At 69.6% G+C, this 47,609-nt stretch carries 48 protein-coding genes; 28 read left to right on the forward strand and 20 right to left on the reverse strand.

The features are described from left to right. The first annotated feature begins 135 nt into the window (after nucleotides 1-135). The gene (locus tag O3W51_RS10885; RefSeq protein WP_138356643.1) at nucleotides 136-528 is read left to right on the forward strand and encodes a TOBE domain-containing protein; all 393 of its coding nucleotides are present in this window, start codon (nucleotides 136-138) and stop codon (nucleotides 526-528) included. A 95-nt stretch (nucleotides 529-623) separates the two neighbouring features. Continuing rightward, the gene (locus O3W51_RS10890) at nucleotides 624-1,253 is read left to right on the forward strand and encodes a dihydrofolate reductase family protein (protein ID WP_269285410.1); all 630 of its coding nucleotides are present in this window, start codon (nucleotides 624-626) and stop codon (nucleotides 1,251-1,253) included. 19 nt (nucleotides 1,254-1,272) lie between these two features. On the opposite strand, the gene O3W51_RS10895 is transcribed toward O3W51_RS10890, so the two are convergent. Together O3W51_RS10895 and O3W51_RS10900 are read right to left on the reverse strand one after the other, a co-directional pair. Continuing rightward, nucleotides 1,273-1,404 (reverse strand): hypothetical protein, encoded by a 132-nt coding sequence (locus tag O3W51_RS10895; protein ID WP_269285412.1) that lies wholly within the window; start codon nucleotides 1,402-1,404, stop codon nucleotides 1,273-1,275. Further along, entirely contained in the window at nucleotides 1,388-2,401 is a 1,014-nt protein-coding gene (locus O3W51_RS10900) for a hypothetical protein (RefSeq protein ID WP_269285414.1), read from the reverse strand. The genes O3W51_RS10895 and O3W51_RS10900 overlap by 17 nt, the downstream gene beginning before the upstream one ends. Before the next feature lie 29 nt (nucleotides 2,402-2,430). Here O3W51_RS10900 and O3W51_RS10905 point away from each other — a divergent pair, with 29 nt between their 5' ends. Then, the gene (locus O3W51_RS10905) at nucleotides 2,431-2,760 is read left to right on the forward strand and encodes a hypothetical protein (protein WP_269285500.1); all 330 of its coding nucleotides are present in this window, start codon (nucleotides 2,431-2,433) and stop codon (nucleotides 2,758-2,760) included. 90 nt (nucleotides 2,761-2,850) lie between these two features. On the opposite strand, the gene O3W51_RS10910 is transcribed toward O3W51_RS10905, so the two are convergent. Beyond that, nucleotides 2,851-3,018 (reverse strand): hypothetical protein, encoded by a 168-nt coding sequence (locus O3W51_RS10910; protein WP_443048268.1) that lies wholly within the window; start codon nucleotides 3,016-3,018, stop codon nucleotides 2,851-2,853. Between the two features lie 135 nt (nucleotides 3,019-3,153). On the opposite strand from O3W51_RS10910, the gene O3W51_RS10915 reads away from it, so the two are divergent. The 4 genes from O3W51_RS10915 to O3W51_RS10930 all read left to right on the forward strand — a co-directional run bounded on the left by O3W51_RS10915 (nucleotide 3,154) and on the right by O3W51_RS10930 (nucleotide 6,976). Further along, nucleotides 3,154-3,786 (forward strand): HAD domain-containing protein, encoded by a 633-nt coding sequence (locus tag O3W51_RS10915; RefSeq protein WP_138356646.1) that lies wholly within the window; start codon nucleotides 3,154-3,156, stop codon nucleotides 3,784-3,786. A gap of 151 nt (nucleotides 3,787-3,937) precedes the next feature. After that, a complete protein-coding gene (locus tag O3W51_RS10920; RefSeq protein WP_138356647.1) occupies nucleotides 3,938-4,432 on the forward strand; it encodes a hypothetical protein in 495 nt (164 codons plus the stop codon). Continuing rightward, entirely contained in the window at nucleotides 4,419-5,219 is an 801-nt protein-coding gene (locus tag O3W51_RS10925) for a trypsin-like peptidase domain-containing protein (protein WP_269285418.1), read from the forward strand. Before O3W51_RS10920 ends, O3W51_RS10925 begins: the two co-directional genes overlap by 14 nt. A gap of 41 nt (nucleotides 5,220-5,260) precedes the next feature. Beyond that, complete coding sequence (locus O3W51_RS10930; protein WP_138356649.1) at nucleotides 5,261-6,976, forward strand: tetratricopeptide repeat protein; 1,716 nt, start codon at nucleotides 5,261-5,263, stop codon at nucleotides 6,974-6,976. Here O3W51_RS10930 and O3W51_RS10935 read toward each other — a convergent pair. Both O3W51_RS10935 and O3W51_RS10940 read right to left on the reverse strand, forming a co-directional pair. Continuing rightward, complete coding sequence (locus tag O3W51_RS10935) at nucleotides 6,948-7,358, reverse strand: NUDIX domain-containing protein (RefSeq protein WP_138356650.1); 411 nt, start codon at nucleotides 7,356-7,358, stop codon at nucleotides 6,948-6,950. The two genes, O3W51_RS10930 and O3W51_RS10935, sit on opposite strands and share 29 nt — an antisense overlap. Before the next feature lie 9 nt (nucleotides 7,359-7,367). Further along, on the reverse strand, nucleotides 7,368-8,258 hold the full coding sequence (locus O3W51_RS10940) for a radical SAM protein (protein ID WP_138356651.1): 891 nt from the start codon (nucleotides 8,256-8,258) through the stop codon (nucleotides 7,368-7,370). Between the two features lie 266 nt (nucleotides 8,259-8,524). Here O3W51_RS10940 and O3W51_RS10945 point away from each other — a divergent pair, with 266 nt between their 5' ends. Continuing rightward, nucleotides 8,525-9,553 carry a phosphotransferase family protein gene (locus O3W51_RS10945; protein WP_269285421.1) on the forward strand — a complete coding sequence of 343 codons (1,029 nt, stop codon included), beginning with the start codon at nucleotides 8,525-8,527 and terminating at the stop codon, nucleotides 9,551-9,553. Nucleotides 9,554-9,616: 63 nt separating this feature from the next. On the opposite strand, the gene O3W51_RS10950 is transcribed toward O3W51_RS10945, so the two are convergent. Continuing rightward, complete coding sequence (locus tag O3W51_RS10950; protein WP_269285423.1) at nucleotides 9,617-10,900, reverse strand: ricin-type beta-trefoil lectin domain protein; 1,284 nt, start codon at nucleotides 10,898-10,900, stop codon at nucleotides 9,617-9,619. Nucleotides 10,901-11,609: 709 nt separating this feature from the next. On the opposite strand from O3W51_RS10950, the gene O3W51_RS10955 reads away from it, so the two are divergent. Beyond that, on the forward strand, nucleotides 11,610-13,166 hold the full coding sequence (locus tag O3W51_RS10955) for a ThuA domain-containing protein (protein ID WP_269285426.1): 1,557 nt from the start codon (nucleotides 11,610-11,612) through the stop codon (nucleotides 13,164-13,166). A gap of 89 nt (nucleotides 13,167-13,255) precedes the next feature. Here the strand turns inward: O3W51_RS10955 and O3W51_RS10960 are convergent, their stop codons facing one another. Continuing rightward, the gene (locus tag O3W51_RS10960; protein WP_269285428.1) at nucleotides 13,256-13,801 is read right to left on the reverse strand and encodes a hypothetical protein; all 546 of its coding nucleotides are present in this window, start codon (nucleotides 13,799-13,801) and stop codon (nucleotides 13,256-13,258) included. 574 nt (nucleotides 13,802-14,375) lie between these two features. On the opposite strand from O3W51_RS10960, the gene O3W51_RS10965 reads away from it, so the two are divergent. Then, a complete protein-coding gene (locus tag O3W51_RS10965; RefSeq protein ID WP_269285430.1) occupies nucleotides 14,376-15,611 on the forward strand; it encodes a S8 family peptidase in 1,236 nt (411 codons plus the stop codon). 229 nt (nucleotides 15,612-15,840) lie between these two features. Further along, nucleotides 15,841-16,620, forward strand: a complete 780-nt coding sequence (locus O3W51_RS10970; protein ID WP_269285432.1) for a VOC family protein — start codon at nucleotides 15,841-15,843, stop codon at nucleotides 16,618-16,620. Nucleotides 16,621-17,015: 395 nt separating this feature from the next. On the opposite strand, the gene O3W51_RS10975 is transcribed toward O3W51_RS10970, so the two are convergent. From O3W51_RS10975 to O3W51_RS10995, 5 genes are all read right to left on the reverse strand, one after another. Next, a complete protein-coding gene (locus O3W51_RS10975; protein ID WP_198358849.1) occupies nucleotides 17,016-17,390 on the reverse strand; it encodes a hypothetical protein in 375 nt (124 codons plus the stop codon). Nucleotides 17,391-17,622: 232 nt separating this feature from the next. Continuing rightward, a complete protein-coding gene (locus O3W51_RS10980; RefSeq protein ID WP_138356659.1) occupies nucleotides 17,623-18,414 on the reverse strand; it encodes a maleylpyruvate isomerase family mycothiol-dependent enzyme in 792 nt (263 codons plus the stop codon). Nucleotides 18,415-18,487: 73 nt separating this feature from the next. After that, nucleotides 18,488-19,306 (reverse strand): tyrosinase MelC2, encoded by an 819-nt coding sequence (gene melC2 / locus O3W51_RS10985; protein ID WP_269285435.1) that lies wholly within the window; start codon nucleotides 19,304-19,306, stop codon nucleotides 18,488-18,490. A 98-nt stretch (nucleotides 19,307-19,404) separates the two neighbouring features. Beyond that, entirely contained in the window at nucleotides 19,405-19,827 is a 423-nt protein-coding gene (melC1, locus tag O3W51_RS10990; RefSeq protein ID WP_269285437.1) for an apotyrosinase chaperone MelC1, read from the reverse strand. A 576-nt stretch (nucleotides 19,828-20,403) separates the two neighbouring features. Then, nucleotides 20,404-20,688, reverse strand: a complete 285-nt coding sequence (locus O3W51_RS10995; protein WP_138356662.1) for a hypothetical protein — start codon at nucleotides 20,686-20,688, stop codon at nucleotides 20,404-20,406. A gap of 116 nt (nucleotides 20,689-20,804) precedes the next feature. Between O3W51_RS10995 and O3W51_RS11000 the strand changes: the two genes are divergently transcribed. The 3 genes from O3W51_RS11000 to O3W51_RS11010 all read left to right on the forward strand — a co-directional run bounded on the left by O3W51_RS11000 (nucleotide 20,805) and on the right by O3W51_RS11010 (nucleotide 25,430). Further along, nucleotides 20,805-22,103 (forward strand): imelysin family protein, encoded by a 1,299-nt coding sequence (locus O3W51_RS11000; RefSeq protein WP_438817435.1) that lies wholly within the window; start codon nucleotides 20,805-20,807, stop codon nucleotides 22,101-22,103. Then, a complete protein-coding gene (gene efeB, locus O3W51_RS11005; RefSeq protein ID WP_198358852.1) occupies nucleotides 22,100-23,368 on the forward strand; it encodes an iron uptake transporter deferrochelatase/peroxidase subunit in 1,269 nt (422 codons plus the stop codon). Before O3W51_RS11000 ends, efeB begins: the two co-directional genes overlap by 4 nt. Before the next feature lie 184 nt (nucleotides 23,369-23,552). Beyond that, complete coding sequence (locus O3W51_RS11010; protein ID WP_269285439.1) at nucleotides 23,553-25,430, forward strand: phospholipase C; 1,878 nt, start codon at nucleotides 23,553-23,555, stop codon at nucleotides 25,428-25,430. Between the two features lie 54 nt (nucleotides 25,431-25,484). Here the strand turns inward: O3W51_RS11010 and O3W51_RS11015 are convergent, their stop codons facing one another. Further along, complete coding sequence (locus O3W51_RS11015) at nucleotides 25,485-25,667, reverse strand: hypothetical protein (protein WP_198358881.1); 183 nt, start codon at nucleotides 25,665-25,667, stop codon at nucleotides 25,485-25,487. Here O3W51_RS11015 and O3W51_RS11020 point away from each other — a divergent pair. Further along, entirely contained in the window at nucleotides 25,606-25,899 is a 294-nt protein-coding gene (locus O3W51_RS11020; RefSeq protein WP_198358856.1) for an MmyB family transcriptional regulator, read from the forward strand. The genes O3W51_RS11015 and O3W51_RS11020 overlap by 62 nt on opposite strands. 32 nt (nucleotides 25,900-25,931) lie before the next feature. Here O3W51_RS11020 and O3W51_RS11025 read toward each other — a convergent pair whose 3' ends face one another. After that, a complete protein-coding gene (locus O3W51_RS11025) occupies nucleotides 25,932-26,552 on the reverse strand; it encodes a TetR/AcrR family transcriptional regulator (protein WP_187145166.1) in 621 nt (206 codons plus the stop codon). Between the two features lie 53 nt (nucleotides 26,553-26,605). Between O3W51_RS11025 and O3W51_RS11030 the strand changes: the two genes are divergently transcribed. The 3 genes from O3W51_RS11030 to O3W51_RS11040 all read left to right on the forward strand — a co-directional run bounded on the left by O3W51_RS11030 (nucleotide 26,606) and on the right by O3W51_RS11040 (nucleotide 29,675). Beyond that, complete coding sequence (locus O3W51_RS11030) at nucleotides 26,606-27,934, forward strand: aldehyde dehydrogenase family protein (RefSeq protein ID WP_269285472.1); 1,329 nt, start codon at nucleotides 26,606-26,608, stop codon at nucleotides 27,932-27,934. Nucleotides 27,935-28,061: 127 nt separating this feature from the next. Beyond that, entirely contained in the window at nucleotides 28,062-29,210 is a 1,149-nt protein-coding gene (locus O3W51_RS11035) for a serine hydrolase domain-containing protein (RefSeq protein WP_269285474.1), read from the forward strand. Nucleotides 29,211-29,306: 96 nt separating this feature from the next. Then, nucleotides 29,307-29,675, forward strand: a complete 369-nt coding sequence (locus O3W51_RS11040) for a VOC family protein (RefSeq protein ID WP_164294139.1) — start codon at nucleotides 29,307-29,309, stop codon at nucleotides 29,673-29,675. Between the two features lie 66 nt (nucleotides 29,676-29,741). Here O3W51_RS11040 and O3W51_RS11045 read toward each other — a convergent pair whose 3' ends face one another. Beyond that, nucleotides 29,742-30,008 (reverse strand): DUF6295 family protein, encoded by a 267-nt coding sequence (locus O3W51_RS11045; RefSeq protein WP_198358858.1) that lies wholly within the window; start codon nucleotides 30,006-30,008, stop codon nucleotides 29,742-29,744. A gap of 2 nt (nucleotides 30,009-30,010) precedes the next feature. Beyond that, nucleotides 30,011-30,754 carry a dienelactone hydrolase family protein gene (locus O3W51_RS11050; protein WP_198358860.1) on the reverse strand — a complete coding sequence of 248 codons (744 nt, stop codon included), beginning with the start codon at nucleotides 30,752-30,754 and terminating at the stop codon, nucleotides 30,011-30,013. Between the two features lie 42 nt (nucleotides 30,755-30,796). On the opposite strand from O3W51_RS11050, the gene O3W51_RS11055 reads away from it, so the two are divergent. From O3W51_RS11055 to O3W51_RS11075, 5 genes are all read left to right on the forward strand, one after another. Beyond that, nucleotides 30,797-31,240 (forward strand): MarR family winged helix-turn-helix transcriptional regulator, encoded by a 444-nt coding sequence (locus O3W51_RS11055; protein WP_138356671.1) that lies wholly within the window; start codon nucleotides 30,797-30,799, stop codon nucleotides 31,238-31,240. 92 nt (nucleotides 31,241-31,332) lie between these two features. Further along, nucleotides 31,333-32,826, forward strand: a complete 1,494-nt coding sequence (locus O3W51_RS11060; protein ID WP_138356672.1) for a 3' terminal RNA ribose 2'-O-methyltransferase Hen1 — start codon at nucleotides 31,333-31,335, stop codon at nucleotides 32,824-32,826. Further along, a complete protein-coding gene (locus O3W51_RS11065) occupies nucleotides 32,823-35,399 on the forward strand; it encodes a polynucleotide kinase-phosphatase (RefSeq protein ID WP_269285479.1) in 2,577 nt (858 codons plus the stop codon). The genes O3W51_RS11060 and O3W51_RS11065 overlap by 4 nt, the downstream gene beginning before the upstream one ends. Before the next feature lie 250 nt (nucleotides 35,400-35,649). After that, complete coding sequence (locus O3W51_RS11070) at nucleotides 35,650-36,018, forward strand: DUF805 domain-containing protein (RefSeq protein WP_138356674.1); 369 nt, start codon at nucleotides 35,650-35,652, stop codon at nucleotides 36,016-36,018. Nucleotides 36,019-36,250: 232 nt separating this feature from the next. After that, the gene (locus tag O3W51_RS11075; protein ID WP_138356675.1) at nucleotides 36,251-38,248 is read left to right on the forward strand and encodes an elongation factor G; all 1,998 of its coding nucleotides are present in this window, start codon (nucleotides 36,251-36,253) and stop codon (nucleotides 38,246-38,248) included. 57 nt (nucleotides 38,249-38,305) lie between these two features. Here O3W51_RS11075 and O3W51_RS11080 read toward each other — a convergent pair whose 3' ends face one another. After that, on the reverse strand, nucleotides 38,306-38,899 hold the full coding sequence (locus tag O3W51_RS11080) for a TetR/AcrR family transcriptional regulator (protein WP_138356676.1): 594 nt from the start codon (nucleotides 38,897-38,899) through the stop codon (nucleotides 38,306-38,308). Between the two features lie 92 nt (nucleotides 38,900-38,991). Between O3W51_RS11080 and O3W51_RS11085 the strand changes: the two genes are divergently transcribed. Together O3W51_RS11085 and O3W51_RS11090 are read left to right on the forward strand one after the other, a co-directional pair. Further along, nucleotides 38,992-39,417 carry a nuclear transport factor 2 family protein gene (locus O3W51_RS11085; protein WP_138356677.1) on the forward strand — a complete coding sequence of 142 codons (426 nt, stop codon included), beginning with the start codon at nucleotides 38,992-38,994 and terminating at the stop codon, nucleotides 39,415-39,417. Beyond that, nucleotides 39,414-40,268, forward strand: coding sequence for an NAD(P)H-binding protein (locus tag O3W51_RS11090; protein WP_269285482.1), 855 nt, complete (start codon nucleotides 39,414-39,416; stop codon nucleotides 40,266-40,268). Before O3W51_RS11085 ends, O3W51_RS11090 begins: the two co-directional genes overlap by 4 nt. 40 nt (nucleotides 40,269-40,308) lie before the next feature. Here O3W51_RS11090 and O3W51_RS11095 read toward each other — a convergent pair whose 3' ends face one another. Next, a complete protein-coding gene (locus tag O3W51_RS11095; RefSeq protein WP_138356679.1) occupies nucleotides 40,309-41,223 on the reverse strand; it encodes a S41 family peptidase in 915 nt (304 codons plus the stop codon). Nucleotides 41,224-41,280: 57 nt separating this feature from the next. On the opposite strand from O3W51_RS11095, the gene O3W51_RS11100 reads away from it, so the two are divergent. Continuing rightward, nucleotides 41,281-41,823 carry an ArsR/SmtB family transcription factor gene (locus tag O3W51_RS11100; RefSeq protein ID WP_198358863.1) on the forward strand — a complete coding sequence of 181 codons (543 nt, stop codon included), beginning with the start codon at nucleotides 41,281-41,283 and terminating at the stop codon, nucleotides 41,821-41,823. On the opposite strand, the gene O3W51_RS11105 is transcribed toward O3W51_RS11100, so the two are convergent. Both O3W51_RS11105 and O3W51_RS11110 read right to left on the reverse strand, forming a co-directional pair. Beyond that, the gene (locus O3W51_RS11105) at nucleotides 41,820-42,605 is read right to left on the reverse strand and encodes a VOC family protein (protein ID WP_244809672.1); all 786 of its coding nucleotides are present in this window, start codon (nucleotides 42,603-42,605) and stop codon (nucleotides 41,820-41,822) included. The two genes, O3W51_RS11100 and O3W51_RS11105, sit on opposite strands and share 4 nt — an antisense overlap. A 190-nt stretch (nucleotides 42,606-42,795) precedes the next feature. Continuing rightward, complete coding sequence (locus O3W51_RS11110) at nucleotides 42,796-43,833, reverse strand: PHP domain-containing protein (RefSeq protein WP_138356682.1); 1,038 nt, start codon at nucleotides 43,831-43,833, stop codon at nucleotides 42,796-42,798. A 304-nt stretch (nucleotides 43,834-44,137) separates the two neighbouring features. Here O3W51_RS11110 and asnB point away from each other — a divergent pair, with 304 nt between their 5' ends. Both asnB and O3W51_RS11120 read left to right on the forward strand, forming a co-directional pair. Continuing rightward, the gene (gene asnB / locus O3W51_RS11115) at nucleotides 44,138-45,961 is read left to right on the forward strand and encodes an asparagine synthase (glutamine-hydrolyzing) (RefSeq protein WP_269285486.1); all 1,824 of its coding nucleotides are present in this window, start codon (nucleotides 44,138-44,140) and stop codon (nucleotides 45,959-45,961) included. Between the two features lie 101 nt (nucleotides 45,962-46,062). Beyond that, nucleotides 46,063-47,283 (forward strand): acetyl-CoA C-acyltransferase, encoded by a 1,221-nt coding sequence (locus O3W51_RS11120; protein WP_138356684.1) that lies wholly within the window; start codon nucleotides 46,063-46,065, stop codon nucleotides 47,281-47,283. The last annotated feature ends 326 nt before the right edge of the window (nucleotides 47,284-47,609 follow it).

The following is a 47,609-nucleotide window of genomic DNA, read 5'->3' on the forward strand; positions in this document are numbered from 1 at the left end:
TTCCGGTCAGCGGACCGGAGCACCGGCCACCGGTCGTGGGGCGGGTGGTGGCGTGTCGCCCGGGGGTCTCCAAAACCGTGTCCACCAGCGCTGCCGCCGACGGGGACGCGCGGAGTTGGGCTTAGTCTTCGGCTCATGGAGTCCTACACCATTGGTCAGGCGGCGAACCTGCTCGGCGTGAGCGTCGACACGGCGCGGCGCTGGGCGGATGCCGGCCGTTTTCCCACCCGCCGCGAGAACACCCGCCGGTTCGTCGACGGCCCGGACCTTGCCGCCTTCTGCGTCGAAGTCGCGCAGGAGGCCGCCGCGGAGAACGGCGAGGCGTACACATCCGCGCGCAACGCCTTCTCCGGCATCGTCACCGCGGTCAAACTGGGCGACGTCGCCGCCCAGGTCGAGATCCAGGCCGGCCCGCACCGGCTGGTCTCACTGCTCACCCGCGAGGCCGTCGAGGAACTGCAACTGCAGGTCGGCATGCAGGCGACTGCCCGCGTGAAGTCCACCAGCGTCCATATCGATCTCGCCTGAGGGAGAATTCTCGGAGGAGCTGTCGATTCGGCCGTATCTCGTTCGACGCATAGGTGAGAGCGGAAAACAACGAGAGACGGACCAAGGAGAACGCCATGCCCAAGCTGCGCGCACACAACATCACGATCACCCTGGACGGCTACGCCACCGGCACGGGCCAGCGCCTGGACGCACCCTTCGGGGACGGCGTCGACGGTTTGCACGAGTGGATGTTCGCCGCGCTGCGCGCCCGCGACGAGGGCACAGCGGGGATCGACGCCGACTACGTCGAGCGGGGCGACGAGAACATCGGCGCCACCATCATGGGCCGCAACATGTTCGGGCCCGTGCGGGGAGCGTGGCAGGACGAGTCATGGACCGGTTGGTGGGGCGACAACCCGCCCTTCCACCACGACGTGTTCGTCCGCACCCATCACCTGCGGCCGTCGTTGGCGATGAAGGGTGGAACGACCTTCCACTTCACCGACGAGCCCGCCGAAACGGTGCTGCGGCGGGCCTTCGAAGCCGCGGCGGGCCAGGACGTGCGCCTCGGCGGTGGCCCCGGCACCATCCAGCAGTACGTGCGTGCCGGGCTGCTCGACGAACTGCACCTGGTCGTCACGCCCATGCTCGCCGGGAAGGGCGTGCGCCTGTTCGACAACTGGGGCGAATCGATCGACGGCTACCAGGTGGCCGAGCAGGTCAGCTCGGCAGCGGTCACCCACGTCCGCCTGATCCGTCGCTGACGCGCGCCCCCGGCACCGCTCACTTGCGGCGGGACAGCGCGACCATGACCAGCACGAGGACACCGACCAGCAGCACAACCCCCACCACGGTGAGGACGACATGCCCGCCCGAAGAGGGCGGATCAGGAGCGACATCAGCCAGTAGAGACACGTGTGTTCTTCCCTTCGACGGGCCCGGCGACCGGAGCCGGGACCGGCCCCAGTCCCAGAATGAGCATCAACAGGACCGGAAACTCCAGATAGGCGTGGTAGCTCGCGATCGCCGCATACAGCGCCTTTCCCTGCGCGTAGTCCGTCGCGAACAGCGACGCGAGGGCCGCGGCCACGCCCAGGCCCAGCGCCCAGGCCCGCCAGCCGCGCAGTACCGGCACCCGCCGCTCGAACGACCGCGTCGCATCGGGCGCATAGCGCGGCAGGAACCAGACCCAGACCACGTAGTGCATGGTCTGCAGGAAGGCGAACACCGCGACGAAGCGCAGACTCACCGTCGAGTCCAGCCACGCCGGCGGTGTGTACGCGGCGGACAACCGGTCGGTCCAGGCCGTACCGGCGGCCAGCCAGTGGTCGAACGCCCCGGCCATCAGCAGTGCGGGCACCACCAGGACCCATCCGCACTGCACCGCACGGAAGGTGGCCCGCCCTTGCGGCAACCGGCGCGACCACTCCCACAGGAAGAGCAGCGGGACGACGTTGTGCAGATGCGTCAGCACCACGAAGTGGTAGGCGGGGAAGGCCAGTGAGGTGCCGGCCGCCGCCGCGAGCACGGCGACCGAGGCCACCAGGAGCGGCAGCCGGGAGCGCAGCGCGTGCGCACACGCGGTGCCCAGCAGCCCGTAGGCCAGCAGGATCTCGCCGGTGCGCGTCACCGTCGACGGCGGCAGCAGGCGGCACACGACGATCCCCGTGATCAGCAGGCCCAGCAGCCGCAGGAACGGCCCGCGCAGCACCCCTTCGAAGCGGCCGGCCACGTACCGCAGTTCCAGCACGTTGTGCAGGATTCCGAACGTCGCCAGCCCGATGACCGCTGTCCCGGCCGGCAGTCGCAACGCCGCCACGAGGGCGACGGCCGCCGCGCACACGAACCCCACCACCGGCGCGGCACCCAGCCCCCGCACGGCGGGCAGGCCCGCCGCCTGCGCGCTCGCCATCCGTCCCCTCCCCGTGACACGATCCCGCCGTGCCGTACCTGTTCGCCCTCGCCCTGACGCTGCTCGTCGAGGTCCCTGTCTACATCGCGGCGCTCACCGTATCGGCCCGCGTCCGGCCGGCGCGCGCCGGTGCCGCCGCCCTGATGGTCAACTGTGTGACGCACCCACCCCTCTGGTGGTTCCTCGCCCAGGTCCCGGCCGACGACTACTGGGGATACTTCGCCGTGGCCGAGGCAACCGTATGCATGGTGGAGGCGCTGCTCCTCCGCCGTATGCTCCGGCTGAACGGCCCGGTCCCGTACGCGGCATCCGTGACGGCGAACGCGGCGTCGGTCATCGCGGGGTTCCTGCTGATCTGAGCGCATCCGACGCGGCAGCCCCGGCGTCGCACAGGATCGGATCGGTGCCGGCTCAGGTCCCATTCCCCGACCGTCTGGTCTCCGCTCATCTCACCCGTCGGCCGGACACCGAGCCCCCAGGTAGAAGCGCTCGGGGCCGTCCTCGCCCGGGTGCCGGCTGGTCGTGAGTCGGGTGCCACCGCGGCAGCGGATCTCGGCGGCAACGGCCTCGACCGCAGGCCGGTCCAGGTCCTCCGGAAGTCCGGGCCGGTCCGTCATGTGCGCCCCCGCTGGTCGCCCGGGTGTTCGTCCGTGCCGTTCGTTGCCCACCACCGTAGTAGCCGCCACTGACACACCAGTCGGTGGCTCGCGTCGAGCGACAGTCCCCGGCGAAGGGACCACTATCGTGCAACCGTGAACGGATCCGTCCAGCGCCCACTGCTCTTCCTCGACGTCGACGGCCCGCTCATCCCGTTCGGGGCGACACCGCAACAGCATCCGAACGGCTATCCGACGTATCGGACGAGTACCGGTCGGCAGGGAGCCGGATCGCATCCGCTGTTGGCCAGGATCAATCCCGAGTACGGCCCCCGACTGGCGGCACTGCCGTGCGATCTGGTCTGGGCCACGACATGGATGGCCGACGCGAACGAGTGCATCGCCCCGCTGCTCGGCCTGCCGGATCTGCCGGTCGTGAACTGGCCCGAGCCCTCCGACGAGGACGAGGACCAGGACGAACGGAACGACCCGAACCAGCCGTATGATCCGGATGCTCTGGATGAGCGGGCCGGACTGCACTGGAAGACCCGCGCGCTCGTCGAATGGGCCGCAGGTCGCGCCTTCGTCTGGGTCGACGATGAGATCACCGACGCCGACCGCACCTGGGTCTCCGCACAGCATCAGGGACAAGCCCTCCTCCACCGGGTCGACCCCCGCTGGGGCTTGACCGACCGGGATTTCTTCGCTCTCGACGACTGGCTGCGCCGCACCGCCGGGCTGCCCCCGTCCCACGGCACGGGACATCCCCCGTCTCTGCCGACAGGCTGAAAATCGCTCACGGAGCCCTGTCCCGAACCGCACTTCGCTGATTACGGACCCGTACACCCGGGCTGGGCGCCACGATGGCGGCGTGAGACTGACTCCCCCTGAGGCCGTACTGATCGGAACAGCGCTGGGCGCCCTCGCTTCGCTCCTCAGCGTGGGGATCGCGCAGCGCTCCACGACCAGGCGTGAGCGCGAACATCGCGTCTGGGATCGGCGGATGGCGGTCTACGACGAAGCCCTGATCCTGATCCACCGTATTGCCCACGACCGCGGGGAGATGCTCCGGACGGGAATCCTCCCCGAACGCCGGAATCCCCAGACCGACCGGGCGGACATCACCCCCGTACTGGCCAAGCTCGAGATCTATGGTTCCGATCAGCTCCTCGCGGCGCATGAAAAGACCTTCGAGGCCATGCGTGAGTGGATCAATGCCTGGGGTATATGGAAGACCCAGGAGGAGACCAACCCCCGGCGCTCCGACCGTGATCCCTTATGGGTGATCGTCACGGAGGGGGTCAGGAATGCGGAGGAGGCGGACCGGCGCTTCGTGGAACTGCTGCGCGCGGAGGCGCGTGCCGATGGGCACGGAAAGCGCAAGGGGGTTCGATTCCGGAACCGAACGGGGGGCCCGACGCGTGACGCACAATGAGAACTTCATAGAGATATTCCGTGACGATCTCCTCCTGGGATTCGGGGTAAGACTGACACGGAACTTCGCTGTCACCGCCGAGCACTGCCTTCGGGATCGCCCTTCCGACAGTGAGCTGTTGAAGGTTCGCCTACCGGACGGCACGTTCGCGACGGGGCTGCTGAAGGATTACGACATGCTGTCCGACCTGGCGTTACTGAGGCTTGGATTCCAACAGCCGCCACCGCTTCCCGAAGCATTCTTCGATCGTGTGAAGCACGGCGACCCCTGGAAGGCCGTTCATCGATTATCGGACTCCGACGATTTTCTGTCCGGCAATGTCGTCGAAGTCTCCCTGCGTTACGGCAGTACGAAGCACAGGGTCGTCAACGCCCTCCGCCTGCAGTGCGACGGTCCGTGCGACGACCACCGCCAGTTCTCCGGCAGTCCGATCGAACGAGAAGCCCCTCATCGCGCATCCACCGTACTGGGCCTCCTCGTCAAGAGGCCGCCGTACTGCACGGCGCCGGCCGACTCGGCATTCGCCGTGACGATAGAGGAGGCGGTCCGCAGCCTGGCAGGTATCAGACTGGTCGTCCCGACCGGCGTATGGCCGGGCACCGGCGCCGGCTCGGCAGCGAACGGCACAGCAGGGATCCAGACTTCCCCGCTGGTCAAGCCTTACGCCGTAGCGGAAGAAAGCGATCTGGAAGACGACTCCTCATCCAGAAAGGCCATAGCGGAGGCCCTCGAAAAATCCGATCTGGGCGGCAACATATACCCGTTGTGGAGGGGACGGCTGTCATGACAGAACGATCACCCATGGGCGCCGGGGCTCCGGAAGGAAACGTGAACGCACTCGAGACCCTGAACGACGCCATAGAACTGGCGGAGGGCTACCTCCTGGAAGCCGGCGAATCCCGTCCGACGGGAGATGACCTCCTCGTACGGTTCGTGGCGTGTCTCCGCCACCGCGACCTGGTGGGGGAACCTCACCAGGCGATCGCTCAGCGACTCGCCCATTTCGCGAAGCTCCTGTCGGCCATCGGCCTGAAGCAGGGATCGCTGACCATAGCCGATCTGACCTTGCGCCATATGGAGATATCGGAGGCCGACCAGGAGATCTATCCCGCCGCCGTCTGGAACGACCTCGGCATGTTGCTGGCGGAACACGGTGATGTGGAGCGATCCCGGCTCGTCCTGAGCTGCGCCCTCAACAGGGCGCGCCGCAGCGCCGCCCCTGAGCTCGCCCGGATCCTCTCCAACCTCAGTGCCGTGAGTCTGCGGGCGGACGACCTGGAGGACGCCCGAATATGGGCCGAACAGTCGGTGCGGGCCATGGGGAAGTACTGGAGCGTCGACAATCCGGAAGCCCGGCTGACCACCGACTGGGTGTTGCTCGAGATAGCCAGGATCCAGCAGGACCAGCCGGCCATCGGGCGAGCACTGGACGACTTCAGCACCTCGGCCGAGCAGTTCATTCGCGTCAAGGGAAGTGAACATCCGAGAGCCATCGCGGCGCTGGCGGCCCTGACCGCCGCGAAGTTCGAGGTGGCCGCAGCATCCGACGACACCGACGTCAGCGAACAGACCCTGGGTGATCTGGAGACCATCTCCCTGAACGCCTCGGCGATTCTCGGTTCCGACCATCGGCAGACCATCGTCACGCAGGCGTCCCTGGCGGAAGCAGAGTTCACTGCAGCGGAGCAAGGCCCGACGTTCGACGCTCGCAGGAAACGCGCCGTGGCCATGCTGGAGACAGTCGCGGACAACGCCTCGGCGACACTCGGCAGGGATCATCCCCAGACACGCGAAGTGCGTCGAAAACTCGCTGAATTGCGTGCCGCCGTGACACCCGCCCAGGAACTTCCCTACCTGATCGATCAGGTGTACCGACCTCAGCAGAACACCGAGCGCAACGAAGCGAAGAAGTCGGCGCTCACGAGGGAGCGATCCATCATCCGGCTGATCGCGCATGCCGGTGCCTCATATTTTCTCAGCCACGTGGATCTGTTCTACCCAGCGATCATTCGTGCTCTCGAACGACATATCCACTTCCATGTCGTGCTCAGCAGCCCATGGAACAGCCTGGCCGTCTTCAGCAAGCGGGACGCGACGACGGAGAAGGCCAACGTTCAGAACATCGTGGACCTCGTCGAGGACAGCCAGTACTACCTGGAAACGTTCCTCCCGGTGATCCAGTCCTACTTGCGGCTTCAGGAACAGTACGGAGACCTCATCGAGTTGCGGCTGACCCCGATGGACATCTCCGGGTCCACGCTCCTCACCACGGACATGGGATTCTTTGAACCCTATCTGACGGCCAACCCTGACTTCCGGACCCGTCGAGGACTGAGTGCCTTCGAGATCCGGTTCAGCCAGAGCAGCAGATATTACGACGACAGCGTGGCCGCATTCAATACCCAGTGGGAATTGGCCAGCACCTGGGGGCAGTTCGGCGCCCACGAGGAACAGCACAAGCAGATTCTTCGCGATGTGGTGTCCGCGCTGAGTGACGACAAGCCGGGAAGAGCCGTCAAGGAAGGTGCAGAGCGCCCGCGCTGAAACTTCGGACAACGCCGACCGAACCGACGAAGAGCGCCTCCGGCAACGCATCCAGCGGCCAGAACTCCCACCTCACACAGCGCTCCGGCTCGCATACCCGGATGTCCCCTTCAAACGCCAGCACCTCTACTCCGACCTGTATATGGTGATTCGCAGCCGGATCAGGATCCGTCACGCAGACGACCCGCGCGCCGATGGCGCGGACACCGGTCTCCTCCTCCAACTCCCGGCGGGCGGCCTCGATCAAGGTCTCACCCAGTTCGAGATGACCGCCGGGCAGTCCCCACGTGCCGGCACCGAAGGCATTGGCACGCAGTCCGAGGAGTACACGATCCCCGACCCGCACGATCGCCTGGACGCCTACCCGTACGTGCTCCGCCATCCCCGTCCCTCACGCATCAGGGTAGGTGTTCACGAAGTTGTCCATGTTTCTCGTCAGAGAAATCAGCTCCCCTGAGGGAAATGCGCCCTTCATCCCCTCCGAGCACTTCGCCAGCTCGTCGAACAGGTTTCCGATACGCCGCTCGCCGGCCTCGTCGACCACCACCATCTCGCAGTCCGGGTCGATGAAGAAGTAGCTGCCCGTGCGGGTGGAGTTCCGATAGACACGCAGAGTGACTCCACGCTCGGCAGCGGCCTTCTCGCACTTCCTGACCACTTCGTCGAAGTCCTCCTGGCTGACCGCGAGCCAGTCCCGATTGTCCGCACCGTAGTTGGTCTCCGACATCTGGTACACCTTCCACACATCGGGAAGCCAGGAGTCCTCCTCAATCAGGTCGAGAACCCTAGAAGCCCCAGAAAGGTTGAGATGCGTGACAACCGTCCCCAATTTGACCTGAACCGGCTTGTGGTTCTTTCGCACTTCCGCGAGCAGCGCGAGTACCTTCTCGCGATGCGGTGCGACGCCTGTCCGCAAGGCCGCGTGTTCGATGGGGTCCGCGGATTCCAGGGGCAGGGCGATCCAGGAGAGGCTGGGGAGGATGCGCTCCATCGTTCGCAGAGGCGCCAGCCCATTGGTACTGAGGACGACTCGCGGCCCCGGGTCTCCCGAGGGAGAGGATCGATGCAACGCGCCGACAAGGTCCGCCAGATAAGGCAGAAGCGTGGGCTCGCCCCCAGAAACCACCACTCCCTGCACGCAGGCATCTCGTAATACTTCGGCAACCCGCAGGGCGTCCCTTCGAGACATGGAGGGAACTTCATGCCTGGGCCCGAAACAGAAGGGACAAGTCAAGTTGCACCTGCCGATTGGCCGGAGGTCAACGAAGGCAGGAAGTTGCATGATGGGACTCTAAACCAAATCCGTAGCACTGAACGTGAACAATCGCAGCTCGAACTGAAGCCCGCAATGGGCCATCCACTCGCTCAAGATCACTCCCGTCACAGATCACGATCTCGTTGGACGCGCATGCTCGGAACATCAGTGCGATGATCAACAGCCGGGCCTGTCCGCCCGCCACCATGACGGCCCAGCCCGCTCGCAGCAGAGTGGAGCGCCAGGGTCCAGGTGCAGCCTGCCGGCGCGGAGCCGCATGGAAGGATGGGCCCATGGGATCGCGGCTGCCGTTCGGGGACGAGTTGAGGAGTGAACTGGGATCGCCCGGTCGCTCACGCAGACTGGGCAGCAGCCCCCGCTCACGTGTGTGGCGCGTTGAGCTGCCCGGAGCGTCGGCCGTGGTGAAGCAGTTCGTGGAGGGCCCCGACGCCGCCGAGCGGTACACACGTGAGGTGACCGCTCTGCGGCTGGCCGGCCGGGCCGCATCACCCGTGGTGCCCGCGCTGCTGGCCACCGATCCCGGCGAGCGTGTGGTGGTGCTGGAGCACTGGGAGCACCAACAACCCGCCGGCGACTGGATCGTCGACTACGCCGCCGCGCTGGCCCAGCTGCACACCACCACCGGTCCGCAGGATGTCGGCGTGCTCCCCCGCTGGCAGGGTCCGGGTCAGGACGACGTCGACGCGTTCCTCCGGTTGGCCGCGGTGCTGGAGGCTCCCGTGCCGCCCGGTGTGTCCGAAGAACTCGAAGCCCTCATCGACCGGCTCGACCGAGCACCCGGGCATGCGCTTCTGCACGGGGATCCGTGCCCTGGCAACGACCTGCACACCACGGCGGGAGTCAGGTTCATCGACTTCGAGCAGGCCTCGCTGGGCAGCGGCGTCATGGAGCTCGCCTATCTGCGCATCGGATTTCCCACCTGCTGGTGCGTCACCTCGGCGAACGAACCGCTGCTGGAGCGGGCCGAGAACGCCTACCGAACCGCGTGGCGCGCGGCGACCGGATCGGAGATCCAGGGCGACCTCACCGACGCGTGCGCCGGCTGGCTGATCCGCGGCGACGCGCTGGTCCAGCGTGCACACCGCGACGGCACCGACTACCTGGCACGTGTCCCGAGGCGGGACTGGAAGTGGGGTACGGCAACCGCTCGGCAGCGGCTCGTCCACCGACTCGGAGTCGTCGGCAGGATGGCCGCCGGCCATGCCTCGCTCCAGGGCGTGAGCAGCCTCAGCACGGACATGCATCAGCGGATGCTCGCCCGCTGGTCCGCGATTCAGCCGGTCCCGAGCGAACGACCGTAGCGCTCCGAGATGTGCCCGGCCGGCTCAAGGGCCGGCCGGGCACCTGACGTTCCGACGTGTCGGTCAGGTGGCGAGGTGCCACTGCTGGTTGGCGGCGGAGCTGTTGCAGGCCCAGATCTGGAGCCGGGTGCCGTTGGCGGAACTGGCGCCGGTGGCGTCCAGGCAGCGGCCCGATCCGGTGTTGACGAGAGTACTTCCGGCGCCCGCGGTCCACTTCTGCGCTGCGGTGCCGTTGCAGTCGTAGAGCTGGATCTTGGTGCCGTCAGCGGTGCCCGCTGCGGTGACGTCCATGCACTTGCCGAGCGCTCGCAGGGTGCCGTCGGACGAGGAGGTCCAGGCCTGCGCGCCCGTTCCGTTGCAGTCATAGAGCTGTATGGGCGTGCCGTTGGCGCTGTTCGACGCCGCTACGTCGACGCACTTGTTGCCGATTCCGGTGAGCGGGTGGCCGGCGCCGCCGCCCCCGGTGTCGCTGGTGGTGACGTGCACGTAGTCCACGACGAGCTGCTGCGGGAACGTGGTGCCGGAGTTGGGGTCGCCGGGCCAGTCACCGCCCACCGCGAGGTTGAGGAGCAGGTAGAAGGGGTGGTCGAACACCCAGCGGTTGCCGTTGAGGTCGGCGGGGGTGCGCGTCTCGTAGACGTTGCCGTCGACGGACCACTTGATGGAGTTCGGCGCCCAGTCGACGGCGAAGGTGTGGAAGGCGTCGGAGAAGCTCTGGCCGCCGGGGAGCGTGTAGCCGGCACCGATGCCGCCGGCTCCGGAGTAGCCGGGGCCGTGGATGGTGCCGTGTACGGAACCGGGCTCGAAGCCGACGTTCTCCATGATGTCGATCTCACCACTGCCGGGCCAGCCGGCCGTGCCGATGTCGTTGCCGAGCATCCAGAACGCGGGCCACATGCCCTGGCCGCGCGGGAGTTTCATGCGGGTCTCGAAGTGGCCGTACGCCTGGGTGAACTTGGTGGGCGTGGAGAGCCGGGCGGAGGTGTACTGACAGGTGCCGTACCAGCACTGGTAGTTGGCCGGGTTCTCCTTGCGGGCGGTGATGACGAGATTGCCCTGGCCGTCGAGGGCAGCGTTGTGGTTACCGCTCGTGTAGTACTCCCGCTCGTGGTTGTTGACGTTGTCGCCGGTCTCGTAGCCCCATTTGGAGCTGTCGACCGCGCTTCCCGCGGCACCGTTGAAGTCATCGGTGAACGTGGCGGCGGCCGCCGCGGGAGAGGTGTTCTCGGCTCCGGAGGCTTGGGGGGACAGCGCCTGCTGGAGCCAGCCGCAGAGCAGGAGCACGGCGGCGGCGAACAGTGCGAGGGGGCGGGGGCTGATGCGTCGGGTGGGGGGTGACGCCGACATGACGGGCTCCTCAGTGGGGGACGGTGGAAAGCCGGAAGGCAGTCGTGCTCCTCGCTTCACGGATGGGGGTCTGCGGGTTCCGGGCACAGAGACGACGGGGGGTAAGCACTCACGTCCTCGTCATACGACAGAACATGACAGGGCATGACGGACGGGACATGGCGACACCTGGGCTACACATACCGGCCCGTGCGGGCACGCGGGTACGAGGGGTCAGCTGAGGCAAGGTACCGCTTCCGGCGCCCCGCAGCGTCGGAACAGTCGGTACACGACAAGCCCCAGGCAGAGTCCCACGGTTGATGTACGGCCGGTCGAGGTGCGGCCCGAGCGGGTCGGGACAGTGTCCTGAAACGCTGTACGACCACGACCATGCTTGGACTAGACCACGACGCTGTCAAGACCACGGCGTCCCCTTCCCGCCTTTCCGGGGCCATCAGTGCAGTACAGCGCCCCCATGGGTTGCGTGAGCCGCCGGCAATCGCCGGCGAGCGGCAACTGCGGGGCCTGTGCGAGGTCTTGACGGGGTCGTGTCCCCTCGGTTAAATCACCACCTGGATTAAGTCGTGAACAAAGTGAAGTCTTCTACTGATGCTCCGTCAGGAGAGCGTCGGTAGGCCGTCCGACCTGTTCGCTGCCGACGCCCGCACCTCGGTCTCTCCGCACGATCCCCCCACTGTCACTCCGCCGTGCCCAGGAGGAACCCCGTCCCATGTTGCGAACCCGCACGGCGCTCCCCGTGCAACGCGTACTGATACGGCTGCTCGCGCTCTGCATGCTCCTGCTCGGCCTCACCGCCGTCCCGGACTCGGGCACCGCGCACGCGGCCCCCACCTTCAAGGTGCTGGCGTTCTACGACGGCACCTACGACGCCGCGCACATCAGCTTCGTCCACGAGGCCAACCAGTGGTTCCCGCAGCACGCCGCGGAGAACGGCTTCACGTACACCGCGACCAGTGACTGGAGCCAGCTCAACACCGCGAACCTGGCCAAGTACCAAGTGGTCCTGTTCCTGGACAACCACCCGCAGACCGCAGCCCAGCAGAGTGCGTTCAAGACGTACATGGACAACGGCGGCGGCTGGATGGGCTTCCACGTCTCGGCCTACAACGACTCCACTTCCAACAGCTGGTCCTGGTACCACAACACCTTCCTGGGCACCGGCACCTTCAAGAGCAACACCTGGGGCCCGACGGCCGAGACGCTGAAGGTCGAGGACCGCGCACACCCGTCGATGGCAGGGCTGCCGGCCAGCATCGCCTCGTCGGTCAGCGAGTGGTACAGCTGGAACAACGATCTGCGCCAGAACCCGAACATCGACATCCTGGCCTCCCTCGACCCGTCCACCTTCCCGGTCGGGACGGACCCCGCCCAGACCTGGAACAGCGGCTACTACCCGATCATCTGGACCAACCGCCAGTACAAGATGCTGTACGCGAACTTCGGTCACAACGCGATGAACTACGACACCAACACCGCGCTGTCGTCGACCTTCGCGAGCGCCCAGCAGAACCAGTTCCTCCTCAACGGCATCAAGTGGCTCGGTGGCGGCGGTGCGTCCAATCCGGGTGCCGGCTTCACGCTCGGCGTGACGCCCGCCTCGGGCACGGTGGCACCCGGCGCGTCGGCCACCGCCACGGTCACGACGGCCGTCACGTCCGGCGGTACGGCGCAGAGCGTGGCGCTGACCGCGAGCGGTGCCCCGTCGGGAGCGACCGTGTCGTTCAGCCCGGCGTCGGTGACCTCGGGAGGCGGCTCGACGCTGACCGTGGCCACGACCTCGGCGGTCGCACCTGGCACGTACCCCATCACCGTCACCGGCACCGGCTCGTCGGGTGCCCAGACAGCCACCTACAGCTTGACGGTGACGGGCACCGGCGGCGGCTCGGGTGCGATCACGGGCTACGGCGGTAAGTGCGTGGATGTGGCGGGTGCGAGTTCCACGAACGGTGCCGCGGTGCAGCTCTACGACTGCAACGGAACCGGCGCGCAGAGCTGGGCGGTGGGCGCGGACGGCAGCGTGAAGGCGCCGGGCAAGTGCATGGACGTCTCTGCCGCCGGTACCGCGAACGGCACCAAGGTCCAGTTGTACGACTGCAACGGGACCACCGCTCAGAAGTGGACGCCGAGCACCAACAACACCCTGGTCAACGCCGGTTCCGGTCGCTGCCTCGACGCCTCGGGACCGAGTTCCGCCAACGGCACCCGGCTGCAGATCTGGACCTGCAACAGCGCCGCCGCCAACCAGCAGTGGCATCTCCCCAGCTGAAGGACCGGTGGTCCCCCGGGTGAACCGGGGGAACACCGTTCGGTCGCGGAATTCACGACCCGGCGGATTTCACCCGGGTCGCTCGTCGATCAGGCGGTGTTCGCCCACACCGTGACGTTCAGTACGACATAGGCCGGCTGGGCCGACGAGATCGTGACGCCGGCCATTCTGCCGTTCTCGATCAGACAGAACGATGTTCCCGGAGCGCTGTCGGCCTGATTGGCGAACACGGTGTTACTCGCACAGGCCTCGTAATTGGGTGTGCTGCCGGCCGGAAGACTCAGCATCTTGTCCCCGTTGATGGGCACGAACACCAGATGGTCCGCGGGCGCGGCCGTGCCCAGATCCCCTAATCCCGTCGTGCTGAACTGGGACTGCGTGGGCTTCGTGGGGCCAAGGGGTATGGAGTGGCCAAAACCGAGATTGACGCTGTAGCTGCCGAGAACCGTTCCGTTGGTCGAGGCGGGCGGCGACTCCGGCGACGAAGTGGTCGGATCGGGTCCGGGAGTGGTCGGCGGGGTCGTCACCTTGGCCGGCGGCGCCGTGACGGTGATGGTCGGGTCAGGCTCGGGCGAGGCGACATTGTGGCCGACGACGGCGCCGACTCCGAAGGTCGCCAGCGCGGAGGCCAGCACGGTGACGATGCCGACGACGTTGGTCAGCAGTTCTCTGATGTTCGTCAGCGTCGTGTTGAGGTCGCTCCGGCCGGCGGCCGCGTTCGGCGGGGCACCCTACGGTGGATTTACCGGTCGCGGCGGATTGCCCGGTCGCGGAATACCGGGCGTCGGATTGCCCGGGGCCGGATTGCCCGGGGTCGGATCGCTCGGGGTCGGATCGCTCGGGGTCGGATCGCTCGGCCGTGTGGTGCCGGACTGATGGGACATGATCTGGTTCCCCCCAGAGTTTTGGACGGACTCGCGCCGTAGTCAGGTCCGGACTTTCCCCAAGATCACGCCGCGGAGCGCGAGATCCATTTCCTGGCCACTACGGCTCGAACACCCACTGGACAGATTAGGAGAAACCCTTATCCTCCACAGCACTTCTCGCAGACTGCCCCAAGGCACCCGCTACCGGCGAACTCATTCGGCCCGATTCGGTTTGCGTTCCATTGACGGTTCGAGGAGCGGGCCCGTGCCCCTCGCGCAGAAATTACGCGACTCGCGGCATATGACCTGGAATATGAATGTTCGCGCATGATTGCCTGCGCCAGTGAAAACCAGAAGCAAGCTCGCCATCGCGACCGCCGTCACCGCTGCCCTGGTGACCGCAGGTCCGCTGTCCGCCGCCGCGAAGCCCGGCCCCGCCGGGGCGGGCGCACCCGTTCTCGCGCCGCTCCGCGTCCCGGCGTCGTCCCCCATCGCCGACCAGTACATCGTCCAGCTCAAGCCGAAGGCCAACGTCGCCGATGCGGTGACCAAGTCCGGGGTGCCCTCCCTGTTCAGGTTCAGCAGGGTGCTCCGGGGCTTCGGCGCCAAGATGTCGGCCGCTCAGCTGGCCAAGGTCAGGGCGAACCCGAACGTCCTGGCCGTGGAGCAGGACGCCGAGTTCCGCGCGCCGGAGCCCGGCACCCCGGCGAAGACGACCGCGGCCGCCGGCGCGGTGGCGCCTTCGGCGTCCTGGGGCCTGGACCGGATCGACCAGCCGAACCTGCCGCTGGACAACACCTTCACCGTGACCGCCACGGGTGCCGGCGCCAACGCCTATGTCCTCGACTCCGGCATCGATTACAACCACAGTGAGTTCGAGGGCCGCGCCGTCCCCGGCTTCGACGCGTTCCCGTCCCAGGGACGCAACGGAGCGGACTGCGAGGGACACGGCACCCACGTCGCGGGCACCATCGGCGGCAAGACGTACGGCGTCGCACGCCAGGCGACGCTGATCAGCGTCCGGGTCCTCGACTGTGCCGGCAAGAGCAGCAGTCTGAAAGTCATCGCCGGACTCGAATGGGCGGGAGCGAACGCGGCGATGAACCCCGGCAAGCCGGCGGTCCTCAACGCCTCACTCGGCGGCCCGGTGTCCTCCATGGTCAACAGCGCCGTCAGCTCCCTCCTCGACCTGGGCGTCCTGCCCGTCGTCGCGGCGGGCAACGAAGCGACCGACGCCTGCACCACCTCCCCGGCGTCGGCGGGGAGCGTCGTGGCCGTCGGCGCGAGCAACCGGCAGGACCAGGAGACCGACTTCTCCAACTACGGCAAGTGCGTGTCGCTCTACGCCCCCGGACAGGCCATCGTGTCGGCCAAGCTCGGCGGCGGCAGCGTCGCTCTGGACGGCACCTCCATGGCCTCTCCGCATGTCGCCGGGACCGCGCTGCTGTACAAGACCACCCATCCGGCCGCGACTCCGCAGGACATCACGGCCTGGTTGGCGGACACCGCCACCAAGGGCGTCCTGAGCTCGGTCAGCAAGACCTCCCCCAACAAGCTGCTGTTCACCGACGGCATCTGACCCGCCCAGGACCCGGACCCCGCACCGCGGACCCCGCACCGCGCGGCCGGCGGGCCGGCGGCTCCAGGCCCACAGGAGCCGCCGGCCCCCGTTTTCGAGGCCGCCGCTCCGCCATTCGCGATGTCCTCCGGTGGGCGTTTCGCTACGATCCGCTAGGGATCGTTCACCTCGGGGTGGATCTCCCCGCGCTCATGCTCCGACCGCATTCGCGAGAGGCAGGATCGTCACGATGCTCACGACCGACTTCACCACCGGCGCACCCAACTGGCTCGACCTCGCCAGCCCCGACACCACGGCGACGGCCGGCTTCTACGCGGCGGTCTTCGGCTGGACCTTCGAGTCCGCCGGCCCCGACGCGGGCGGCTACGGCTTGTTCCAGAAGGACGGCAAGACGGTCGCGGCCCTGGGGCAGCTCACCGAGGAGGGCGCCGCCCCGGCCTGGACGGTGTACTTCCGGACCCCGGACGCGGACGCCACCGCCAAGGCGGTCGAGCAGGCCGGTGGGACCGTGCGGGTCGAGCCCTTCGACGTCATGGACGCGGGACGGATGTCCTGCCTCACCGACCCGGGCGGCACCGAGTTCGCCGTCTGGCAGCCGGGGGCGGTCAAAGGCCTGGAGAAGACGTCGGAACACAACACGCTGCTCTGGGTCGAGCTGCACGTTCCTGACCCGTCGGCCGCGCTGTCCTTCTACCGTTCGCTCTTCGGCTGGCGGTCGAGCGAGATGAAGATGCCCGGAATGACCTACACCGTGCTCTCCACCGCCGAGGGCGAGCAGGAGGACGCTTCGTTCGGCGGAATGGTCGCCGCCCAGGGGAGCATGGAGCCGCGCTGGATTCCGTACTTCGACGCGGCTGACGCGGACGACATCGTCACCCGGGTGCAGGAGAACGGCGGCACCGTCCTCGCACCCGCCGAGGACGTACCGGACGTCGGCCGGATCGCCTGGCTCGCCGACCCGTTCGGCGCGCCCTTCGCCGTCCTCAAGCCCCGCCCCCGAACTGCCTGACCCCATCGGGAGGGTGGTGCGGACCGGGGACCCCGGCCCGCAGCCGCATCAGTGGGTCAGCGAATCGATCATCATCGTCAGCAGCTGCTTCCGCCGGTCCCCGCCTCCGACGACCCAGATGTGCAGTTCCGCCGCCCCGTCCCACGGGCGTGGTCCGGGACACCTCGCCGACCTTGAGCACGTCCCGCGAAGCCGCCGGCGTGGCCGCCATGAGCGACACACGCGACCGCGACGACAAAGGGCACCGCCCGGCCTGCCGTTCGGGCCCTCCGGGACCTGACTGCGACCTGCTCCGACCGGGATCCCGAGCCCGGCGCCGGCCAGGTAGGCCACCCAGGTGGCGAGCCCCACCGAGAAGCCGAGCAGCAACAGCGCGTCGATCGCTCCGATCCAGGTCAACGGCAGTGACCGGCTGCTGACGCCGGTGTCGAGATCCAGGAACCGGCCCGCCACAGTCCCAGGCCGAGAGCGAGCCCGACAAGTGCCGGCAGGCCGCGGACGTTCCCGCCGGCTCGCCGGAACTCGGCGTACCGCCGGCCCGAGACCGCCAGGAGCGCCGCCACCGCCGCACTCCACCCGACCTGCAGTGCGGTGGACCAGCTGTTGCCCGCATGGGACAGGCCCGACTCGGTGGTGGCCAGTGCCACATGACCCCACGCCACCTGCACGGCCAACCCGCCCGCCAGGGCTTCCACGACTCCGGGGCGCAGCGGGACACGAGGTTGGGCCAGGGCGCCGTCCGCGCCGGCCGGGAGGGATGCTTGGCCCACGCGGCACGCCACCACCGGATCCGTCAGCCACGTCGGCGGACGGGCCGGCGTGGCACGGGCGACCAGGGTGCGCAGTTCCCCGGCGAGCGCCGGGTCGGCCTGGAGATCCAGCGGGGGGAGGAAGTTGCCGGAACCTACGCCCTTCGGCGAGAACCCGCCGGACAGCGCCGGGACGGGCTCGGCCGGGTCGCGGTCGACGGGCCGATACCGCGTCGAAATCCGGGAGGGCGCGTCACCCGAAGCCGATGCGTTCCAGCCAGAAGTCGAGCAGTTCCACGTCGCCGATGATCTCGATGCCTTCGGTCCGGGCCGGGAGGCGTTTGTAGATGATCAGCAGGAGGTCGGACAGCGGGCCGCGTACGGCGACTGCGGCTTTCTCATGGGCCCGGCGCCAGACGATGGCGTCGCCGGTGAGATCGATCAGCCACTCCGCCGCCGCCTGCGGCGGGGTGTCCGTGGCGTGGAAGTGCAGGGTGCGGCCGGGGCCGAGGAGTTCGCGCATCCAGGGGTGGACCTCGAAGTGCATCGGCAGAGCGCCGAGCTCCATCCACTCGTCGATGCCGTCGAGGGCGACCTCCTGCTCGGCGGTGAACTTCTTGCCGATCGCCAGGGTCGCGTCGGCCCGGTGGATGAGCGTCTCGTGCAGGAACCGGCGCGCGTAGAACGCGGTGGTGCCCCCGGTGACCGGGGTCCACACCTTCGTGTCCGGCCCGGCGCCGCGCAGCGTTTCCGCCAGCTGCGCGGCGCCCTCGACGAGCCACGGTCCGAGCACCGCGGGATCCTCGTGGGTGTACGCGGACAGATCACGGAAGTGATCGTCCGGGATCGGCTCCAGGACCCGCTTCCGGACCACTTCCTCGGCCCAGCGCTGGCCGCCGCCGAGATGCCGCAGCAGCTGGCCGGCGTTCCACCCGGGGCAGGAGGGCACCGGGACCGTGAGGTCCGCACCCTCGATGGAGGCGTACAACAAGCCGGTCTGCGCGACGATCTCGGAGCAATGGCGGTCATGGCTCAAAGCGCTCACGACGTCACGATAGACCGCACCTCCGACAGCGCCACCGCTCCTGGTCCGCGCCTCCACCGCCGGGCGGGTCAGGTCACGCGTACGTGTAGCGGGAGGTGTGGTCGAGCAGGTCGGCCGGGGTGATGTCGTTCCACGGCTTCATGGTGTCGCGCAGGTCGACGACGTCCGGCGTCCCCGCGGCCGGCAGGTACGGCGAGGTCGGGTGCAGTCGCTGCCAGTCCGCCCACAGCTTGTCTATGAAGCAGTGGTGCAGCCAGAACACCGGGTCGTTGGGCGACACGCCGGTGCCCATCTGGCCGCCGACCCACACATGGACCCGGTTGTGCAGATTGACTCCGCGCCAGCCCTCCAGGTGGTTGCGGAAGCCGTTCGACTGGCTGTTCCACGGCGCCATGTCGTACACGGGCATGGCGAGGACGGAATCGACCTCGGCCCGGGTCGGCAGGGGGCGGCCTCCGCCGCCGAGCTGGCGGCGCAGATAGTTGCGGGAGTCGACGCGGACGTTCACCGCCCACCGTCCGGAGTTGAAGGCGAACGGGCCGGTGGTCACCTGCGCGTCGCTGGCGCGCCCGTCGCCGCCGAGGAAGTCCGCGCCCCACAGGGAGGCGGACGCCGTACGGTCCCGGGTCCAGTCCCAGTACGGCAGCATGACCGAGGAGTCGACGGACTGCAGCGCCTGCTCGAACTCGAGAAGGAATCTGCGGTGCCAGGGCAGGAAGGACGGCGATCGGTGGCCGACCCGCTCCCCGTTGTCGACGTCGGACATGATGAACGCGTTGTGCGTGGTGACGAAATCGTCGTACCGGCCACTGCGCTTGAGTTCCAGTACGACGTCGGTGAAGGCACGCTTCTGTGCGGCGGTGAGGTTCGCTTGGTTCTGACGGACTGCCATGAAGAGTCTTCGTCCTTTGCGGGTGGTTCGGGTTCCGACGAGTCGCGTCGCGACGGGTCGGATTAAGGTGCGGCGGTTCGGGTCGGGCGACGATCGGGTCAGACGGCGACCGGGACGAGCGCGGCGCCCTGCAGTTCGAGCACCGCGGCCCGGGCCGCAGCACGCGGCGTGGCGAACGTCTCGTAGTGGTTCACGACGCTGATCCAGGAGGAGTCGGCGTTCTGCATCACATGCAGTTCCTTGCCGTCCACGAACACCGCGTAGCCCGGCCCCCCGTGGTGGTGTCCGCCGGCGGCCTGCGGCGCGCCGTGTATGCGCCGGCCCCGGTAGGTCTCGTCGAACGCCTCAGGTCCGGTGTGCGGGACGGACCCCGCGGTGTTGTCGATGTCGTTCCCGGTGTCGTTCCCGGTGCCCCGGGCGGCCAGCGCCACCGGCAGGCCCAGCGCGACCCCGGTGAACGCGGCGGCGGCAACGCCGGTGACGGCGCCGCGCAGCACGCTGCGGCGGGTGAGTTCAGACATGTACGGCCCCCATCTTGTCGCCTTCGGGTACATCGACCCCAGAAGGCAGGAATCCCAACGGGTAGTCACATTTCGTGATCTCCCGACCGGGATGTTCGCAGGCGGCGGCCGCGAGTGGAAAGGAGTGTCTTACCCGTTGGCTCCTTACCGGACATTCCCTCGCAAGATGTGGAAAGTTGAACGGAGTGGATCTTGCAGAACGTCCGGCGCTATACGGGTTCGGACGCGAAAATCTCCTGAATGAAGCCGAAGGAGCGACAAATCCTCGGGTTGTACGGGAATTATGGTGATGTCCCCCACCAAAAGATCACGACGCAAAAGTGTTCGACGGTGAGCAGCGGACCGGCCGCCAGGAGCGCCGCGGCGGCGGACGCGGAGGTGGATCACGAGGTGGATCACGGGCTGGATCAAACAGCGCGGCCGGGCCCCGAGGGCGCACCATCACGCCCCGGGACCCGGCCGTTGACCGGACTTCAACCATGACACCTGCGACGGATCACCCTCGTGGATCAGAACCACGGAGTGCAGCGCGCCGTCCCGTCGTTGCCGGCCTGCACAGGGTGAAGTAACGGAGGCTCACGCCACGAGGCGGGGCGGCATCGTCCGGTCCACGTCGTCCAGGCTCAGGACGCACTGGGGCACGCTGGAGCCGAAGCGTGGCTGGTGGATGCGGATCTGGAACGGCTGGGCGGGGTCTTCCGGCAGTTCGGCCGTCAGCACACTCGACCCGGCGCGGACACGCTGGTGGGCGACTTCCTTGCCGTCGACCAACACCTCGACGTCACGGCTCACGCCGGAGCGGATATTGACGGTGATCGAATGGCCGAGATGATCCAGGTGGAAATGATGTCGTCGGGGCACAGCGCACCTCCGGAGCGGACCTCACTACCAGCGTAAACCCGTCCTTCGACTCCCGCGCTTCGCCCTACCATGCAACGACGCCGCCTTCCCACCGCCGACATCCTTGGAGGCCCGCTGTGCCCGGCCCCGGCCCCGTCTCCGACCCCGGCCAGGACACCGACGATCCTGCGGGGCAGGTCGGAGATCCTGGCCGGCCGCCGTGGCACCGACGCCGCCGGCAGGTGTGGCTGGCGGGAGGCGTGGTCGCCTCCGTGGCACTGATCGCGGGGGTCGCCCTGTGGGCGGGGTCGCCGGACGGCCCGCAGACGGCGGACGACCCCGCGCCGCCGCACGCGGACGATGGTCTGCCGCACACCTCCGTGGAGGTGTCGCGGAGCAGCTGCGGACAGGGCTGGGTACGCCCGCAGCCGGGGACGCAGGTGTTCGATCTCCGCAACACCTCCAGCGGGGCCGCCGAGGTCGACCTCCTGGATCCGGCCACCGGCGCGGTCTACGGCGAGGTGGAGGGGTTGGCGCCCGGCACGACCCGGCCGATGCGCGTGCTGCTGGGGAACGGTACGTACGCGTTCAAGTGCTTGCCCGACGACGCGGACGCCGTCACCGGTCCCACGGTACGGGTGAGCGGAGGGTCGGCCGCGCGGGGACCGGCCGCCGTGCCCGTGACGGCGCACGATCTCATCCCGCCGACGTTGGCCTACCAGCAGTGGATCCAGGCCAGAACCGTCGAGCTGGCGGAGCGGACCGCTGCGCTGAAGGACGCCGTCGACGCCGGCGACCTGGCGGCGGCCCGGCGCGCGTGGCTGCCCGCGCATCTGGTCTACGAGCGGATGGGCGCGGCGTACGGAACGTTCGGGGACGCGGACTCCGCGATCAACGGAACGACGGCAGGGCTGCCCGGCAGCCTTGCCGACCCCGGCTTCGCGGGGTTCCACCGCGTCGAGTACGGGCTGTGGCACGGGGAGTCCGCGGCGTCGCTGCGCGGGCCCGCTGACGCTCTCGCCGAGGCGGTGCGGGCGCTGCGGGACGGGTGGCCGCAGGAGCGGATGGATCCGGGGGATCTGGGGCTGCGCGCGCACGAGATCCTGGAGAACACCGTGCAGCGGGAACTGACCGGACGCACCGACTACGGCAGCGGCAGCAACCTCGCCACCGCCCGCGCCAATCTCGACGGGACACGTGAGCTGCTCGGCCGGCTGCACCCGCTGCTGGCGACCCGGTTCCCTGAACTGCCGCGACTGGACGCCTGGTTGGACCGCACCCAGCACACCCTCGACTCCTTCGACTACGACGGGACCTGGGCTCCGCTGGGCACGCTGCCCCGCGCGGACCGGCAGCGGATCAACAGCGACATGAGTGAACTGGTGGAGCGGCTGGCCCCGGTGGCGGCCCTGTGCGATGTACGGAGAACGACATGAGCCAGGTGCGACGACGCGGACTCCTGCGCGGTGCGGCCGCCGGTATCGGTACGGCGGTGGCCGGAGCCGCGGTGTCGGGAGCCGCCGTGTCGGACGCCGGGCCCAGCGCGGCCACGTCCGCCGCCGACTCCACGGACACGCCCACCGCGCCCGGTGACTTCCACGGTGCGCACCAGGGCGGAATCCTCACGCCGCCGCAGCGCGCCACGGCGATGGTCTCGTTCGACGTGACCGCCGAGGGCCGCCGGGAGCTGACGGAGCTCCTCCGTACGCTCACCGACCGGGCCCGGTTCCTGGCCGCCGGCGGGACCCCGCCCCCGGTCGGGATCACCGCACCGCCGTCCGACTCCGGCGTGCTCGGCCCGCAGGTCCCGTCAGGTGGTCTGACCGTCACGGCCGGGGTGGGGAGCTCCCTGTTCGACGGCCGCTTCGGACTGACGGATCTCAAGCCGTCGCGGCTGGGCGTGATGCCGTCGTTCCCCGACGACGATCTGGACCCGGCCTGGTGCCACGGCGATCTGAGCCTGCAGCTGTCCGCGTCCAGCCCGGACGTCGTGCTGCACGCGCTGCGTGACATCGCCCGCCACACCCGCGGCGGTCTGCAGGTGCGCTGGCGGATGGACGGCTTCACCAGCCCGCCCCGCCCGAGCGGCACGCCCCGCAACCACCTCGGGTTCAAGGACGGCACCGCCAACCCGGACACGGCGAAGGCGACCGAGGCGGACCGGCTGCTCTGGGTGGGCGCGGGCGCCGAACCGCGGTGGACCGCCGGCGGCACCTACCAGGTGGTGCGGCTGATCCGGATGCTCGTCGAGTTCTGGGACCGGGTCTCGATCACCGAGCAGGAACGGATGTTCGGCCGCAGCCGCGACACCGGCGCGCCGCTGGACGGTGACGCCGAGTTCGACGCGCCCAGGTACACGCAGGATCCCAAAGGCGATGTGATCCCGCTCGACAGTCATATCCGCCTCGCCAACCCCCGCACCCCGCAGACCGAGGGCCAGCGCATCCTGCGCCGCGGCTACAACTACGACCGGGGCATGGACAGCAACGGCAACCTCGACATGGGGCTGATCTTCTCCTGCTACCAGCAGGACCTGGTCCGGCAGTTCGAGACCGTGCAGAAGCGCCTCGCGGGCGAGCCGTTGGTGGACTACGTCCAGCCGTTCGGGGGCGGCTACTTCTTCGTCCTGCCCGGAGTCCGGGACCGCACCGACTGGCTGGGACGGGCCCTGCTCACCCAGAACCCGCATATACGCCCATAGCAGTCGAAGACTTCGGTGACGCCCCGCCCGGAACGGTCAACGGCAAGTCAAGCGTTGGCCTGTTGTTCCTGACCGGCTGTTCATCCGCACGACACTGATAGGCGGTCAGGGTGTCGCGGGCCGAACGAAGGATCGCGTTCCGTAACCTACATCGCGACCGGTCGACAGCGGAGGCTGACAGAACATGGGCAACGCAGGAAGAGCGACGGATCCCGGACGCCGGGCCGCGCGCTGGGGAGCATGCGCAGGTGCCGCGGCACTCACCCTCCTCAGCGGGGCGGGCCCCGCCCGGGCGGACTCCCCCGACTACCACCCCGGCGGCGCCGCGACGACCACCCCGGTCAAGCATCTGGTGGTCATCTTCCAGGAGAACGTCTCGTTCGACCACTACTTCGGCACCTACCCGGTGGCGGCGAACACCGACGGTACGACGTTCACCGCGGACAAGCGCACCCCGAAGAACATCGACACCCTGCGCACCGCCGGCCTGCTGAAGAAGAACCCGAACCAGTACCTGCCCAAGCGCCTCGGCCCGGAGCAGGCCATGACCTGCGACCAGAACCACAACTACGGCCCCGAGCAGTACGCGGCCAACGGCGGCAAGGCCGACGAGTACGTCCAGAACACCGACTCCGGCAAGTGCTCCGGCAACCTGTTCGGCGAGCCCGGCCTGGTCATGGACTACTACGACGGCAACACCGTCACCGCGATGTGGAACTACGCCCAGCACTACTCGCTCGGCGACAACTCCTACGGCACGACCTACGGACCGTCGACCCCCGGGGCCATCAATCTGATCTCCGCGCAGACCCACGGAGTGATCTCCGTCGACCCGGCCTCCGGCACCGAGCACCCGAAGCAGACGGCGACGCCCGACCCGTACGCCGTCGTCTCGCCCGACGCCAAGGGCGTCGGCACGTTGATCAACGACCCGGACCCGGCCTTCGACGACTGCTCGGACGCCGACCACAGCAGCAAGAACGCCCTCGCGGTTCTGCAGGGCCGCAACATCGGTGATCTGCTCAACGCCCAGAAGGTCAGCTGGGGCTGGTTCCAGGGCGGATTCCGCCCCAGTACCGCCTGGGACGGGCAGCAGGGCCACTACGCGAAGTGCGCCGGCACCACCCACGCCAACCTGGGCGGCGCCCAGGTCGTTGACTACAGCCCGCACCACTCGCCGTTCCAGTACTACAGGTCGACGTCGAACCCGCACCACCTGGCGCCCGCGAGCGTCGCCGAGATCGGCCACAACGGGCCGGCCAACCACACCTACGACCTCACCGACTTCGACAGCGCGCTGAAGGCGGGGAACCTGCCCTCGGTCAGCTTCCTCAAGGCGCCGGAATTCCAGGACGGCCACGCCGCCTACTCCGACCCGATCGATGAGCAGCACTTCCTCGTCGAGCAGATCAACAAGGTGCAGCAGTCGCCGCAGTGGAAGGACACCGCCGTTGTCGTCGCCTACGACGACTCCGACGGCTGGTACGACCATGCCTACGCCAAGCCGGCGAACGGCTCGAAGAACACCGCGATCGGCTCCAACGGCAAGACGGTCGACAGCCCCGCCTGCCAGGCCGGCCCCGCCGCGGCCGGTGACTACGCCGACCGCTGCGGCCCCGGCACGCGTCAGCCGCTACTGGTCATCTCCCCCTACAGCAAGGTCAACTCCGTTGACCACACCCGCACCGAGCAGGCCTCGATCACCCGGTTCATCGAGGACAACTGGCACACCGACCGCATCGGCGACGCCTCCTTCGACACCCGTGCCGGATCGCTCGCGTCGGCCTTCGACTTCCAGCACCCCAACGGCAAGCAGGTGCTGCTCAACACGGACGGCTCGGTGACGTCCGTCAAGGACATCCCCAAGAACCCGGTGCCGGTGCCCGCGCCGTCAGCGTCCACGGGTCCGGCCAGCAACATGGCTCCGCAGACGCTCGCCGACACCGGTTCCTCCTCGGCCGTCCTCCCCTTCGGCATCACCGCCGGAGTACTCGCGGCCGGCGGCGCCGGCCTCGCGCTGCTGATCCACCGCCGCAAGGCCCGCACGAACACCGCGCGGTAGAGAACCCCGAAGGAAGGCCGCCCCCGGGGATCTTGGGGGCGGCCTTCGACTCGCTCAGCGCGTGGGCGGCGTGGTGGTGAGCGGGGTGAGTTGCTGGATGTCGTGACGGGCCCGGATCGCCGCGATCTCCGCCTGGTCGGGCGGACCTCCGGCACCGAGCACGGCCGCGCGTGCGGTGCTCAGCCAGTTCCGGGCCGCCGTCGGGGAGCAGCCGGACGATCCGCGATCCGCCGTCATGGTGGCCGAGCTGTCCGAGGCCAGCCCGGAGTTCCGGGCGTGGTGGGCGGAGTACCCGGTCCGCTATTTCCGCCCGGCCACAACGGCGATCGATCACCCCCGGATCGGGCGGCTGGACCTGGAGATCTACCAGGTGCGCCCGGTCGAGGATCCCGACCTGCTGCTCGTCCTGCAGGTGCCGGTGGGCGAGGACGGTCTCCAACGGGTTCTCGCACTGCTCGACGATGTCTGAAGGCGGGAGCGGACGATCGGCGGACCCGGCGGTCAGGCGGGGCGGGCCCCGAGGGCTCGCAGCAGGAACGGGCGCAGTTCGCGGGCCATCGCTTCGCCCGTGGGTGACGGCGAGGACGGGCCGGGCGTCAGGAACACCCGGCTGACCATCGCTCCCACCACCAGGTCGGCCAGCACGTGCGTGTCCTCCAGGGGCGGGATGTCGCCCCGCCCGACCGCGCGCGCCACCAGCGCGGCGGCCCGGTCCCGGACGGGCTGGACGACGGCGTCGTCGAGGACCTGGGCCAGCGCCGGGTTGTGGGCTGCCTCACCGATCAGGACGTGCAGCAGCCGGCCTCCCGGTCCGTCCAGGGTTCTCGCCTTGTCCCGCAGGAGCGCGGTGAGGTCCCCGTCGAGGGTGCCGGTGTCCTCGCCCGGTCCGAGGTCACGGGCCCACTGGGTGGCCGTGCCGATGACCAGGTCCTGCTTCGAGCTCCACCGGCGGTAGAGCGTCGCCGTGGACACGCCGGCCCGTTTGGCGACCTCGGCCGTCGTCAGCCCGCCGTAGCCCTTCTCGTACAGGACCTCGAGGGTGGCTTCGAGCAGGACGCGGTCACGGCCGATGTCACGGCGCCTGCCCCGTACGGGGGAATCGTTCTCGGTGTGCTCGGTCACGTCATCAGGGTATACGAAACGAAAGCTTTTCGTTTTGTGTACCGTTGGGTCTCATGACACACCATGACGAAACCCCGGACCTGGACGCCACCGGCGTCGTCGACCGCCTGCGCTCCGCCTTCGCCACCGGCCGCACCAAGCCGACGGCCTGGCGCCGCGCCCAGCTCGAAGCCCTGCGCACCCTCCTCGTGGACAACAGCGACGAGGTCACCGCTGCTCTGCGATCGGACCTGGGAAAGGGCCTCAAGGAGGGCTACCGGACGGAGGTGGGCTTCACGATCAACGAGATCGACCACACCCTCGCACACCTCGACACCTGGCTGGCCCCGCGCCCCGCCGCGCTTCCCGACAAGCTCCTGCCGGCGCAGGCGTACGTCGTCCGTGACCCGCTCGGCGTGGTCCTGGTCATCGCGCCGTGGAACTATCCCCTCCAGCTCGCCCTGACGCCGGTGGTCGGAGCGCTGGCGGCCGGCAATTGCGTCGTCGTCAAGCCCAGCGAGCTGGCGCCCGCGACCTCCGCCGCGATGGCCCGGCTCCTCCCCCGCTACCTCGACACCGAGGCCGTGGCGGTCGTCGAAGGCGCGATCCCGGAGACCACCGCGCTGCTGGAGCAGCATTTCGACCACATCTTCTACACCGGCAACGGTGCCGTCGGCCGGATCGTCATGACCGCCGCCGCCAAGCACCTGACGCCGGTCACGCTGGAGCTCGGCGGCAAGAGCCCCGTGGTCCTCGACCAGGACGCCGATCTGGCCGCGGCCGCGCAGCGGATCGCGTTCGGGAAGTTCCTCAACGCCGGCCAGACCTGCGTCGCCCCCGACTACGTGCTGGCCATCGGCGACACGGCCAAGGCCGTCGAGCCGTACCTCGCCTCGGCCGTGCACGATCTGTACGGCGCCGACCCCGCCGCTTCCGCCGAATACGGGCGCATCGTCAACGAGCGGCACTTCGACCGGCTCACCGGCCTCCTCGACAGCGGACGCACCGTGACCGGCGGCACGCACGACCGCGCGACGCGTTACCTGGCACCCACCGTGCTCGCCGATGTCGCCCCCGACTCCCCCGTCATGAAGGAGGAGATCTTCGGCCCGGTCCTGCCCATCGTGTCCGTGCCGGACCTCGACGCCGCGATCGCGTTCATCAACGAGCGCGACAAGCCGCTCGCCCTGTACGCGTTCACCGCGTCCGACGACACCAAGCAGCGCCTGCTGACCGAGACCTCCTCCGGCGCGCTCACCTTCGGCATCCCGGTGGCTCACCTCACCGCCCCGGAACTCCCCTTCGGCGGCGTCGGCGAGAGCGGGATGGGCCGGTATCACGGCGAGTACTCGATCGACACCTTCAGCCACAGCAAGGCGGTGCTGGACAAGCCACTGTCGTGACGGGGGGTTGGGCGGGCGGCTGGACCGGGGTCGCGCCGGGCCGGATCGAATCGGACGGCTCGGGACCGATGACTCCGTGCCGCGCCGGGAGTCCTGTTTCCGACCGCACACTCGAGAAGGTGGACCGATGACGAACCTGCACGACATCCTCAAAACGCATGTCAGCGACGGGCCGACGCCGGGAGCGGTGGGTCTGGTGGCTCGCGGCGACCAGGTGGAGGTGCAGGTCGTCGGTTCCGCCGACGTCGACGGCATCTCTCCGATGGTGAGGGATTCGATCTTCCGCATCGCTTCGATCACCAAACCCGTGATTGCCGCGGCGCTCATGATGCTCGTCGACGACGGCCGGATCGCGCTGGACGACCCGGTCGGGCAGTGGCTGCCGGAACTGGCGTCGCCGACGGTCGTCCGTACCCCGGCCGGCCCGGTCGACGATGTGGTCCCGGCCGCCAGAGCGATCACGGTGGCCGATCTGCTCACCTTCCGCGCCGGGTACGGCTTCCCGTCCGACTTCTCGCTGCCCGCGGTCGGTCTGCTGTTCAGCGAGCTGAAGCAAGGACCGCCCCAGCCGCAGCTCACCGCGGCGCCGGACGCCTGGATGGCGACGCTCGCCGGCATTCCGCTGCTCCACCAGCCGGGCGAGGTCTGGCTGTACAACACCTGCTCCGACATCCTGGGTGTGCTGATCGCCCGGGTTGCGGGCCGTCCGTTGCCCGAGTTCCTGGCCGACCGGCTCTTCGAGCCGCTCGGCATGGCCGACACCGGATTCGACGTACCGGCCGGCAAACTCGACCGGTTCACCAGCTACTACCGAACCGACCCGGCAGGCGGACCCGAACTGGTCGACGCCCCTGACGGGCAGTGGAGCAGCCCGCCGGCCTTCCCGTCCGGCGCCGGCGGACTGGTCTCGACCGTCGACGACTACTACGCCTTCGCCCGGCTGCTGCTCGCCGACGGAACCGTCGACGGCCGCCGGTTGCTGTCCTCCGCATCGGTGCGGCAGATGACCACCGACCACCTCACCCGGTCGCAGCGCGATGCCGGCCGGCTGTTCCTCGAGGGCCAGGGCTGGGGCTTCGGCGGCTCCGTCGACGTCGCGGCCGTCGACCCGTGGAACGTGCCGGGACGCTACGGCTGGGTCGGCGGCACCGGAACGGCGGCTCACATCACCCCGTCCACCGGCGCGGTCACCATCCTGCTCAGCCAACTGGAGATGTCCGGCCCGACCCCGCCCGCCGTGATGCGGGACTTCTGGCGCTACGCGGCGGACGCCTGAGAGCCGGGGCCCGACGCGACGAGGGCTACCCGTCCGCGCGGCTCAGTCGCTGTGCCGGTGCTGCCGCCGGCTGCCGGCGACTGCCAGAATCGGCCCATGCTGCGAATCGGCTCCATCGTGCTGGGTGTCTCGGACGTGCCGCGCGCGGCGGCCTTCTGGATGGAAGCCCTGGGATACGTGCCGCGTGAAGAGGCCGAGGACGACTGGGTGGTCCTGGTACCGGCGGAAGGCACCGGGGCACAGCTGTCCCTCGGCCGCAGCGAGACGCCGGTCCAGGACCAGCCGCGGATCCATCTCGACCTCTACGCCGGAGACGCGGCCGACCAGGCCGCCGAGGTCGAGCGGTTGGTGTCCCTCGGCGCCGAGCGCGTCGACTGGGACTTCTATCCCGACGACGCGGATTTCATCGTGCTCGCCGACCCGGAGGGCAACCGCTTCTGCGTCATCGACACCACACACGGCTGACGAGCGCCCTACGGCTCCCGCCTGGTCAATCGTCGGCGGCCACGAGAAGGCTGCAGCGACCCGCCGTCAGACCGCCAGCTCGGCCGGGACCGCCGCCAGGGCTTCCTGGATGGCGGCGATCAGCCGGCGGCCGGATTCCTCGGTCAGTTCGAGGGCGACGCGCGCCGAGGGGCCCTTGGAGGGGTCGGCGAAGTCGATGTTGAGGGTGTGCTCGGCCATGGCGTGCACGGGGTGGTCGAAGTACACCGTCACATCGGTGACATGGAACCAGGAGCCGTTCGGCCCCTTGGCGCTGCCGTCGACGGAGTCCTTGACGGTCGTGTAGGTGCACATGCTCAGGCCCCCAGGTGGTCGGCGTAGAAGGCGGTGATCCGTTCCCAGCCGTCGTTGGCCGCCGCCACGTTGTAGGCGGGGCGGTCCGTCGAGAAGAAGGCGTGGCCCGCGCCCTCATAGCTGTGGAACTCGAAGTCCTTGCCGTTGGCGGTCAGGATCTGCCCCAGTTCGGCCACCTGCTCGGGGGTGGGGTACTTGTCCTCGGCGCCGAACAGCCCGAGCAGCGGAGCGCGGAGCCGGGGCAGCTGGTCGACCAGGTTGGTGATCCGCAGCGGGAACTCCGCCGGCACGGTGCCGGTGACGAACGCGCCGTAGCAGTCCACCGCGGCGTCCAGGTCCAGGTTGCAGGCCGCCAGCACACTCTGCCGGCCGCCCGAGCAGTAGCCGATCACGCCGACCTTGCCGTTGCTGGTGGGCAGCGCCCGCAGGTGGGCCGCCGTGGCGGCGACGTCGCCGATCAGCCGCGCGTCCGGGACTCCGCCGTTCGCCCTGCCCACCGCCGCCGCGTCATCGGGAGCGGCGCCCGGTGCCTCGCGGAAGTAGAGGTTGGGGCAGATCGCGTCGTAGCCGAGCTCGGCGAAGCGGCGGACGATCTCCTTGGTGCCTCGGTCGTAGCCGGGCATGTGGTGGATGACGACCACACCACCACGCTGCTCCTGACCGTGGGGCCGGGCCAGGTACGCCTCCATCTCGTCGCCGCCGTGCCCGGTGATCCGGATGGTTTCGGCAGTCAGGGAATCACTCATGAGACACCTATATCATAAGGGAGAACTGATAAGTTTATACTGATGACTGTGATGATCCAGAGTGACGCGGCACGCATCGCGGCCGACCTGCGCGCCTGTCTGGGGCCGATGGTTCGCAGACTGCGGCAGGTGAAGCCGGACGGCGAACTGACCCTGTCGCAGACCTCGGTACTGGTGCGGCTCGGCCGCGAAGGCCCCGCCGCCGCGGCCGAGCTCGCCGCGGGTGAGGGCATCCGCCCGCAGTCGATGTCCACGATCATCTCCGGGCTGCAGGAGCGTGGGCTGGTGGCCCGGGCTCCGGACCCGGACGACGGCCGCCGGATCGTGCTCTCGCTCACCGATGCGGGACGGGAAGGCCTGTTGGGGGCCCACAAGGAACGCGCCCGCCGGCTGACCCGGGCCATCTCCGAGGAACTGACCCCTGCCGAGCGGGCACAACTGGCCGCCGCCATCCCGCTGCTCGAGCGCATCGCCCGGAGCGTCTGACCACCGGGCCGTCGCTCCGCAGGGGGCGCCGAGCCTGTTCTGTCACCAAAAATGCCTGGTGGCAGCGGGTGAAGCCATTAATACTCGTGCATGTGTTCCTGACGATATCTCTCACCGGCAACGACGAGCGTCCCGCAACGGACCTCGGCTTCCTGCTGCACAAGCACCCGGAGAAGGCCCAGGCCTTCTCGACCTCCTACGGCGACGCGCACGTCTTCTACCCCGAGGCGTCCGCACAGATCTGCACGGCAGCGCTCCTGCTGGAGGTGGATCCGGTGGCGCTGGTGCGGCGTGCCAAGGGCACGGGCAAGGACCGGGGCGGGGCGCCCGACGCGGCGCTCGCGCAGTATGTGAACGACCGGCCGTACGCGGCCTCGTCACTGCTGGCCGTCGCGTTGCGCACGGTGTTCTCCAGCGCCCTGCGCGGAGAGTGCCGCACGCACCCCGAACGCGCCGCGGCCCCGCTGCCGCTGCGCATCGAGGTACCGGTGCTGCCCGCCCGCGGTGGCGCCGACCTGGTGCGGGCGCTGTTCGAGCCGCTGGGCTGGACCGTCGGAGCCGAACCCATCGCGCTGGACCCGCAGTTCCCCGAGTGGGGCGACTCGCGGTACGTACGGCTGACGCTGGAGGGTGAGCTGCGGCTGTCGGACGCGCTGCGGCACCTGTATGTCCTGCTGCCGGTCCTGGACGACTCCAAGCACTACTGGATCTCGTCCGACGAGGTCGACAAACTGCTGCGCTTCGGTGAGGGCTGGCTGGAGAACCACCCCGAGCAGCAGCTGATCGCCAGCCGCTATCTGTCCCGCCGCCGGGCCCTGACGCGCCAGGCCATGGAGCGTCTGGAGCTGGCCCGGCTCGCGGACGCCGACGACATCGAGGTCGAGGAGATCGACAACGCGGTCGACGAGAGCACCGACACCGAGGAGAAGCCGGCGCCGCTGGCCGCTCAGCGGCGCGACGCGATCCTCGAAGCGCTGCGCTCCGCGGGCGCGGTCCGGGTGCTGGACCTCGGCTGCGGGCAGGGTCAGCTCGTCGGCGAACTGCTGAAGGACGTCCGCTTCTCCGAGATCGTCGGTGTCGACGTATCGGTGCGGGCGCTGCACACGGCGTCCCGCCGGCTGCGTCTGGAGCAGATGGGAGAACACCGGGCCGCCCGCGTCAAGCTCCTGCAGGGCTCGCTGACGTACACCGACACCCGGCTCAAGGGCTATGACGCCGCCGTGCTCAGCGAGGTCATCGAACACCTCGACCTGCCGCGGCTGCCGGCCCTGGAGTACGCCGTCTTCGGCGCCGCCCGGCCCGGGACCGTCATCGTCACGACACCGAACTCCGAGTACAACGTGCGGTGGGAGACGCTGCCCGCGGGACACGTCCGGCACGCGGACCACCGGTTCGAGTGGACCCGCGCGGAGTTCCGCGACTGGGCGGACCGCGTCGCACAGCGGCACGGCTACCACGTGGCGTACGTCCCGGTAGGACCGGACGACCCCGAGGTCGGGCCGCCGACGCAGCTGGCGGCCTTCACCCGGAAATCCGACCAGACCTCACCGACCGCTCAGACCCCGAAGGAGGAGTCGGCCGCATGACCAGCAAGCGCACACTTCCCGTGACCGACCTGTCCCTCGTGGTCCTCATCGGAGCCACCGGCTCCGGCAAGTCGACGTTCGCCGCCCGTCACTTCAAACCCACCGAGATCCTGTCCTCCGACTTCTGCCGCGGCCTGGTCAGCGACGACGAGAACGACCAGGGTTCCAGCCGTGACGCCTTCGAGGTGCTGCACTACATCGCGGGCAAGCGGCTCGCCGCAGGACGCCTGACCGTCATCGACGCGACCAGCGTCCAGAGCGAGAGCCGCAAGCAGCTCATCGGCCTCGCCCGCCAGTACGACGTGCTGCCGATCGCCATCGTCCTCGACGTGCCCGAGCAGATCTGCGCCGAGCGCAACGCCGCGCGCCCCGACCGGGCCGGCATGCCCAAGCACGTCGTCCAGCGCCACCAGCGCGAACTGCGCCGCTCCCTGCGCGGACTGGAGCGTGAGGGCTTCCGCAAGGTGCACATCCTGCGCGGTACCGAGGAGATCGACGACGCCGAGATCGTCCTGGAGCGCCGCTACAACGACCTGCGGCACCTGAGCGGGCCGTTCGACATCATCGGCGACATCCACGGCTGCCGTTCCGAGCTGGAGACGCTGCTCAACAAGCTCGGCTACGCCCTGGAACGGGACGCGGCGGGCCGGCCGGTGGGCGCCGTGCACCCGCTCGGGCGCACCGCCGTTTTCGTCGGGGACCTCGTCGACCGCGGTCCCGACAGCCCCGGCGTGCTGCGCCTCGTCATGGGCATGGTCGCCGCCGGTTCGGCGCTGTGTGTGCCGGGCAACCACGAGAACAAGCTGGGCCGCTACCTCAAGGGCCGCAACGTGCAGCACACCCACGGGCTCGCCGAGACCATCGAGCAGTTGGACAAGATCTCCGGCGAGGAGCCGGAGTTCGCCGCCCGCGCGCTGGAGTTCATCGAGTCGCTCGTCAGCCACTACGTGCTCGACGAGGGCAAGCTCGTGGTCTGCCACGCCGGCCTGCCCGAGAAGTACCACGGCCGTACCTCCGGCCGGGTCCGCTCGCACGCGCTCTACGGCGACACCACGGGCGAGACCGACGAGTTCGGCCTGCCCGTCCGCTACCCGTGGGCCGAGGACTACCGGGGCCGCGCCACCGTCGTGTACGGGCACACGCCCGTCCCCGACACGTCGTGGATCAACAACACCATCTGCCTCGACACCGGCGCGGTGTTCGGCGGCAAGATGACCGCGCTGCGCTGGCCCGAGCGCGAACTCGTCGACGTGCCGGCCGAGCGCGTCTGGTACGAGCCGGTGAAGCCGCTCGTCACCGAGACACCGGGCGGCCACGACGGCCGACCGCTGGACCTCGCCGACGTGGCGGGCCGTCGCGCGGTCGAGACGTCGCAGCACGGCAGGGTCGCGGTCCGCGAGGAGAACGCGGCCGCCGCGCTGGAGGTCATGAGCCGGTTCGCGATCGACCCGCGGCTGCTCGCCTACCTGCCGCCGACGATGTCGCCCTGCGCGACCTCGCAGGAGGAGGGCTATCTGGAGCACCCGCACGAGGCCTTCGCGGCCTACCGTGCGGACGGTGTGCGCCAGGTGGTGTGCGAGGAGAAGCACATGGGCTCGCGCGCGGTGGCGCTGGTCTGCCGTGACGCGGAGGTGGCACGGGCACGCTTCGGTGTCACCGAGCCGGGGGTGAGCGGCGCGCTGCACACCCGCACCGGGCGCCCGTTCTTCGACGACCCGGCGGTCACCGAGCAGATCCTGGCCCGCCTGCGGGAAGCCGTCACCACCGCCGGGCTGTGGGACGAACTGGAGACGGACTGGCTGCTGCTCGACGCCGAGTTGATGCCCTGGTCGCTGAAGGCGTCCGGTCTGCTGCGCCGGCAGTACGCCGCCGTGGGCGCCGCGTCGGGCGCGGTGTTCCCGGGCGCGATCGCCGCCCTGGAGGCCGCCTCCGCACGTGGCACCGCGGTGTCGGACCTGCTCGCGCGCCAGCGCGGCCGGGCCACCGACGCCGCCGCGTTCACCGACGCGTACCGGCGCTACTGCTGGCCGACCGAGGGCCTGGACGGGGTGCGTCTCGCGCCCTTCCAGATCCTGGCCGTCCAGGGCCGCAGCCTCGCCGCGCTCCCGCACGACGAGCAGCTCACGCTGATCGACCGCCTGGTCTCCAACGACCCGACGGGACTGCTGCAGGCGACCCGGCGGATCGTCGTCGACACCGCCGACGAGCAGTCGGTCGCGGCGGGTACCGAGTGGTGGCTGGAACTGACCGGCGCCGGCGGCGAGGGCATGGTCGTCAAGCCGCTCCAGGCCCTGGTCCGGGGCGGGAACGGGCGCCTCGTCCAGCCCGGCATCAAGTGCCGGGGCCGCGAGTACCTGCGGATCATCTACGGCCCCGAGTACACCCGTCCGGACAACCTCACCAAGCTGCGCTCCCGCTTCCTGGGCCACAAGCGCTCACTCGCGCTGCGCGAGTACGCCCTCGGCCTGGAAGCCCTGGACCGACTGTCGGCGGGCGAACCCCTGTGGCGTGTCCACGAGGCGGTCTTCGCGGTCCTGGCCCTGGAGTCAGAACCGGTCGACCCGAGGCTCTGACCGCAATCCCGGCCGGCGGGCAACAGCTTCCTTCCACGCGTCTCTTGAGCCCCCTGACCCTCCCGGTTCCCCTGGCACCCAGGGGCCAGGGGGCCTCATAAGATCCGCGAGAAGCCTGCCCGCCGACCGGGACCAGCCGGTCCTCAACCAGGGGGACATTTCCCCTTGACCAGTGCACATCACCCCCATATGGTTCTCCCGTCTGGCTTGATCCACTAGGACGGGCCTATCAGTCCTATGGGGGGACGAAATGCACTACTACCTCGACGTACTCAAGAAATATGCGGTATTCGGCGGGCGCGCACGGTGCCGGGAATACTGGATGTTCACCCTGTTCCACAGCATCATCATCGCCGCCCTGATGATCCTGGACTGGGCGATCGGATCGCCGTGGCTCGTACTGGTGTACATCGTTCCGACATTCCTTCCCGCCTTGGGAGTCACCGTCCGCCGGCTGCACGACAGCGGGCGCAGAGGGTGGTGGGTGCTCCTCGGAGCCGTCCCGCTCATTGGCGACATCTGCCTGCTGGTCATGCTGAGCGCCGACAGCGAGCAGCAGACGAACGCGTTCGGCCCGAACCCCAAGGCCGTCCCGGTGCGGGACGCCCACTTCGCCTGACCTTGAGCGGCCGATGCCGCCCGCATTTCTCCGACTGCCCGCCGGCCTCGCCGGTGGGCAGTCGGCGTTCCGGTGCTTCGAACCCCGGGGCCATAAAGCGGTTGCCTCCCGGGGCGGCCGTCTGCTGCACTTCCCTTTGACAGCCCGATCGATCCAGGAGTCCCGATTATGTGCGGAACGTTCATGTCCATCCAGGAGGGAATTGCCATCTATCTCAAGGACATGACACCGAGTGCATACGCTGAACCTGGGAATCCTGGCGCATGTTGACGCCGGAAAGACAAGCCTGACCGAGCGGCTGCTCCACGCCGCAGGGGTCATCGACACGATCGGCCGTGTCGATGACGGCAGTACGCAGACCGATTCGATGTCGCTGGAACGGCAACGCGGCATCACCATCAAGTCCGCCGTCGCCTCGTTCGTCGTCGACGACGTCACCGTCAATCTGATCGACACCCCCGGCCACCCGGATTTCATCGCCGAGGTGGAGCGGGTGCTGAACGTGCTCGACGGAGCTGTGCTGGTCATCTCCGCCGTGGAGGGCGTGCAGGCGCAGACCCGTGTGCTGATGCGCACGCTGCAGCGGCTGGGGATTCCCACGCTGATCTTCGTCAACAAGATCGACCGCAGTGGAGCCCAGTACGACGACGTGCTCCGTAGCATCGCCGAGAAACTGGCTCCGGCGAGCATCTCGATGGGCCCGGCCACCGCGCTCGGCACGCGCGGCGCAACGTCCCGGCCCTACAACGCCGCCGACGCCGATTTCAGGTCCGGACTCGTCGATCTCCTCACCGGTCGCGACGAAGCGCTGCTGGCAGCGTATGTCGACGACGAGGCCGCGCTCTCCTGTCCCCGGCTGCGGGGCGAACTCGCGGCGCAGACGAAGCGGGCGCTGGTGCATCCGGTGTTCTTCGGCTCGGCGATCACCGGTGCGGGGGTCGATGCGCTGATCTCCGGGATCACCGAACTGCTGCCCACCGCCGAGGACGATGCCGACGGTCCGGTCTCGGGCACCGTCTTCAAGGTCGAACGGGGTTCTGCCGGGGAGAAGATCGCATACGTCCGGATGTTCTCGGGGACCGTGCGGGTGCGGGACCGCCTGCCGTTCCGTGGGGACGAGGAGGGGAAGGTCACCGCGCTCAGCGTCTACGAGCGCGGCTCGGACGTCCCGGGTGACGCCCTCACCGCGGGTCAGATCGGCAAGCTGTGGGGAATCGGCGATGTCCGTATCGGTGACGCCATCGGCGTTCCGCGCGCGACGCGACCGGACGGTCACCACTTCGCCCCGCCGACCCTGGAGACGATCGTCGCGCCGCTTCGCCCCGCCGACAAGGGAGCACTGCACGTCGCCCTGACACAGCTCGCGGAGCAGGACCCGTTGATCAACCTGCGCCAGGACGGTCTCCGCCAGGAGACCTCCGTCTCGCTCTACGGCGAAGTACAGAAAGAGGTCATCCAGGCCACTTTGGCGAACGACTTCGGCGTCGACGTCGCCTTCCGCGAGACGACGACGATTCACATCGAACGGCCGGTCGGCACCGGCGCGGCCGCCGAGTTCATCCACGTCGATCCCAATCCGTTCCTCGCGACGGTGGGACTGCGCATCGACCCGGCACCGGTCGGCAGTGGTGTCGGGTTCCGGCTGGAGGTCGAACTCGGCTCGATGCCGTACTCGTTCTTCAAGGCGGTCGAGGAGACCGTCAGGACGACGCTGGAGCAGGGGATCCACGGCTGGCAGGTCACCGACTGCACGGTCACCATGACGCATTCCGGCTATGCGGCACGGCAGAGTCACGCTCATGCCGTCTTCGACAAGAGCATGTCGAGCACCGCCGGGGACTTCCGCAACCTGACGCCTCTGGTGCTGATGAGCGCGCTGCAGCAGGCGGTGAGCCGGGTGTACGAGCCGATGCACCGGTTCGGCCTGGACATCCCCGCGGACATGTTCGGGCTGGTGCTGCCCGTGCTCGCACGGCTGCGTGCCGTACCGCAGACCTCGGCGGTACGGGGCTCGTCGTACGTGGTGGAGGGCGAGATCCCGGCCGCCTCGGTGCACGCACTGGAGCGGCAGATGCCGTCGCTGACGCGCGGCGAAGGCGTACTCGAGTGCGCATTCGACCACTACCAACCGGTCTGCGGTGCGGTCCCCGACCGGCCGCGGTCGGACCACGATCCGCTCCACCGCAGGGAGTACCTGATGCGGGTCACCCGCCGGGCGGCCGGAGGGTGACGGCTCATCAGGGCCGACGACCACGGCCGAGGCCGCGCCCCGCACGGAAGCACCGGATCAGCCGTCCGTTGCCCGTGATCTCAGGACCCTGGCGGCGAAGGCCGCCAGGTGGGCCCGCAACTGCTTGCGAGACGTCCGCTGTTGGCCGACGAGGTGTTCCACGAGGTCGGCGCGGGTGGCGGCGAGCAGCGCGTGGGCGGTGAAGTCGCTGTCGGCGAATCCGGGAATCCGTTCCAGCGCGGTCCGGAGGGTGCCGTGCCACAGCTCGTAGTGCTCTGCCGCATAAGGGCTGTCGCCGCCGGTTCCCTCCAGCGCGAGGGCGAGGTGGCGGTTGTCGAGCTTGAAGCACAGAAGGGCGTCGAGGAGGGCGGGTACCCGCTGGAGGGGCGGGGTGGTGGGCCCCAGAGGTGGCGCCCCCTCCTCGGCGGCGAGCCGGATCGGCGCGAGCCGCGTCTCGTACAGCGCCTGGATCAGACCGGTGCGGTCGCCGAACCCCCGGAAGAGCGTTGCCTTGCCGACGCCGGCCGCCGCCGCGATGTCGGCCATGGTGACCGACTGAGGGCTCTCGCACTGGGCGAAGAGTGTGTCGGCGGCGGCGAGAACGGCCTCCCGGTTGCGCGTGGCGTCCGCGCGTGGCTTGCGTTCGGTCATGCGGTTCCTCCGGTTGCAAAACGGACCCCGGGTCCGTATCGTCTCCCATATGAAACGGACCCACGGTCCGTATCGTACGGGATGGAGCAACCATGAGCGTGACCACCGCACCGGCGGACCTCTACCGCCACGGCCTGCAGCTACTGCTGGACAAGGACATCCCCGCCTGGACCGACCTGTGGGACGAGGACGGGATCCTCGAGTTCCCCTTCGCCCCGGACGGCTGGCCGAAGCGGCTGGAGGGCAAGGCGGCCGTGGCCGAGTACATGCGCGGCTACCCCGACCACATAGACCTGCACGACTTCCCCTCCGTGGAGATCCACCAGACCGTCGTCCCGGAGACCATCGTGGTCGAGATGCGCGCCGTGGGCCGCCTGGTGGAGACCGACGGCCCCTTCGAGATGACCTACATCGCCGTGGTCACCGTCAGGAACGGCCTCATCACCGGCTACCGCGACTACTGGAACCCGCTCGCCGTCCAGGACCCCGCCACCGACTTCGCCGGGAGCAACCGATGACCGGGTCCGAGAAGTTCACCCTGGTCATCGGTGCCACCGGCACCACCGGCAGCCGCGTCGCCGCGCGGCTGGCCGCCGAAGGGCGGCGCGTCAGGGCCGCCGGCCGACGCGCCACCCCCGTGGCCGGGGCCGTTCCCGTACGGTTCGACTGGGACGACCCCACCTCCTTCGAAGCCGCGCTCGACGGCGCGGACCGGGTCTATCTCATCCCGCCGCTCGGAGCTCCGGACCCGGCAGCCGTCATGCTGCCCTTCCTCCGGCAGGCCCGCGCCGCCGGCGTCCACCGGGCGGTCCTGCTCAGCTCGTCGGCGATCCCCGCCGGCGGCCCCGCCGTGGGGCAGGTGCACCAGGCCCTGCCCGGCCTGTTAGCCGATGGGGCGGTCCTGCGCCCCTCGTGGTTCATGCTGAACTTCAGCGGCGACCACGCGCACGCCCGGACCATCAGAGCGGACGGGACCATCCGAACGGCGGCCGGTGAGGGCCGCGTCGGGTTCGTCGACGCCGACGACATCGCCGCCGTCGCCGTACACGCACTGACCGCGGCACAGGCCCCGAACACCAACCTGATCATCACCGGTCCGCAGGCCCTGAGTTACGACGACATCGCCGCCGTCCTCACCCGGGCCACCGGCCGGACCGTCACCCATGACCGGCTGACCTACGAGCAGATGCGCGACCGCCTGGCCGCCGACATGCCCGCCGGGTTCGCCGCGATGCTCGCCGGCATGGACCGCGCCATCGCCGAAGGCGCCGAGGACCGCACCACCGACACCGTCCAGCGCCTCACCGGTCGCGCACCGCACAGCTTCCGCGCTTTCGCGGAACGGGAGTTGGACCGGATCCGGGGCTGAGGGCCCCCGGATCCCCGCCGCCGCGAGCCCGAGGGACGCGTCAGCCGGTAGCGTCCGTCAACCGGGTACGGGCCAGCGCGTGGGCGCGGTCGAGGGCGTCGGCAGCGGCGCAGACGACGTCCGGCTGTACGCCGGTGCCCTCCCAGTCGGTGCCGGAGACCGGGTTGATCGCGCGGCCGGTCGGGATGCTCGCCTCCAGATGCGGGTGCACCGTCCAGCCCTGGCGGGGATGCGCACCGCCGAGCGTCACATCGCCGACGACAACGGCACGGCCCAACTGCTGCAGGTCGTAGGCCAGTTCCTCCGCAGCGGAGAAGGTGCTGCCGCTGGTCAGCACGTACAGCGGCTTGCTGCCGCCGAAGCGTGCTCCGGGGACGTACGGCAGGCTCCAGGACTGCCCGAACCGTTCACCGTCGCGCCAGTACATGGTGTTGAGGTGGGTGCGCTCATCGAGCAGGTAGCTGCAGACGAACGCGACCGTGTCCGGGTCCCCGCCGCGGTTGCCGCGCACGTCCAGAACGAGGGCGTCGGCCCGGGCGACCAGGGTGAGCGCGGCCGCCAGCGGCTCGGCGGCCCAGTCCAGCGGGAAGAGCATGGGAGTCAGCTCCAGCACGGCGACCCCGCCGTCCCGCAGCTCCACCCGGGGAACACCGCCGAGCGTGGCGTCGAAATCCCTGCGCATGGCGGCCAGGGCGGCAGCGCCCCGCTCCTTCGGCACCGGTTCGGTGTGATGGAGCAGCCGCAGGTGCCGGTCGCCGTTGACCGACTGCAGGTCGGTCGTGACCAGCCGGCTGAGCTCCTCCGCGCTGTCGACGTCGTACGCCCCCTCGGCGAGGCGCCGCCGCAACAGGGTCGCGAGGCGCTCGGCCTCTTCGGGGAAAACGTAGTGCTCCAGAACGAGTTGGGCCGTCTCCTCGATGACGGGAGCGGTACTGATCTGCGTCATGGTGGTCATGGCAGGGAGTAGAACACCGCTCTTCCAAAAGCGTCAAGAGTATTGGACACTTAGCTCATGCCCGAGCAACCCTCTTACCCCCCGACGCCTCAGGAAGTCCAGGAGATCGGCTCGCCGGAGCAGTTCGCGGCGCTCGCCCACCCGCTGCGCCAACGGCTGCTGTTCGCCCTGGGCCTTCGCCCCGCCACCATCAGCCAGCTCGCGGCGCACCTCGAGACCGCCAAGGGCAACGTCGCACACCACCTGAAGGTGCTGCGGACGGCCGGCCTCGTCCACGTCGCCGAGACCCGGCAGGTCCGGGGCGGCACCGAGCAGTACTACCAGCGCGTCGCCCGGCGCATGATCGTCGCCGAACCCGAGGCGGCCGGCACGGCGGCGATGCTCGGCGCCTTCGCCCAGGAACTGGACCGCTCCCCCGCCGAGACCCATCTGACCCTGCGCCACTTGCACCTGAGCCCCGCCAAGGCGCAACGTCTCGGCGAAAGGCTGGCCCGGCTGATCGACGAGACCGAGGAGGACGCCGAGTCCGAACCGGTGCACGGCATGCTGTTCGCCCTGTACCAGCACGCACAGCTCCCCGAACCCGGCGGTTCGGCCTAGACCGTGTCCGACGGCTGGTGGGGCGTCGCTTCCTCCGGGCCGATCTCCGCGGTCTGTGCGGCGACGCTGAACAGCGTGCCTTCCGGATCCCGGAGGAGTGTCGCCAAACCCGGCGCGGTGTCGTCCGGCGCGCTGACGATCGCTCCGCCCGCCGCTTCGGCGCGTTCTGCGGCCATGTTCGGGTGGGGGGTTCTGAAGGTGACCTGCCAGCGCGGGCGGACCTTCGGGTCCGGGGCCTCCTCCACCGCTCCGCCGTGCAGGGCGGCCACCGTGCGGCCGTTGATGTCGACGAACACCTGGTCGTTCTCGTACCGCAGGGTGCAGCGCTCGGGTGGTTCGGTGTCCCAGCCCAGGGCCTCGCTGTAGAAGATCGCCGCCGCGAAGACATCCCGGGTGTGCAGCTCGATCCACAGACCCCGACCGCCGCCCCTGGGGGACCAGTGCGGCTCCCGTGGCCCTTCCCACAGGGCGAACGGCGCGCCTGCCGGATCGATGGCCCAGGCCACCCGGCCCGGACCGAACGGGAGTGGGCCGACGGCGACGGTACCGCCCCGTTCACGGATCCGCCCGGCGGCACGGTCCACGCTGTCGACCGCGAAGTGCACCGACCAGCAGGCCGGAACGCCGAAGGAGTGTCCTGTCTCGCCGAGACCGGCGATCGGTTCGCCGTCGCTGATCGCCTCGGCGTACTCGTCGAGCCCGAATCCGGGCCGGTACTGCCAGCCGAGCACGCGGTTGTAGAAGGCCTTGCTCGCCGGCAGGTCGGCGGCGGTCAGGGTCACCCAACACGGCGCTCCCTGGACCGCGCTTTCAGAAGGAGCCATGTCTGCAGCCTCGCCTCACGCAGGGGGACACCGTTCACTTTGCCACTGTTCATGCCTGTTCGCTGGCGTTGACACCCTTATGCCGCACGTGGACCCGACAGCGGCCGCGGACCGGTACCGCGAACGGCGGTCACGGCCGACAGGGTCGTCACGCAGAGTCACCGTCCGAGGGCGGCTTCCGGGTACGTGTCCACTCCGTGAGCTGGGGTGCGGTCCAGGTGTTGACGACCCGCTCCGCCGGCACTCCGCAGGTCTCGGCGCGCGCGCATCCCAGAATCTGCCAGTCGAGCTGACCGGGCGCGTGGGCGTCCGTGTCGACGGCGAAGAACACCCCGGCGTCGACGGCCTGGACCAGCAGGTCGCGCGGCGGGTCCAGCCGTTCCGGGCGGCTGTTGATCTCGACCGCCGTTCCGGCCTCCGCGCAGGCCGCGAAGACCTCTGCCGCGTCGAACTGCGACGGCGGGCGGTTCCGCCCCGACAGCAGACGGCCGGTGCAGTGCCCCAGGACGTCCATCAGCGGGTTGCCGACCGCATTGATCATGCGCCGGGTCATGGCGGGAGAGTCCATCCGCAGCTCGGAGTGGCTCGAGGCGACCACCAGATCGAGCTGGTCGAGCAGGTCGGGTTCCTGGTCGAGGGAGCCGTCGGCGAGGATGTCGCACTCGATACCCGTCAGCAGGCGGAACGGAGCCCACCGCTCGTTCAGTTCGGCCACCACCTCCAGCTGCCGGCGCAGCCGCTCGGCCGTCAGTCCGTTGGCGATGGTCAGGCGGGGCGAGTGGTCGGTGAGCACAGCCCATTCGTGCCCGAGTTCCGCCGCGGTCCGGCCCATCGCCTCGATGGGGCTGCCGCCGTCCGACCAGTCCGAATGCAGATGGCAGTCGCCGCGCAGCAGGGCGCGCAGCGCCGTTCCGCCCTCCGCGAGCGGCGCCGCCGCCTCCGCCTCCAGCCGTTCGAGGTAGCCGGGCACGGCCCCGGCCAGCGCCTCTTTGACGACCTGGGCCGTCTTGGGACCGATGCCCTTCTCCGCCTGCAGCGTGCCGGCCGCCGACCGTGCGGCGACCTCCTCGGGCCCTAGCCCCGCGACCACCTCCGACGCCGTACGGAACGCATCCACCCGGTACGTCGCCGCTTGGGCGCGCTCCAGCAGAAAGGCGATCCGGTCCAGCGCCTTCACCGGTTCCATCGTGGCCTCCTCGGGCCGGCCGCCTGCCTCCGCCGGTCGCCGTCGCCGCGGGAGCGGCACGTCGGCGGGCCCGCCGCACCGTTCCACTCTCGCCCGGCACCGCTGCCGGCGCACCCCGGACGCCCTGCGCGCCGGATCACCGTGCTCCGACGGTGACCTGGTCGGGCCTTGATCGTTTCAGTGATGGCGGCCGGCGCAGTGAGTCCGGTCGCGGATCCGTAGCCGCGGCCGGCACACGCGTCACGGGGCGGGGTCCTGGGATTTACAGCCTGCCGCGCGTGCGGAGGCGTGGGGAGTTTCACCGATGTGTGGGCTGGCCGGCTATGCCGGGTTCGCGGGTTGCGCGCCCTCGGGGACCGAAGAGGTCTCCCTCAAGGAGATGACGGAGACGCTGGCCTGCCGGGGGCCGGATGCCTCGGCTGCCTGGACCGGGGATGCGGCGGGGCTGGGGCACACCCGCCTGGCCACCGTCGACCTGATCGGCGGGCGTCAGCCGCTGGTGCTGACGCGGGGCGGGCGCACGGCTCTGGCGGTGGTGTTCACCGGTGAGGTGTACAACCACGCGGAGCTGCGGGCGGAACTGACCGCGCGCGGGCGCCGGTTCAGGACCCGCTGCGACAGCGAGGTGGTACTGCAGGCCGTCGACGCCTGGGGCGAACAGGCTCCGGCCCGCATGGAGGGGATGTTCGCGTACGCGGCATGGGAGCCCGCGCACCGGCGGCTGACCCTGGTGCGCGACCGGTTCGGGATCAAGCCGCTGTGCTACGCGCGGACCAGCGATGGGGTGGTGTTCGGCTCCGAGCCCAAGGCGGTGCTGGCGCACCCTGCCGTGCCGGCCCGGCTGGAGCTGGACGGGCTGCGGGAACTGTTGCTGTCCGCCCACCCGATGATCAAGACACCGGGGCGCAGCGCCTTCGCGGGGCTACGGGAGATCGAGCCCGGCACCGTGACGACCCTGACTCCCGACGGTGTGCGTACCCGCCGCTACTGGTCGCTGACGCCCGCCGAACACCGTGACGACCTTCCGACCACGGTGGAGCGGGTGCGCACCCTGCTGGGCCAGGCCGTCACCGGGCAGTTGCGGGCCGATGTCCCGGTCAGTGTCCTGCTGTCCGGGGGGCTGGACTCCAGCGCCATCGCCGCCCTGGCCCGCCCCGAGGTCGACGTCCTGCACACGCTGTCGGTGGACCTGGGCGCCGGCGCCTCCGGCCAGGACGCCATGGAGCGCGACCCGGACGGACCCTACGCCGACCTGATGGTGCGCCATCTGGACACCGCGCACCGCACGGTCGCCCCGGCGGCCCAGGATCTCGCGGATCCGTCCCACCGCTCCCGTGTCGGCTCTTTGCGCGACGGGTTGACGATGGGCGACTTCGACACGTCGCTGATGCTGCTGTTCCGCGCGGTCCGCGAGCACTTCCCGGTCACCCTGTCCGGAGAGGGGGCCGATGAAATCTTCGGCGGCTACCGCTGGTTCACCCCTCGGGTTGCGGCAGTAGAATCCTTTCCCTGGGACACCGTGCTGGACCGGTCGGACCTCACCCGGCTGCTCGACCCCGCTCTGGCCGCGGCTCTGGAACTGCCCGCGCACCGCGCCGACCTGCACGCGGCCGCAGCCGCCGAGATCGAGCACCTGCCGGGCACCACGCCCGGCGAGGCCGCGCTGCGCCGCGACAGCTACCTCAACCTGACCCGTTTCCTGCCCTGCCTGCTGGACCGCACCGACCGTCTCAGCATGGGCTCAGGCCTGGAGGTCCGGGTTCCGTTCCTTGACCACCGGCTGGTCGAGTACGTCTTCAACACCCCCTGGGAGTTCAAGACCTTCGACGGCCGCGAGAAGAGCCTGCTGCGCGCCGCCGTCGCGGACCTGCTCCCCCCACCGGTCCTGGCCCGCCGCAAGAGCCCCTATCCGATGGTCCGCGACCCCGCCTACCGTGCCGCGCTCACCGGTCAGGTCAGCCGGCTGCTCGCCACCGGAAGCCCGGCCACCGACCTGCTCGACGTGCGCGCGGTGCGGAGTCTGCTGCTGGAACCCTCCGGCACGAAACGTTTCCCCCGTGAGGGGCTGGAGCTCGTCCTGGACCTGGACCTGTGGCTGCGCACCCACCGGCCCGCTCTGCACCTCTGAATCTCCGCCCACCTCCGGACACGCGCCGGAACTTCTCCTGGCACTACGAACACCGCCCCGAACGTCCCCTCCCACCACCCCGATCGCACAGGATGTCCGCCATGCAGCACGCCGTGATCGTCTCCACCGTCCGCACACCCATCGGCCGCGCCCACAAGGGCTCGCTGGCCGCGGTGCGCCCCGACGACCTGCTCGCCCGTACCGTCGCCGAGGCCCTCGCCCGCGTTCCGGGGCTGCTACCGGAAAGCGTGGACGACCTGGTCGTCGGCTGTGCGCTGCCCGGCGGGGAGCAGGGGTTCAACATCGCCCGGATCGCCGCGATCCTGCTCGGCTGGGACCACGTCCCCGGCGTCACCGTCAACCGCTTCTGCACCTCCTCCCTGCAGGCCGTCCGCATGGCCGCCCAGGCCGTGCGCTGCGGTGACGCCGATGTCGTCGTCGCGGCCGGGGTCGAGTCCCAGTCCCGGCTCGCCCACGGCAGCTCGGACACCTGGCCCGGCACCGAGAACCCCGCCTTCGGAGTCGCCGGGCAGCGCACCGTCGAGCGCTCAGGCCCGGGCACGGCGCCCTGGAGCGACCCTCGGGACAAGGGCGGGACGCCCGACCCCTACATCCCGGTAGGTCTCGCCGCCGAGAACGTCGCCGACGTCTACGGCATCACCCGCACCGACATGGACGCCTACGCCGCCCGTTCCCACCGGCTCACCCAACTCGCCCTCGCCGAGAGCTTCCACTTCGGTGACATCGTCGCGGTGAAGAGCCCTGACGGTACGACCACCGCGACGGACGACTGCCCCCGCACCGGAGTGACCGAACGGACCCTCGCCGCCCTGCCGCCGCGCTTCCGTCCCGACGGCCGGATCACCGTGGGCAACAGCGCGCCACTGTCGGACGGAGCCGCGGCCGTCGTCGTGATGTCCGAGGAGTACGCCCGCGCCCACGGCCACATCCCGCTGGCCAGGATCCTCTCGACCGGCGTCAGCGCCGCCACACCCGAGACCGAAGGCCCGGCCCCGGTCGCCGCGACCCGGACGGCACTCGCGCGGGCCGGGCTGTCGCTGTCGGACCTCGACACCGTCGCCGGGAACGAGCCCTTCGCCGCCCAGGTCCTGGCCTACTGCGCCGAACTGGGCCTGGACCCCGAGCGGATGAACCCGCACGGCGGGTCCATCGCCCTGGGCGAGCCGTACGGAGCGGCCGGGGCCCGGCTGACCACCACCGCGCTCACGGCGCTGCGCCATGACGACCGGAGCACCGCCCTGGTCAGCGTCGTCGCCGCGGGAGGTCAGGGCATGGCCATGGTCCTGGAGCGCACCTCGTAGACCGGTCCGCCGCCGACCGTGCGGCGGACCGCGTCCGGGCCGGGAACAGCGTCAACGACCTTGCAGGGCCTTGACGTTGTTCCCGAACGCCACATGCAGAGCTCTCACCTGCGAGAGCACGGTTTCCGGGGCGAGTATCCCAGCACCAACCCAGCACGGGAGCGGCGTCCCAGCACAGCAAGCGCAGGCACCGGTCAGGCAGGGCGGTTGCAAGTTCCGGGGTCGTGCGGCTGGTCGGGTTGTGACCGGTTGGGGCGCATAGCAGAGCAGGCACGGGCTTCGTGATCATTGTGGTGTCTAAGCCAGATGATCATGAGGTGGCCCGT

It is taken from the genome of Streptomyces sp. H39-C1 (genome assembly GCF_027158125.1).
GTDB classification, from domain to species: domain Bacteria; phylum Actinomycetota; class Actinomycetes; order Streptomycetales; family Streptomycetaceae; genus Actinacidiphila; species Actinacidiphila fildesensis.

Coding starts and splice junctions, on each gene's coding strand:
- O3W51_RS10885 (WP_138356643.1), top strand. CDS start 136: ATGGAGTCCTACACCATTGGTCAGGCGGCGAACCTGCTCGGCGTGAGC.
- O3W51_RS10890 (WP_269285410.1), top strand. CDS start 624: ATGCCCAAGCTGCGCGCACACAACATCACGATCACCCTGGACGGCTAC.
- O3W51_RS10900 (WP_269285414.1), bottom strand. CDS start 2,401: ATGGCGAGCGCGCAGGCGGCGGGCCTGCCCGCCGTGCGGGGGCTGGGT.
- O3W51_RS10910 (WP_443048268.1), bottom strand. CDS start 3,018: ATGACGGACCGGCCCGGACTTCCGGAGGACCTGGACCGGCCTGCGGTC.
- O3W51_RS10935 (WP_138356650.1), bottom strand. CDS start 7,358: ATGGCGGAGCACGTACGGGTAGGCGTCCAGGCGATCGTGCGGGTCGGG.
- O3W51_RS10940 (WP_138356651.1), bottom strand. CDS start 8,258: ATGCAACTTCCTGCCTTCGTTGACCTCCGGCCAATCGGCAGGTGCAAC.
- O3W51_RS10945 (WP_269285421.1), top strand. CDS start 8,525: ATGGGATCGCGGCTGCCGTTCGGGGACGAGTTGAGGAGTGAACTGGGA.
- O3W51_RS10950 (WP_269285423.1), bottom strand. CDS start 10,900: ATGTCGGCGTCACCCCCCACCCGACGCATCAGCCCCCGCCCCCTCGCA.
- O3W51_RS10955 (WP_269285426.1), top strand. CDS start 11,610: ATGTTGCGAACCCGCACGGCGCTCCCCGTGCAACGCGTACTGATACGG.
- O3W51_RS10970 (WP_269285432.1), top strand. CDS start 15,841: ATGCTCACGACCGACTTCACCACCGGCGCACCCAACTGGCTCGACCTC.
- melC2 (WP_269285435.1), bottom strand. CDS start 19,306: ATGGCAGTCCGTCAGAACCAAGCGAACCTCACCGCCGCACAGAAGCGT.
- melC1 (WP_269285437.1), bottom strand. CDS start 19,827: ATGTCTGAACTCACCCGCCGCAGCGTGCTGCGCGGCGCCGTCACCGGC.
- efeB (WP_198358852.1), top strand. CDS start 22,100: ATGAGCCAGGTGCGACGACGCGGACTCCTGCGCGGTGCGGCCGCCGGT.
- O3W51_RS11010 (WP_269285439.1), top strand. CDS start 23,553: ATGGGCAACGCAGGAAGAGCGACGGATCCCGGACGCCGGGCCGCGCGC.
- O3W51_RS11015 (WP_198358881.1), bottom strand. CDS start 25,667: ATGACGGCGGATCGCGGATCGTCCGGCTGCTCCCCGACGGCGGCCCGG.
- O3W51_RS11030 (WP_269285472.1), top strand. CDS start 26,606: ATGACACACCATGACGAAACCCCGGACCTGGACGCCACCGGCGTCGTC.
- O3W51_RS11035 (WP_269285474.1), top strand. CDS start 28,062: ATGACGAACCTGCACGACATCCTCAAAACGCATGTCAGCGACGGGCCG.
- O3W51_RS11040 (WP_164294139.1), top strand. CDS start 29,307: ATGCTGCGAATCGGCTCCATCGTGCTGGGTGTCTCGGACGTGCCGCGC.
- O3W51_RS11045 (WP_198358858.1), bottom strand. CDS start 30,008: ATGTGCACCTACACGACCGTCAAGGACTCCGTCGACGGCAGCGCCAAG.
- O3W51_RS11050 (WP_198358860.1), bottom strand. CDS start 30,754: ATGAGTGATTCCCTGACTGCCGAAACCATCCGGATCACCGGGCACGGC.
- O3W51_RS11055 (WP_138356671.1), top strand. CDS start 30,797: ATGACTGTGATGATCCAGAGTGACGCGGCACGCATCGCGGCCGACCTG.
- O3W51_RS11065 (WP_269285479.1), top strand. CDS start 32,823: ATGACCAGCAAGCGCACACTTCCCGTGACCGACCTGTCCCTCGTGGTC.
- O3W51_RS11070 (WP_138356674.1), top strand. CDS start 35,650: ATGCACTACTACCTCGACGTACTCAAGAAATATGCGGTATTCGGCGGG.
- O3W51_RS11080 (WP_138356676.1), bottom strand. CDS start 38,899: ATGACCGAACGCAAGCCACGCGCGGACGCCACGCGCAACCGGGAGGCC.
- O3W51_RS11085 (WP_138356677.1), top strand. CDS start 38,992: ATGAGCGTGACCACCGCACCGGCGGACCTCTACCGCCACGGCCTGCAG.
- O3W51_RS11090 (WP_269285482.1), top strand. CDS start 39,414: ATGACCGGGTCCGAGAAGTTCACCCTGGTCATCGGTGCCACCGGCACC.
- O3W51_RS11095 (WP_138356679.1), bottom strand. CDS start 41,223: ATGACCACCATGACGCAGATCAGTACCGCTCCCGTCATCGAGGAGACG.
- O3W51_RS11100 (WP_198358863.1), top strand. CDS start 41,281: ATGCCCGAGCAACCCTCTTACCCCCCGACGCCTCAGGAAGTCCAGGAG.
- O3W51_RS11110 (WP_138356682.1), bottom strand. CDS start 43,833: ATGGAACCGGTGAAGGCGCTGGACCGGATCGCCTTTCTGCTGGAGCGC.
- asnB (WP_269285486.1), top strand. CDS start 44,138: ATGTGTGGGCTGGCCGGCTATGCCGGGTTCGCGGGTTGCGCGCCCTCG.
- O3W51_RS11120 (WP_138356684.1), top strand. CDS start 46,063: ATGCAGCACGCCGTGATCGTCTCCACCGTCCGCACACCCATCGGCCGC.